Annotated in this window: 58 protein-coding genes and 1 tRNA gene (1 of these 59 running past the window's edge); 37 read left to right on the top strand and 22 right to left on the bottom strand. The window is 65.4% G+C overall.

Going from position 1 to position 55,970, the window contains the following annotated elements; genetic code table 11:
* The first annotated feature begins 561 nt into the window (after positions 1-561).
* The 9 genes from BM113_RS06625 to BM113_RS06660 all read left to right on the top strand — a co-directional run bounded on the left by BM113_RS06625 (position 562) and on the right by BM113_RS06660 (position 8,584).
* Positions 562-951: a DUF8023 family protein gene (locus tag BM113_RS06625; protein ID WP_089786471.1), complete on the top strand. Its 390-nt coding sequence runs from the start codon at positions 562-564 to the stop codon at positions 949-951.
* A 5-nt stretch (positions 952-956) separates the two neighbouring features.
* Entirely contained in the window at positions 957-1,727 is a 771-nt protein-coding gene (locus tag BM113_RS06630) for a hypothetical protein (RefSeq protein ID WP_143095811.1), read from the top strand.
* 19 nt (positions 1,728-1,746) lie between these two features.
* Complete coding sequence (locus BM113_RS06635; RefSeq protein ID WP_089786475.1) at positions 1,747-3,627, top strand: Env/VP5 family phage fusion protein; 1,881 nt, start codon at positions 1,747-1,749, stop codon at positions 3,625-3,627.
* Positions 3,627-3,761: a hypothetical protein gene (locus tag BM113_RS22835; protein ID WP_281244000.1), complete on the top strand. Its 135-nt coding sequence runs from the start codon at positions 3,627-3,629 to the stop codon at positions 3,759-3,761. The genes BM113_RS06635 and BM113_RS22835 overlap by 1 nt, the downstream gene beginning before the upstream one ends.
* A gap of 87 nt (positions 3,762-3,848) precedes the next feature.
* On the top strand, positions 3,849-5,255 hold the full coding sequence (locus BM113_RS06640; RefSeq protein WP_089786476.1) for a DUF8063 family protein: 1,407 nt from the start codon (positions 3,849-3,851) through the stop codon (positions 5,253-5,255).
* Entirely contained in the window at positions 5,252-6,364 is a 1,113-nt protein-coding gene (locus BM113_RS06645) for a P-loop NTPase family protein (protein ID WP_089786478.1), read from the top strand. The genes BM113_RS06640 and BM113_RS06645 overlap by 4 nt, the downstream gene beginning before the upstream one ends.
* A gap of 8 nt (positions 6,365-6,372) precedes the next feature.
* Positions 6,373-7,272 carry a hypothetical protein gene (locus BM113_RS06650; RefSeq protein ID WP_089786480.1) on the top strand — a complete coding sequence of 300 codons (900 nt, stop codon included), beginning with the start codon at positions 6,373-6,375 and terminating at the stop codon, positions 7,270-7,272.
* A 12-nt stretch (positions 7,273-7,284) separates the two neighbouring features.
* Entirely contained in the window at positions 7,285-8,196 is a 912-nt protein-coding gene (locus tag BM113_RS06655; protein ID WP_143095812.1) for a hypothetical protein, read from the top strand.
* Between the two features lie 40 nt (positions 8,197-8,236).
* Positions 8,237-8,584, top strand: coding sequence for a MarR family transcriptional regulator (locus BM113_RS06660; protein WP_089786484.1), 348 nt, complete (start codon positions 8,237-8,239; stop codon positions 8,582-8,584).
* Positions 8,585-8,709: 125 nt separating this feature from the next.
* On the opposite strand, the gene BM113_RS06665 is transcribed toward BM113_RS06660, so the two are convergent.
* Positions 8,710-9,009, bottom strand: coding sequence for a hypothetical protein (locus BM113_RS06665; protein WP_143095813.1), 300 nt, complete (start codon positions 9,007-9,009; stop codon positions 8,710-8,712).
* Positions 9,010-9,386: 377 nt separating this feature from the next.
* Here BM113_RS06665 and BM113_RS06670 point away from each other — a divergent pair, with 377 nt between their 5' ends.
* The 4 genes from BM113_RS06670 to BM113_RS23015 all read left to right on the top strand — a co-directional run bounded on the left by BM113_RS06670 (position 9,387) and on the right by BM113_RS23015 (position 14,622).
* Positions 9,387-10,061: a recombinase family protein gene (locus BM113_RS06670; protein ID WP_218149959.1), complete on the top strand. Its 675-nt coding sequence runs from the start codon at positions 9,387-9,389 to the stop codon at positions 10,059-10,061.
* Between the two features lie 804 nt (positions 10,062-10,865).
* Positions 10,866-11,879 carry a site-specific integrase gene (locus BM113_RS06675; RefSeq protein WP_342708105.1) on the top strand — a complete coding sequence of 338 codons (1,014 nt, stop codon included), beginning with the start codon at positions 10,866-10,868 and terminating at the stop codon, positions 11,877-11,879.
* A gap of 229 nt (positions 11,880-12,108) precedes the next feature.
* Entirely contained in the window at positions 12,109-14,184 is a 2,076-nt protein-coding gene (locus BM113_RS06680; RefSeq protein ID WP_177209122.1) for a hypothetical protein, read from the top strand.
* 39 nt (positions 14,185-14,223) lie between these two features.
* Complete coding sequence (locus tag BM113_RS23015) at positions 14,224-14,622, top strand: monooxygenase family protein (RefSeq protein WP_177209123.1); 399 nt, start codon at positions 14,224-14,226, stop codon at positions 14,620-14,622.
* Between the two features lie 47 nt (positions 14,623-14,669).
* Here the strand turns inward: BM113_RS23015 and BM113_RS06690 are convergent, their stop codons facing one another.
* The 5 genes from BM113_RS06690 to BM113_RS06710 all read right to left on the bottom strand — a co-directional run bounded on the left by BM113_RS06690 (position 14,670) and on the right by BM113_RS06710 (position 21,243).
* Positions 14,670-15,332 (bottom strand): helix-turn-helix domain-containing protein, encoded by a 663-nt coding sequence (locus BM113_RS06690; protein WP_089786491.1) that lies wholly within the window; start codon positions 15,330-15,332, stop codon positions 14,670-14,672.
* 271 nt (positions 15,333-15,603) lie between these two features.
* On the bottom strand, positions 15,604-16,497 hold the full coding sequence (locus tag BM113_RS06695) for an alpha/beta fold hydrolase (RefSeq protein WP_089786493.1): 894 nt from the start codon (positions 16,495-16,497) through the stop codon (positions 15,604-15,606).
* 689 nt (positions 16,498-17,186) lie between these two features.
* Entirely contained in the window at positions 17,187-18,581 is a 1,395-nt protein-coding gene (locus BM113_RS06700) for a permease (protein WP_089786495.1), read from the bottom strand.
* Positions 18,582-18,834: 253 nt separating this feature from the next.
* Positions 18,835-20,124, bottom strand: coding sequence for an MFS transporter (locus BM113_RS06705; RefSeq protein WP_089786496.1), 1,290 nt, complete (start codon positions 20,122-20,124; stop codon positions 18,835-18,837).
* 3 nt (positions 20,125-20,127) lie between these two features.
* Positions 20,128-21,243: an MBL fold metallo-hydrolase gene (locus BM113_RS06710; RefSeq protein ID WP_089786498.1), complete on the bottom strand. Its 1,116-nt coding sequence runs from the start codon at positions 21,241-21,243 to the stop codon at positions 20,128-20,130.
* 88 nt (positions 21,244-21,331) lie between these two features.
* Here BM113_RS06710 and BM113_RS06715 point away from each other — a divergent pair, with 88 nt between their 5' ends.
* Positions 21,332-22,066, top strand: coding sequence for a helix-turn-helix domain-containing protein (locus tag BM113_RS06715; protein WP_089787207.1), 735 nt, complete (start codon positions 21,332-21,334; stop codon positions 22,064-22,066).
* A gap of 26 nt (positions 22,067-22,092) precedes the next feature.
* On the opposite strand, the gene BM113_RS06720 is transcribed toward BM113_RS06715, so the two are convergent.
* Entirely contained in the window at positions 22,093-22,416 is a 324-nt protein-coding gene (locus tag BM113_RS06720) for a DsrE family protein (RefSeq protein ID WP_089786500.1), read from the bottom strand.
* Positions 22,417-22,539: 123 nt separating this feature from the next.
* On the bottom strand, positions 22,540-23,859 hold the full coding sequence (aroA, locus tag BM113_RS06725; RefSeq protein ID WP_089786502.1) for a 3-phosphoshikimate 1-carboxyvinyltransferase: 1,320 nt from the start codon (positions 23,857-23,859) through the stop codon (positions 22,540-22,542).
* Positions 23,860-23,998: 139 nt separating this feature from the next.
* Here aroA and BM113_RS06730 point away from each other — a divergent pair, with 139 nt between their 5' ends.
* Positions 23,999-24,319 (top strand): cupin domain-containing protein, encoded by a 321-nt coding sequence (locus tag BM113_RS06730; protein ID WP_089786504.1) that lies wholly within the window; start codon positions 23,999-24,001, stop codon positions 24,317-24,319.
* A 36-nt stretch (positions 24,320-24,355) separates the two neighbouring features.
* Here BM113_RS06730 and BM113_RS06735 read toward each other — a convergent pair whose 3' ends face one another.
* Positions 24,356-25,270 carry a hypothetical protein gene (locus BM113_RS06735; RefSeq protein WP_089787209.1) on the bottom strand — a complete coding sequence of 305 codons (915 nt, stop codon included), beginning with the start codon at positions 25,268-25,270 and terminating at the stop codon, positions 24,356-24,358.
* Between the two features lie 130 nt (positions 25,271-25,400).
* Positions 25,401-26,624: a LolA family protein gene (locus tag BM113_RS06740; protein WP_089786506.1), complete on the bottom strand. Its 1,224-nt coding sequence runs from the start codon at positions 26,622-26,624 to the stop codon at positions 25,401-25,403.
* Positions 26,625-27,152: 528 nt separating this feature from the next.
* On the opposite strand from BM113_RS06740, the gene BM113_RS06745 reads away from it, so the two are divergent.
* The 3 genes from BM113_RS06745 to BM113_RS06755 all read left to right on the top strand — a co-directional run bounded on the left by BM113_RS06745 (position 27,153) and on the right by BM113_RS06755 (position 31,337).
* Positions 27,153-27,803, top strand: coding sequence for a helix-turn-helix domain-containing protein (locus BM113_RS06745; protein ID WP_089786508.1), 651 nt, complete (start codon positions 27,153-27,155; stop codon positions 27,801-27,803).
* 523 nt (positions 27,804-28,326) lie between these two features.
* A complete protein-coding gene (locus tag BM113_RS06750; RefSeq protein WP_089786510.1) occupies positions 28,327-29,724 on the top strand; it encodes an FAD-binding oxidoreductase in 1,398 nt (465 codons plus the stop codon).
* A gap of 422 nt (positions 29,725-30,146) precedes the next feature.
* Entirely contained in the window at positions 30,147-31,337 is a 1,191-nt protein-coding gene (locus BM113_RS06755) for a M24 family metallopeptidase (RefSeq protein ID WP_089786512.1), read from the top strand.
* An 11-nt stretch (positions 31,338-31,348) separates the two neighbouring features.
* On the opposite strand, the gene BM113_RS06760 is transcribed toward BM113_RS06755, so the two are convergent.
* Positions 31,349-32,395 (bottom strand): NAD(P)/FAD-dependent oxidoreductase, encoded by a 1,047-nt coding sequence (locus BM113_RS06760; RefSeq protein WP_089786513.1) that lies wholly within the window; start codon positions 32,393-32,395, stop codon positions 31,349-31,351.
* 330 nt (positions 32,396-32,725) lie between these two features.
* Between BM113_RS06760 and BM113_RS06765 the strand changes: the two genes are divergently transcribed.
* The 8 genes from BM113_RS06765 (at position 32,726) to BM113_RS06800 (ending at position 38,633) form a co-directional block, all read left to right on the top strand.
* Positions 32,726-33,037, top strand: a complete 312-nt coding sequence (locus BM113_RS06765) for a nucleoside triphosphate pyrophosphohydrolase (protein WP_089786515.1) — start codon at positions 32,726-32,728, stop codon at positions 33,035-33,037.
* A gap of 61 nt (positions 33,038-33,098) precedes the next feature.
* Positions 33,099-33,902: a prephenate dehydrogenase/arogenate dehydrogenase family protein gene (locus BM113_RS06770; protein ID WP_089786517.1), complete on the top strand. Its 804-nt coding sequence runs from the start codon at positions 33,099-33,101 to the stop codon at positions 33,900-33,902.
* On the top strand, positions 33,899-35,431 hold the full coding sequence (locus BM113_RS06775; protein ID WP_089786519.1) for a small ribosomal subunit Rsm22 family protein: 1,533 nt from the start codon (positions 33,899-33,901) through the stop codon (positions 35,429-35,431). Before BM113_RS06770 ends, BM113_RS06775 begins: the two co-directional genes overlap by 4 nt.
* A 285-nt stretch (positions 35,432-35,716) precedes the next feature.
* Positions 35,717-36,544 carry a 5'/3'-nucleotidase SurE gene (gene surE / locus BM113_RS06780; RefSeq protein ID WP_089786521.1) on the top strand — a complete coding sequence of 276 codons (828 nt, stop codon included), beginning with the start codon at positions 35,717-35,719 and terminating at the stop codon, positions 36,542-36,544.
* A gap of 156 nt (positions 36,545-36,700) precedes the next feature.
* The gene (locus BM113_RS06785; RefSeq protein WP_089786524.1) at positions 36,701-36,931 is read left to right on the top strand and encodes an Rdx family protein; all 231 of its coding nucleotides are present in this window, start codon (positions 36,701-36,703) and stop codon (positions 36,929-36,931) included.
* A 490-nt stretch (positions 36,932-37,421) separates the two neighbouring features.
* Complete coding sequence (locus tag BM113_RS06790) at positions 37,422-37,826, top strand: helix-turn-helix transcriptional regulator (RefSeq protein ID WP_089786525.1); 405 nt, start codon at positions 37,422-37,424, stop codon at positions 37,824-37,826.
* Between the two features lie 196 nt (positions 37,827-38,022).
* Entirely contained in the window at positions 38,023-38,169 is a 147-nt protein-coding gene (locus BM113_RS06795; RefSeq protein ID WP_089786527.1) for a DUF1328 domain-containing protein, read from the top strand.
* Positions 38,170-38,345: 176 nt separating this feature from the next.
* Positions 38,346-38,633: a DUF7967 family protein gene (locus tag BM113_RS06800; RefSeq protein ID WP_089786529.1), complete on the top strand. Its 288-nt coding sequence runs from the start codon at positions 38,346-38,348 to the stop codon at positions 38,631-38,633.
* 53 nt (positions 38,634-38,686) lie between these two features.
* On the opposite strand, the gene BM113_RS06805 is transcribed toward BM113_RS06800, so the two are convergent.
* Positions 38,687-38,758, bottom strand: a tRNA-Ala gene (locus BM113_RS06805).
* A gap of 306 nt (positions 38,759-39,064) precedes the next feature.
* Between BM113_RS06805 and BM113_RS06810 the strand changes: the two genes are divergently transcribed.
* The 5 genes from BM113_RS06810 to BM113_RS06830 all read left to right on the top strand — a co-directional run bounded on the left by BM113_RS06810 (position 39,065) and on the right by BM113_RS06830 (position 42,127).
* Positions 39,065-39,529: a 30S ribosomal protein S15 gene (locus tag BM113_RS06810; protein WP_010546847.1), complete on the top strand. Its 465-nt coding sequence runs from the start codon at positions 39,065-39,067 to the stop codon at positions 39,527-39,529.
* A 66-nt stretch (positions 39,530-39,595) separates the two neighbouring features.
* Complete coding sequence (locus tag BM113_RS06815) at positions 39,596-40,837, top strand: exonuclease (protein WP_089786531.1); 1,242 nt, start codon at positions 39,596-39,598, stop codon at positions 40,835-40,837.
* Entirely contained in the window at positions 40,834-41,127 is a 294-nt protein-coding gene (locus tag BM113_RS06820; protein WP_089786533.1) for a KEOPS complex subunit Pcc1, read from the top strand. The genes BM113_RS06815 and BM113_RS06820 overlap by 4 nt, the downstream gene beginning before the upstream one ends.
* Positions 41,120-41,761: a 30S ribosomal protein S3ae gene (locus BM113_RS06825; RefSeq protein ID WP_089786535.1), complete on the top strand. Its 642-nt coding sequence runs from the start codon at positions 41,120-41,122 to the stop codon at positions 41,759-41,761. Before BM113_RS06820 ends, BM113_RS06825 begins: the two co-directional genes overlap by 8 nt.
* Positions 41,762-41,941: 180 nt before the next feature.
* Positions 41,942-42,127 (top strand): hypothetical protein, encoded by a 186-nt coding sequence (locus tag BM113_RS06830; RefSeq protein ID WP_089786537.1) that lies wholly within the window; start codon positions 41,942-41,944, stop codon positions 42,125-42,127.
* A gap of 256 nt (positions 42,128-42,383) precedes the next feature.
* On the opposite strand, the gene truD is transcribed toward BM113_RS06830, so the two are convergent.
* From truD to pth2, 3 genes are all read right to left on the bottom strand, one after another.
* Positions 42,384-43,730, bottom strand: coding sequence for a tRNA pseudouridine(13) synthase TruD (gene truD / locus BM113_RS06835; RefSeq protein ID WP_089786539.1), 1,347 nt, complete (start codon positions 43,728-43,730; stop codon positions 42,384-42,386).
* 134 nt (positions 43,731-43,864) lie between these two features.
* Positions 43,865-44,122, bottom strand: a complete 258-nt coding sequence (locus BM113_RS06840; protein ID WP_089787211.1) for a hypothetical protein — start codon at positions 44,120-44,122, stop codon at positions 43,865-43,867.
* Positions 44,123-44,163: 41 nt separating this feature from the next.
* Positions 44,164-44,502, bottom strand: a complete 339-nt coding sequence (pth2, locus tag BM113_RS06845) for a peptidyl-tRNA hydrolase Pth2 (RefSeq protein ID WP_007140891.1) — start codon at positions 44,500-44,502, stop codon at positions 44,164-44,166.
* 102 nt (positions 44,503-44,604) lie between these two features.
* On the opposite strand from pth2, the gene BM113_RS06850 reads away from it, so the two are divergent.
* Positions 44,605-45,231, top strand: coding sequence for a DsbA family protein (locus BM113_RS06850; RefSeq protein ID WP_007140892.1), 627 nt, complete (start codon positions 44,605-44,607; stop codon positions 45,229-45,231).
* A gap of 61 nt (positions 45,232-45,292) precedes the next feature.
* Positions 45,293-45,889, top strand: a complete 597-nt coding sequence (gene dcd / locus BM113_RS06855; protein ID WP_007140893.1) for a dCTP deaminase — start codon at positions 45,293-45,295, stop codon at positions 45,887-45,889.
* A 37-nt stretch (positions 45,890-45,926) separates the two neighbouring features.
* Here dcd and BM113_RS06860 read toward each other — a convergent pair whose 3' ends face one another.
* Positions 45,927-46,313, bottom strand: coding sequence for a DUF8147 domain-containing protein (locus BM113_RS06860; protein ID WP_089786541.1), 387 nt, complete (start codon positions 46,311-46,313; stop codon positions 45,927-45,929).
* A 110-nt stretch (positions 46,314-46,423) separates the two neighbouring features.
* On the opposite strand from BM113_RS06860, the gene BM113_RS06865 reads away from it, so the two are divergent.
* Together BM113_RS06865 and BM113_RS06870 are read left to right on the top strand one after the other, a co-directional pair.
* Positions 46,424-47,323 (top strand): thiamine-phosphate synthase family protein, encoded by a 900-nt coding sequence (locus BM113_RS06865; RefSeq protein WP_089786542.1) that lies wholly within the window; start codon positions 46,424-46,426, stop codon positions 47,321-47,323.
* The gene (locus BM113_RS06870; protein WP_089786544.1) at positions 47,324-48,010 is read left to right on the top strand and encodes a class I SAM-dependent methyltransferase; all 687 of its coding nucleotides are present in this window, start codon (positions 47,324-47,326) and stop codon (positions 48,008-48,010) included.
* Between the two features lie 30 nt (positions 48,011-48,040).
* On the opposite strand, the gene BM113_RS06875 is transcribed toward BM113_RS06870, so the two are convergent.
* The 6 genes from BM113_RS06875 to BM113_RS06900 form a co-directional block, all read right to left on the bottom strand.
* A complete protein-coding gene (locus BM113_RS06875) occupies positions 48,041-48,457 on the bottom strand; it encodes an acyl-CoA thioesterase (RefSeq protein WP_089786546.1) in 417 nt (138 codons plus the stop codon).
* Between the two features lie 90 nt (positions 48,458-48,547).
* A complete protein-coding gene (locus BM113_RS06880; RefSeq protein WP_089786548.1) occupies positions 48,548-49,354 on the bottom strand; it encodes a DUF7001 family protein in 807 nt (268 codons plus the stop codon).
* Between the two features lie 57 nt (positions 49,355-49,411).
* Positions 49,412-50,302, bottom strand: a complete 891-nt coding sequence (locus tag BM113_RS06885; RefSeq protein ID WP_089786549.1) for an NAD-dependent epimerase/dehydratase family protein — start codon at positions 50,300-50,302, stop codon at positions 49,412-49,414.
* A 59-nt stretch (positions 50,303-50,361) separates the two neighbouring features.
* Positions 50,362-51,873, bottom strand: a complete 1,512-nt coding sequence (locus BM113_RS06890; RefSeq protein WP_089786551.1) for a DUF5059 domain-containing protein — start codon at positions 51,871-51,873, stop codon at positions 50,362-50,364.
* Positions 51,874-52,051: 178 nt separating this feature from the next.
* Positions 52,052-52,981: a sulfide-dependent adenosine diphosphate thiazole synthase gene (locus BM113_RS06895; protein WP_007140901.1), complete on the bottom strand. Its 930-nt coding sequence runs from the start codon at positions 52,979-52,981 to the stop codon at positions 52,052-52,054.
* A gap of 238 nt (positions 52,982-53,219) precedes the next feature.
* Positions 53,220-53,660 (bottom strand): cupredoxin domain-containing protein, encoded by a 441-nt coding sequence (locus BM113_RS06900; protein ID WP_089786553.1) that lies wholly within the window; start codon positions 53,658-53,660, stop codon positions 53,220-53,222.
* 194 nt (positions 53,661-53,854) lie between these two features.
* Between BM113_RS06900 and BM113_RS06905 the strand changes: the two genes are divergently transcribed.
* Positions 53,855-54,583 carry a protein sorting system archaetidylserine synthase gene (locus BM113_RS06905; RefSeq protein WP_089786555.1) on the top strand — a complete coding sequence of 243 codons (729 nt, stop codon included), beginning with the start codon at positions 53,855-53,857 and terminating at the stop codon, positions 54,581-54,583.
* Positions 54,584-54,655: 72 nt separating this feature from the next.
* On the top strand, positions 54,656-55,970 hold the 5' portion of the coding sequence (locus tag BM113_RS06910; protein WP_089786557.1) for a HEAT repeat domain-containing protein. The gene runs 98 nt beyond the window's last position; only the first 1,315 of its 1,413 coding nucleotides appear in the window; it begins with the start codon at positions 54,656-54,658; its stop codon lies off the right edge, out of view.

A 55,970-nucleotide genomic window follows, 5' to 3' on the forward strand; every position in this document is an offset into this window, starting at 1 on the left:
GCACAGAAGATCCATCAAGAACGCCAAATCTTACAGGAAGAGCTTGCGACCGTCATGCAACCGACTGCGGAGGCCTAAAGTGAAGACGAATACTCAATATCGTAACCATCCAGATCTGCATCCTCTAAATCGATCTGAGCGGGAGAGAAAGCGTCTCCAAAGGGCAGATCAGTGTCTTTGCGGGCCATCTAATGGAAAGAGCTCTCACGTAACTATTGATAAAAGAACCGTTATTACCAACGAGCAATTTAAATGCCCAAATCTGAGAATCCTGATCAATGACACAGACCCAACAACAAGATGGCGAGCTTCGGGCCCTCGATCGGAGATCAGTCTCAATTACCAACAGTGGATCCGCTCGGCTTACCATTCCGCAAGCGAGCGATCTGGGACTCATTGGAAATCCAGACTTGACGGCCGTTGTTGAGGTCCGAGAAATATCTAATGACGAAATCATCGTAATAGGACGTATCTCGCTCGATTAGTCCGTATTCCATCTAGTTCCACATTATGGTATATTTCTGATTAATAACTATCTTCGGGACGTAGCTGCGCCCGGATATGCGTAATCAGATCGATACGGTCGACCTGGGAGCGCTAATCGCGCTTCCGATCGCGGCTGGCATGGAACTAGGCGTATGGAGCCTTGAACTCAACGTTTTCGGAGGGTTTGATATCTCCAAAACCCTTATCGAGCTTGGAGGTGCGGAGATCACACTCCCGTTCCTCGTTGCGATCGCGAGTATCATCGCCCTCGTAGCTCAAGGCCAGGTCTCACAAGACGACTATCAGGATGAAGAGTGGTACGTCATCGCTGGTAGCATGGCTGTACTCCCGCTCTATGTCTTTGTGCCGGCCTTCAATGAACTCGTCACAATGGCGGACGCGATCCCATTCGTCCTGTGGGTGGCCCTGAGCGGTGTGAGTGTCTACATCTCGTATAAGGGGTGATCTCGATGATTAACAGGCAACGACTGACGGCCGCGCTACTGGCGCTAGTCGTACTCGCATCAGGACTCAGTGCGTTCGCTGGACCGGCCGCAGCTGCCACATACTCAGACGGCGACGAAGCGATCGCCGTCATTGTCGAGTGGGACGACGTCGAGGTCTCAGACGGCGATACCGCTGACATCCAACTAGAGCACATCACAACCGGAGACGCCGACACTGTGACTGTGACCGTCCGTGACGCGACCGGCGAGGACACGTACTGGATCAACTACGACGATCTCAGTATCGATCCCGCCGACGCAGAGGACGTCGATATCTCGCTGGTTGATGATATATTAGGCGTCATTGTGGAGGATTTCAGTGTCTCGTACGACGGATCCGAGACGCTCGAAGTAGCCGACAATGAAGGGATTGAAACCAATCTAACGGCGATCGATGCGGCCGACGCTCCGCTTGAGGTCGACGTGGCCGTCTACGACGGTGAGACCCTACTCAACTCGACGACAGTCGATGTATCGGGCGGAGAGACAGTATACGCTGATATCGATCCTGTCGATCTGGAGGGTGATACTGCCAACGTCACGGTCCAGATCGACAACGTTTTCGTCGATAGTGGATCCGACGGGGCGTATCCCGAGCTTAACGCGTTTAGCGCAGAGATCATCGACGACGGTGGAGCCGGTGGTGGCTCCGACGGTGGGACCGACGATCAGACGATGTGGATCATCGGTGGCGCGATCGCCCTTCTGGGCGCACTGCTGCTGATGAACGACTAATACCTAACTTACCAAATTTATGAGTGACACCGACACGAGAGACAGAGATACAGGTTACCAACCGACCGTAACCCGGCGCGGCGCTCTTCGGCTCGGAGCCGGAGCCGTAACGGCCAGCGCGATCGGTGGGACGTACGCGATCCAACAGACTCGGGCCGTTGCCCCGATCGTTGCTGCGGCTGCGATTCAGGGAGGGATTACGGCCGTGACTGGTGCATCAGTCGCCGGATATCGATATCTCTCGGCCGACGAAGACGAGGTCGATGTGGCAGAGGTGCAAGAGGATACTGTCCAACAGTCGACGTGGGAGCAAGCCACCACCCTCAATCGCGGCCGTGAGGATTTCGTCGACGAACTCCGATATGACTATGGTCTCGACCGAGCCGTCGACACAATCCAAACAGCACACGGATCCTCGATGTTCAGTGCTGTTGAGACTGAAATCGCCCGGAGTCGTGTTGACGGAGAAGATCAAGCAACTGCTGAAGAATCGGCTCGAGACGAACTAAATCGTTATACTGCAACGGCGATCTGGAATAATATCAGCCGGTGGAACGGCTGGTTCCACGCTGGCGCAGAAATCATCAAGTATTCCGTTACGGACGACGGCGTGCTAACGCCTTCGAGCGGGAGTTTCGATACGCTCTCAAACGCCCGTACGGATGCTGACCCAGCACAGGTCGACCCGATCGTCGAGACCGAATCTGGAGACATCTACGTGTGGTCCGATCCCCTTGATGGGCCTAACGTAGATCTCCCAGATTGGATGGATATCAGTCAGATCGACGAGGAAGAGGTCGATGTCGACGATCTCCATGTCACCCGCTACGCCGTCGACGGCACAGTCGTTGACGTCATCAACGATCAGGCCACCGACCACAATCTGATTGCCGATCATCCCGATCACGGCACCGAGACCGTCGCAGAACCGTCGCTATACGCAGATTTGATCGACACAACATGGACACTCAGAGACGATATATCGGCCGATCTGAGTACTACTGTTGACTCTATTTACCAACAGTTCGATATCGGTGAGCGAGACCCCAGCGACATCATCTCCAACCAAGAGATCCTCCAACAGTTCGACCCCAGTGACGGGCTCTCGGAGCAGTCGGCCGTTGCGGCACTCGTCGCCCGGGGGTATGCGCTCCCCTCCGATCTTGAGGAGACGGTCACAATCACCCACAACGATCTCGAGGGTGAGACATCGGGCTACCTGTTCCTCGATGCGGGTGAGCAAATAAATGCGGTCGCAGGCACCACAATCAGCGCCAATCAGTATGAGATGGGGCACATCGTCTACGAGAGCGCTGTCGACGGCTCGATCCAATCTGAGTCGCTCTCCGGAGACTACCCGCTCGACATCGTCGAGTACAGCGGCGAACAACGGCACTCTGTCGACTATACGACGGTCGACGAGGTAACATCTCCGTCGTACATCGTGATCAGAGAGACGCACGAAATTCTCGAGAACCCCGGAGAGTACTCAGCGGTCCTCCGCGCAGTCGATGGAGACGGTGCTGAGGCGATGATATCGCTCGAGGATGTTACCGAGTACACCGGTGATCATTACGACTCAGAGGTGTCTGATGGCGAATATCAGGCAGAGATCCCCGACAATCTCGACGCTTACGACTACGGTATCGATACGGTCGAAATCGTCGAAGGACTGCAGTTCGACGACCGCTCCGAACGACACATCAGTAATCCGACCGACCCCGACGAAACTCGTGACCGGGTCGAATCCAACAACGAAGCGTGGGAGCGGATCGAGGAAAAACTCGACGATCTCGTAGGTGGAGCTGGCGGTGGTGGATCAGGTAGCGACTGGACGCTCTATGCGGCTCTCGTAGCCGCTGGTGGAGCATTGGCTGCGATCCTGGCAGGTGATAACTGATGGTGGCTCCCCTACTCGCGGGCCCACTCATCCGGCTCCTCGTGCTGGGTGTGGTTCTCGCGGGGGCCGTGATCCTAGTGCCGGGACTCCTCGAGGGTGTGATCGAGATAGTCGTCGATGCGTTCGCGTTCTAGTAGTCGATTATCGATTTTCAACAAATTATGACTCAAACACATAGACGACGTTGGATACCAACGACCAGCAGTATCGCTCACTATACATTGGTAATCGCGCTGATCGGGACGCTAACCCTGGGGGTTGGAGTTGCCGATCCAGTCTCCGCACAGCAAAATGAGACGGTTACCAATGAGACAGCAACAGACGATACTCCTGACGAACTGATTTACCAATTCGAGTCAGGGGCTGAACTGCAAAGTGTTACCTACGACAACGGGACCGCGTATATCCAACTCGCGTCCCCCGATCGGCCGACCACAGTCGCGATCGGCGAGGGTGCGCTCGAAGAAAGCGGCTCGTTCAATTTCAAGACTATCAGGCTTCGATCCGAAGAGGAGCGGCTCGTAACGCTCGATGTACGAGACCAGGCAGTGGTGATCACGTCGGGAGATGATGGCTACTATCACGAGGGTGATGTTGGCGTCTCGGTCGTTGACCGGCCGACCAACGAGCTCATCCAGATCGGAGCGCTCTCCGGCGTGGTTGGCTCGATTATCGCTCTCGCGCTCGTAATCGGCCAACTCCGCCGGCGGCACTCCAACACCTACGAAGAGCTATACAGCGATCGTAGGGTCAAGATCGAGGAGGACCCGGTCGAAGGGATCTACGAGTGGCTGCTGCGAGCGCTCAAGAACACAGCCGAGAGTAAGCTGCGTATCGCACTCGTCGGCGCTCTCGTGCTCGTGTTCGTGGGGATGGCCGCCGGCACCGTCCCAACACCGGGCGAGATTTGGAGCGGTCTCAGCGACACTCAGCGGCTCCTCGTCGCCGGCTCGCTCGGTGCGTCTGTGGTCGCTCTTGGACCCGTCTATTTGCTCGTTAAGCGGATCTGGGATCCCGACCGGGAGTTTGTTCTCGATCTCGACAGTAAGGACGTCTACCGGGCGGCTGACGGCGATAAGTCCGGCTCGGTCGCTACCTACAGCGCGCCACCGGAGCGGATAGACGATCTCGAGGTCGACGGCCAGTTGACGACGCTGTCGACGCCCGGCGGCCGCTGTCACCTCGTTCGGGGGATGGATCCCGAAGCCAATGAGGCGGAGGGCAACCCGCCGTATCTCCACGATGACCGCGAGGTGAGCATTGAGGCCGACCGGATCGAAGCTAACCGGCAGACGCTCACCGATCTCGCGCAGATCGGCAGGGACCTGATCGCGGCAATGTCTACGTTCCGCGTGACGGCTGACGCGGCCGCAGTGCGTGATATCGACGCGAATATCCGGCATACCCTGAGCGCCGGGGGTGACTCACTCGAGGACGTCCTCCAGCAAGCTGTCGAGGGCACCCGGTACGAAGGGACGTATCAGCCGGATCCGGGCGACAAAGACGTCGAGGAACCGGATTCTCCGGACGCAAACCCCACCCCTGACGGGGAAAAGACCGGATCCTCCGAAGGTGGGCCAGCGGTCGATGCCGATAGTGGCGGATCAACCGGAGGTGAGCCGGCGTGAGCGAGGGCTACAAAGCGGCCGAATTGAGCGACAAGCTCCGGGAAGGAGAGGTCAACGCAAACCTCGAAAGCGTACTATCGGACGACCCCGGAGTCGGCGACGTGCTCTTAGCGTGCGAGCGAGCGGATCTCGATAAGGAGAGTCCGCTATACGAGATGCTTGCCCGGCAGACGTCGACCGACGCGCTTCGCGACGCCCGCCGGAGTGGCGACGTCGCGACGATGAATACGGCGACGGGTCTGTCCGAGACGCGCCGGGAAGCGACAGGCTACGATATGCTCGTCTCAGCGCTCAAACCGGCCGCTCAACAGCTTCTAATCAAGGGTCCGAAAGGCTCCGGCAAGACGACGAAAGCGCTCGATCTCGCGCGCCACCTCCACACCGAGTTTGACGGCGATCTCTCGGTGCTTACCAATATCAGAGGGCCCGACGAGCACGACGACGTCGAGTATGCCGACACTCTGAGCGGGATGCTCGAGTGGGTCCGCGACACGGACGGGGAGAAATTGGTAATCGGCGACGAGTGGTCGTCGACGGTTAACGCTCACGCTCACGGCGGCGGGGAGGTCCGAGCGAGCTTCAGCCGGTTCATCAACGCGCTCCGCAAGGGGGAGGGCGGCTCTACTCGCCTAATCGTGATCGGGCACGAGCACGACACGGACATCGCCGCGATCGTCCGCAATCAGTCGGATGTCGTCCTCGAGGCGGACGGCAAGGTCGACGAGGGTCTGATCGACTGTGCGACTGTGTACGAGGGCTGGACGGACTACCAGCGCGGCGAGCCCTGGATCAAAATCCGAGGGATGCGCGACGTGCCGGAGTCGTCCGCGTGGGGTGCTGATACCAACTACTTCGCGACGTTCGAGCTCGATCTCGACAACCCCGCGAAGCAGATCCGGAAGGGGAAGCTCATCGAGGACTGGGAGCAGTACCAGGATGACGAGGACGCCGATGACGCCGGTAACTCGGCCAAGGATTACCGGAGCTGCCGGGGCGAGAAAACCGACGCTACAGACTGCGGAGCGACTGTTAAGCACGAGTCCGGATACTGTCACGCCCATCGGTCACAGTGGGACGGCGAGCCGGATCCGCGACTCGAGGAGGACTGATTACCAATATGGCAAGCATACAGACTAAGACGATCAACGGATACGGGCCGTACAGCTATCGAGTTACCTACGACGGCGACGAACAGCATTGGGAGTATCTCGGCAAAGCTGGCGAGGTCGACGCTACCAACGACGACGGCGAGCCCGACCTCGAGGACCTGGATCCAGCCGAAGCCGGGCAAATGATGGCGCGCGGAGAGATCGGTTCCGAGCCGGTCGAGGACGTCGCCGAGGACGGCGGGTATAGCGCTCGAGACGTTGAGTCCGTCGAGTTTGGCGACCGCGAGTCGGCTAACGCCGTCCGCGACGAGATCCCGGACGAACACCTCGCCGAGTCGGACGATCAGCGGACTAAGACGATCGAGCTCTCGCCGGAGGCTACTCGAGCGACCCGGACGCGCGTCACCGGCGAGGCGGCCGACTCTCGAGCCTATCTCGCGGACCAACACGGACAGGCAGAGCTCACAGACGCCGAGAAGAGGAGATTAGACTTCACTCGCACCAACGTGATGCACGCCCGGAGCGCCAAGGCGATCCTCCAGGGCGAGGGCGTCGACGACTGGACGGCGCACTACGATCCGGAGCTCACAGTCGACGAGCACCGGGGCGTCGCGGAGCGCGCTCGGCGCGACGATCGCGGCCAGCGGATGGACCACGAGGAGCGAGAGGGCGCGCAGGCTAAGCGGCACGCCGAGGCTTTCCGGGCGGCCCAGGGCCAGATGGAGAAGCGCGCTCGAGAAGCCTGTGAGGACGGCCACGACGAAGCCTGTGACGAACTCCGGGATCTCGGATGGACCGACGAGGAGATCGAGCAGCTCGAGCGCTACTCGAGAGACGCCGAGGACTTTGCTCGGAATATGAACGACGAGCGAAAATCTGCGGGCGTGAGTGCCGCAGCAGGCGACTAACGGAGGATGACGATGGCGAGTATCCAAACCAAGACGATCAACGGGGCGGGCCCATACGCCTACCGAGTGACCTACGAGGGCGGCTCGCATCACTGGGAGTATCTCGGCAAAGCCGGCGAGGTCGACATTGGTAACATCGACGACGAGCCGGCGGCCGATCCCGAGCCGGTCGACGTTGGTAATCTGACGGTCGACGATATGCCGCCCGCGCCGTGCGATATCCCACCGTTCGAGGATCTCTCAGTCGACGAGTTAGTAACTCTGAGCCAGCTGATGGCTGAGAGCGATCGCGACGAGTGGGACGACGAGCACGAGCTGCTCGAGCGCGCGATACACGAGCGGATCCGCGAGACGGTCAACGTCGACGACCTCGAGCCGGCCGTCCGTCACTATGTCGACCGGATGGATCCCGACCGCGAGCTGTCGCTACGGGCGTCTCGAGCCGATGTCTCGCTCGCTCCCGACGAGGCGCTCCGAGGCGTCGCGACCGATCCGGAGATCCGGCCGGGCGATATCGAGCGCTGGGACGAGGACGAGGAGCTCCTCGCGGAGGATCTGGCGCGGGCGATCGACCGCGACGCGCTCGAGGACCGGATCAGCGACGCCGAGGAGGCCGGAGTCCTCGAGCCCGATCCCCAGGGTGAGCGTCCCACAGACGCCGAGGAGCCGACTCTCGTCGACGATCGTGACCGCCAGGGACAACTCGACGTCGGCGACGCGGCCGCCAGGACGGTCGGCCGGGAGGGGCAGAGCACGCAAGGCGCGTCTGAGCGGTTTGCTGACGACCGCGATGCCCGCGCCGTTAGCGATGAGCCGGAGTACCAAGACGCTAAGCTCACGCCAGAGACGGACGAGATAGACGGTCAGCAATCGCTCAGCGGCGGAGAGGCGGCCGTCGAGAAAGATCCGGAGTGGCAGGATTAGCGTGGGATTGATGTATTGACCCGGCGATAGACCGGTAACGATGTGGGAGGATCCGTTTCCGGTTAAGCCAGATACCAACGAGTACCAGGCGCTCAGTTTTCTCGTCACGCACCGTGAGTACGGATTCACCCCCGACGTGATCGCAGAGCAGACCGAGATCAGCGAGTCGAGCGCGTCGAACACGATGGAACGCCTCTTCGAGAAAGAGCTCGTCGAACGGTCGGACGGTGCCTACTACGTCGACCCAGACCGAGCAGATAAGCTAAAGTACCGGCTCGAATCGCTCGATTCAGCCGTTCAATTCTTCGAATCCGCGCCCAGCGACGACGCCTACACCAAGGAAGGGTGGGAAGACGAACTTCCGAGTATCGACACAACCGAGAATTGAGAAGCTCACTCCAAACTAGGGGTGGGGTGATTTCCTGTTGACTCCTTGAGAAGCTCACTCCAAACTAGGGGTGGGGTGATTTCCTGTTGACTCCTTGAGAAGCTCACTCCAAACTAGGGGTGGGGTCACTCAACCGTTACCAATTCGGGAGTCGGAGCGCTCCGACGGAGATGGATCTCGGTATCAGGGTCACACTCCGGGATGACAACGACCGGATCCGTTGGTAAATCCCCGACTGAGACACTCTCGATCTCGATTGAGAATATCTCGTCGAATACTGTTACCAACTTGAGCCGCTGGATATCTGAGAGATCTCCCTCAAGTCCGTCGGCCGCAAGTGACCGATCGTCGCTAAGGTGGTTATATCGGCCGTTTCGGAGCCGTTCAAGTGCTTCCACGTCTGGTTCGTTAGTCCGATCGGTCATATGGTCCGACATACACTATCCCTCTAATCCGTGGCCCATAAAATGCCGTATCGGCAGGATAACGGGCCTGAATCCACCAATCAACGCTTTCACGAGTCACCTACTCAACGACTCGTTGATTCGGCGAGTGACCAACTACACGACTAAGCCACTCACCGATTCAACGACTCTCCGATTTGTTGGTAATCTGACCGACCCCCGCGACATCAGTCTCAATTACCAACGAACCAGCCGAGACTCGGATCCCCGTGTAAGATGCCGCCCCTACGCGCGCGCATAGCCGGGGGGACACCCCCTCCCCCACCGACCGTATCCTGTCGAACCCCCAGCGGGAACGAACGTATTTGCACAGACTGTGCGTAAGGGCGGCTCTTCATATGCCCACCTACCTGCGCGTCTATCGTACGATGATCGGCGTATATCTCCGCGTGAGCACCGAGGACCAGTCCGTCGACCGGCAACGAGAAGCGACCACTACGTACGTGACAGACACGCTTGAGCGTCCGCTCAACGAGACCGTAGCTTGGACAGACAAGAGCACCGGCACGGACACCGAGCGGAGCGGCTACCAGGATATGATCGATGCCCTCGAGGACCTTGATGCGGTCGTCTGTAAGTCCGTGAGCCGTATCTCACGTTCGATTAGGGATCTGGATCGGACGGTTGAGCGCTTCGAGAGCGCGGGAACGGAGCTGCATATCATCGACGAGGGCCTGCAGATCCGGCCGGACGACGATGACCCCTTTCAGCGCGCTGTCCTGCAACTACTCGGCGTATTCGCGGAGCTTGAAGCCAATATGGCCCAGCAGCGGACGAAGGAGGGGATCGCGGCCCGAATGAACAACGAAGAGTATCACCACGGACCCGCGCCGCTCGGCTTCGCAAAAGACGATGGCCGGCTCGTAGAGTCCGACGACTACGATCGCGTCACCACAGTCCTCGAGATGGTCTCAAAGGGTGAGATGTCAAAGCGTCAAGCGGCGAGAGAATTGGATACGAGTCGGAGAACAATCGGGAGAGCGCTCGATCGCGGAGAATTATACGGATTATGAGCTTAGTAGAGTCCGCTATCCTGTTGCATCTACTCTATCTCGTCGGCGCGATAGCGGAATTGTACCGGCTTAGGGCTAATTACCGTCGTCGTTGAGTGATTCTGCCGTCCTTCGCGCTCCTTCTTCGGGAGTTACATCGAGAGTATCTGCGTCCGCTGCATCATACTCCCCCTCAAGATACGCTAATCCGTTATCAGTAACGCTGTATACTCCATTTCCGTGAGCCTCAAGCAGTCCGCGGTCAGCCAGTTTACGGCAGCGACGGCTCACAGTTGCCTTACTCACGCGAATCAAAGGATGATCAACGATATCCCCGACCGCCGTAGGCCCTTCGCGAGCTAATAACTCGAGGATACGATCGTCCCAGATCGTTTGCCAGTCCGCGCTCCGTCTCACTACCCTAGCTTGTCCGACGAGGATTATAAGAGTATGGTAGATTCGGACCCAAATACTGAATCCAATATAGCGTTACACTTATGCAACACCCATCCATACGTAGAACTAAGCCACCGAAACGGTCGTTGATGACTCTCTCGGACGATGAAGAACGGGCCCGTTCCAGCGGGCCCGAAAAGGTGGCGTCAACCACGCGAACGATGACAGACGCCACCACGAGGGCGCACGGACGCCCTCAACGGCAAGACGAACCGCACGCACTAACCACTAGCGGAGGCGAGTGTACCGTCTGCGGAGCCCCAGCCGACGGGCTCGACGCGACGCTCATAGCTCCGATCTGTCGCGACTGCGCGCGACGGAGGGCCTCCGATGAGTGACGATCTCGAGCCGATCACGCCGTCGGCCGCCGTGGAGCGCCACCTCGACGCCGTCGAGTACGACGGTGCTGACTGGACGCATACCTCCCACAAGAGCGAACTACGGCCGTTCGTTGAGTGGTGCCGCGAAGAAGGCGGGATCGACAATCTCAACAACCTGAGCGGCCGCGACCTCTACGATTACCGCAACTGGCGGCGTAAGGGCGGCTACAGCAACGGTCAAGACGACGAACTCGCGCGGAAGACGGTTCATAGCAATCTGAGCACACTCCGCGCGTTTCTCAGGAATGTCGAAGATATCGGCGCTGTACCGGAAGAACTGTACCTGAGCGTCCCGCTCCCGGAGCTCTCCGACGACGACGAGGTGAGCGACAGTAAGATCGTTCCGGCGCGCGTTCCGCCGATCCTCGACTACCTCGAGCGGTACGAGTACGGCAGCCGTGATCACGCGATCTGGGTGCTGCTCTGGCGCGGACTCCGCACCGGCGCGATCCGCGCCCCCGACATCGGCGATCTCGATACCGGCACCCAGGAGCCAGGAATCCGGCTCAAAAATAACCCCGAAGAAGGGACACGCCTCAAGAATGCTGAGAAGTCGGCACGTTTCGTCCGGCTCACCGAACGCGACGCCAAGGTTCTCGAGGCGTGGATCGAAGGCCCACGGCCGGATGTCACTGATGAGTACGGCCGACACCCCTTGATCGCGACCAACCAGGGTCGGGCGTCAGCAAGCTGCATCCGCGACGCCGTCTATCGGTGGACTCGGCCATGTGCTCGAGGTGAAGAGTGCCCCCACGACCGCGATCCCGAGACGTGCGAAGCGACCGAGCACTCGTCGATGAGCAAGTGTCCGTCGGCGCGCTCGCCCCACGACGTCCGGAAGGCGCGAGTGACGAAGTTCCGGAACGACGGCGTCCCGCGCCCGGTCGTTTCGGACGATCTCGACGCCTCAGAGAAGATCCTCGATAAGCACTACGACCGCGCCTCAGAGCGCGAGAAGGCAGCGCGCCGCTGGGACATTATCCGGAGGAATTCAGACCAATGAAACACGCACCCGCGTATCCCCAAACGAGCGGCAATCCGGGGGCCTGCAGCGCCCATCCGTTTTCCGAACGGTCCACGTCCGCAAGGCGGCGGTACGTCGTTTGATGCGTTATCGGAGCCGGGCTCTCAGACGACCAGTACAGAAGGCTTATTGAGCGGATGGACTCATCCGAGATCATGTTCGTGACACACGCGTCTCCATTTGGTCTTCAGATAGGAGGCAGTCACCGGTGACCGAAGACGCTACGGTCGCTGTGGACCGCCGGACGGTTCTGGGCGCGCTCGCCGCCGCAGGTGGGACTGCTGTCGCTGGTTGTTCGGCGGTACCCGATGAGGACGACGGTCAAACGAGTCCGGTAGACGGGGAAACGGCTCGAGAACTGGCGACGCGATTCGCCCCGGCGCTGTACTTCGACGTCCACGAGCCGTGGTTTCCGACGGATCCACGCCCATACGCCAGTGAGCGCGACGGCGAAACCGTCGTCGGCGGATTCGACGCCGTCGACGGGTATCACGAGCGGTACGAAGGGAGTGGACCGCCGAATCCGACGGTGTTCTACCACGCCGTCAAGTACGAGGGATCACCGCTTGCCGTCGTCCAGTTCTGGTGCTACTCGGTGTTCGACCAGTTTACGACAAACTTCCACTGGCACGACTGGGAAGTGCTGCACGTCTTCGTCGACACGGAGACCGGCGATCCGCAGCTTTACGTCGCCAGTTCCCACTCCCGAAGCGTCCCCAATAACGAGTTCCTGGATCCGGACCCCGGGACCACGCCGCGTATCCTCTCCGAACTCGGGTCACATTCGAGTACGCTCTCGGTCAACGACGTTCCCGATCGCTTCCAGCGAGTAGGCATCGGGGATCTACTGGCAGACATCACGAATACGGCGATCGAAGGGATCGAGGACGTCGTCGACGCGGAGATTCCGATCGCGTACGGCTTGCCGCGGGACGAGGGGTCGCGACTCCCGTATCTCGTCCCGGAGTACGAGGGTGAACCGATCTACGATCACGAACGCCTGCCGTCCGTTTCCCGCGCGTCGCTGATCGACGCCGAACTCACCGTCCGATCCTACGACGCACTGACGTCGCCACCGACGGACTTGCCCACGCGAGAGACGGGACTCGTCTTCCGGTACGGCGAGCAGGCGGACGACGCGGACGTCCAGTACGAACTCGTCTCGAGCGACGAGATCGAGCACATCGCGGAGTTCGTCGGCCCCCAGTTGAGCTTCGAGTTCGACGTCCCGGACGTCCTCGAGGACGCTGTCGCCGGCCACATCACGGCGACGGAAACGCCGTGGAACCAGCCCCGCTACGAGAATCCGGCAGTGGACATCACCGTTTCCTACCACCGAGAGGCACTGGCCGACCGATACGACGCCATCGGCGAGCCGAGGTCGATCAACACCGTGGTCAGCCGGATCACCGAGGCAGTGACGAGCGACGAGGCGCCGGAAAACGAGGGGCTGACCACGGTAGAGTCGAGCGTCGAGTCGGTCGTCCTGCTCGAGAGCGACCCCGAGGCCGCCCCGACGTTCGATGGTTTCGCCGTCGTACGGGACGTCCCGGCGGGCGACCACCGGCTGACGGTCAACGGTGCCGGCCGAGCGCCACACAGCGAACGGGTCGCCGTGTCGGACGACGAAACCGTGACAGCAGCCGGTGTCGGCGGTGAGATTCCGCTCGTCGCCCGCGACCACGCGACGAAGGTGGAACTCGGGGACGAGGCTGCGACGACCGACCTCTCGAGGGTGGCCGTCGAAGACGATTTTGCCGGACGGCTGTACGAGTCGAGGGTCGAGGGGAACGACGCCGTCTACGTTCACACCGGTGGCGCTTACACGACCGAGGTTCGGGACAGCGACGACGCCGTCGGCGCCTACCGGATCAATCCGCCCGCCGACACCGGGTCGGCGGTCCGTATCGAGCGGCCCGAGACGGGGAAGGCGTCACTCGCGGAGTTCGTGGTTGACGTCGCCGAAGAGACGCGAGAAGAGGTTGCGGCGCAGCGCGACGACGATTCCGACGGCGGCGGGTCGGAAAACGCCGTCCAGGGGCTCGAGCGTGCGCTTGCAGCCGTCGTGGAGGCCGCCCGGCGGGCCGCCGAACGGGCACGCGCCGGCGAGCGAGGGAACGCCGACAAACAACTGGAGACCGTCGTCGAACGGCTCCAGCGGGTGGAGGATCGGCTCGCCGAGGCAAGAAACGATCTCCCGGAACCGTTCGCCAGGGCGACGAACAATAGACTGAAGCAGGCCGATCGGCGCACCGAACAGGCCCGGCGCGAAACGAAACTCTAAGGTCGGCTTTTGACGACGTCGATTCGGTCCGGAGCCGGTTTGCTGGGACGTCGAACGGTGGTCGGCTCCGGCATCCGAAACGTCGGATCGGCTCAGTACTGGGGCTCCTCCGAGAGCCTGCGCGACTACACGCGGGACAGCGATCGCCTTCTTCTCCCCGCCTGGCAGGACTACTACGGGGACGCGGCGGTCGGACTCTGCCACGGGACGTACGTCGTCGGTCCTGACGAGTACTGGACGGTTTACAACAGTATGCCACCGCACGGGCTCGCCGCAAGCAACGGGCCGGAGATCGTTCCCGAGGCGGCCCGGCGTTCGACGGAATCGCTCGCGACCTACGAGCACGACCATCGACGGGACCGATCCGCCGTCGGAGCTCGCGGGTTCGGAGCGATTCGCGTATCCCGCACTCCAGATCGCTCGAGGACGAATTCCTGAGCGGGCGGATCGGGAGGCCGGGCCGGCGTCGGTGTCGGGGACGGCCGTTACGTAGTCGACGTCCGGCACCTCGTCTCGAGGTAGTCCCGGATCACCGTTGCCTCGGCCTTCCGCACCAGTTCTCCGGCTGTACTCGTCGAGCAGTCCAGGACGGCAGCGACGTCAGCGACGGTCCCCTCTCGAGGGACTTCGTAGTAGCCGACCGCGGCCGCCGTCTCCAGTGCGGCCTCCTGTCGATCGGTGAGACGTGACGGCGACCCCTTCCGCTCGAATTCCTGTACCCGTTCGATGGAAAGCTCCCCGAGTTCGGAGAGTTCGTCGTGGAAGGTGCTGAGTGCGGTCGGTTCCCCGACCGCCTCGAACCGTACCTCGCCCGTGTCCAGAAACGCGACCGGCGGGAGAAAGATCACCCGGGAGCCGGCGATAGTATCCAGCAACGCCCGCGAGAACTCGTACTCGTCCTGCTGGAGGAACGCGTAAGTTCCGTGGGTGTCCTCGACGAAATTGCTGGCGAGGAGCGAGTCGATGTTCGCGATGATCGTTTCGGCGGCTTCCCTCTCCCCGTCGCACCAAAACAGCGTCGTCGCGTCTCGAGTAGGGCTCCACATCAGTAACTCGGCCCGTGTGATCGACGTTCCCCCGATAATCTGCTGGTGAAGGGGATGAACGAGTCGCTCCGGATAGGTGACCGAGAACTGGATGCGTTTCATGCCGCGTATGCGGGTCGTTCGTTCAGGCACCGTATCAATCGAGGTGGTCTCCCTCGAGGGGACACCAGCCAGCACGGTGGGGCGTGGCTGGGCGATCGTCTCATCTCGTCTCGTCCCGGTACTAACGAGTGTGCCGTGAGGAGTCTCGGCGAGTAAAACGGAGTGGATACCGGCGGAGCCGGAAGTTACGATCGTCACACGATTCCGAGCCGTTCATCGGGAGCGGAAACGATACGAGCACCTGCTAGCATTCCCGGGACGCGCAGTCCGGTCAGCGGTAGTCCTCGAGAAGCCTGGGAACGCCTCGGAGGAGCGTTCGAAGGTGATCCGCGTCCTCGAGAACGTGCAACTCGGCGGTCGATATTCGCCCCTCGAAGCGTCGGGCGTCTTCTATCGGGACGTTCGTATCGTTCTCGCCGTGCCAGAGGTGAACCCTCGAGTCGACGTCGGCGAAATCGATCCCCCAGTCCGTCGCCGTGTTCCGGAACTCGGTGACTGCGCCACAGCGGTGACGGGCGAACGCCTCGAGGAAATCCGTTCTGACGATCTCTGCGACGTCGTCGGGTACTGGCTCGTCGGTCTCCGCTGCGGTGTACTGGTCGACGACCAACGACGGATCGAGGTGGTCCGCGAGCAGCGCCTGTCCGCGGAAAAGCCCCCGAAGGACGAACGGCGCCTTCGTCGCTAAGCCGGCGAGAAGTCGTTGCATCGCCGGTGTCGCCTCGCTCACGTCGGGTGGCGTGGCTCCGGCCACGATATCGACTCGATCGATCCGTTCGGGGAGGGCAGCCGCCGTGGCGAGTGCATACGGGCTCCCGCCGGAGAACCCGATGACACCGGCCGTCCCGACGTCGGCATCGTCCAGGACCGCACTGACGAACTCACCGGCATCGTGGATCGCGCGGTCCGGCCACGGGGACGAACGACCGTATCCTGGCCGGTCGAGCGAGAGTAGGCGAATCCCGAGCTCCTCTGCTACCGTCTCGAACGCCATCCCCAATCGGCGAGAGCCGGGCGTCCCGTGAAGAAAGACGACGGGGACGCCCTCCGAACACCCGTATTCGGCGTACGTGAGCTCCCGGTCGTCGTCCACGGGAACGGTTACGGTTTGATCGCCAAACGGTGCCGTCCCTCGAGGAGACGATCCGCGAGTCCGCGTTGTCATCGGTTCGAGTTACTCATGGGACTGGTGAGTGACTGGCGCCGTACTAGTCCGGCGGTTTATATTGAGGCCACTCCACGTGGGCTTCCAGCCCCATGCGTCGGGTATGAAGCGGATCGGTACTCCGATCGGGAGGCCCCGGGTCCGGAGCCGTCGGCTTCGACCCGACGGACGACGACCGCTGAATCGGTGCCGGTAATCGGGAATCGGGAACGCCGTGGGCGCGAGTGGCGACCCTCGAGAGCGGGACGTCGGGTGCCGCGAGCGCGAGTCCGTCAGTACCCCGGAACACCGTTGTCGATACCGTACAACGATAAGGAACAGAAATACAGTTCTAATTAGAAATATTTAAACTCAGTTTCTCCGATACTTCGACCACGGATTGGGGATGGACGAAGCTACACAGGACGAAGTCGACGAAGCGATTTCGGCACTCGAGGAGGACGGCGACGAGAACGACGACGAGTAGCCGGACACCCTCGGTAGACGGAACTGCGCGCGCCGGACGCCGTCCGCTTGCCGTCCGCGTCCCACGGCAGGGGAGGTCGTGCCGTCGCCTTCTCGGAAATTCCTCGGCACTCCGAAGCACAGTCACTCGTCGAACGGGGAGTGTTACATCTGTTTTCCGAGCGGACGGGTCGATCTCTCCTCGACGGCTGACGGACCGTGCGGCCGGAATCATCGGACGGCGGTCAGTGATCGTGTTCGTGGCCGGAATCCGCGACTCGTGGACCGAGGTCCGCGAACTCCTCGGGTGTCGATTCGAACGACCGCTTGCAGGTCGTCGAACAGAAGTAGTAGGCCTCACCCTCGTGGGTAGCACTCGGCCCATCGTCGTCGACGCGCATCCCACAGACCGGATCCCGGTACTCACCCGGCGCTCCGAGGCCGCGACGATACACGTACAGCAGGAACCCGGAGAGGGCGAACGCGACGAGGTTGAGGTAGAAGGTGTAGTCGAGTTCGAAATAGGTTTGCTCGCTCGCCGTCGTTCCGCCCTCGAGATTCGGAACGATCCTGAGCGCGTCGAACAGCAGTTCCATGAGGAAGCCGGTAAACGCCATCGTCACGAAGAAGACGCCGAGGATGTACAGCATGACCTTCCAGCCGTAGTACTTCCGGTAGACGTTCAACACGGGAATCGTGATGAGGTCGGCGTAGACGAACGCGATGACGCCCGCGAAGCTGATACCGCCGCCCCAGAGCGCGACGGCGAACGGGACGTTTCCCATGCTGCCGACGAAGCTGATGACGGCGATTGCGACCCCCATGATCGCATTCTCGGCGATCACCAGGGGGCTCTCCCCCTCGAGGAACAGCATGTTCCAGACCCACTGCGGGACGAAGACGATAACGAACCCCGAGATGAGAAAGCCCGCGACGACGTCCGTCCAGATCATCGACCACTCCTTGCGGTACTGGTTGGCTATCTTGTACCAGCCGCCCCACGAGCGCAGTTCCTCGTGCCACGCGCCGCTACTCGCGGCGTGCTGACGGTAGGTTTCGAGACAACCCTTGGAGCAGAACTTCAGCCGCTCGCCCCCGTCGGTCACGAGGGTGTGTTCGTCCGAGCCCGCCATCCCACAGGTCGGATCTTCCTCGATGCCGTGTTCGTGGTCGTGTCGCTCGAGTTCGGCCCGTACCTCGTCGAACAGCGCCTCGGGGAGGGTGAAGTGGACGATCATCGCCATGACGGCGATGAGGATCAGTCCGCCGAGGAGTTCCGCGAGCAGGAACTCCCAGCCGAGCAGGATCAGGATCATCAGGCCGAGTTCGACGATGAGGTTCGTCGAAGCGAACATGAACGCGAGGAAGTTCATCGCGTGGGCTCCCTTCTTGAACAGCCCCTTACCGATGGCGACGGCACCGAAGCTACAGCCGCTGCTCGCGGCTCCGAAGGCCGTTGCCTTCGCGAGTCCGGAGAGGTCGCCCTCGCCTAAGACCGCCGCCATGCGCTCCTTCGAGACGTACACCTGCACGAGACTCGTGATCGTGAGCCCCATGATGATCGCCCAGGCGGCCGTCCAGAGGAACCCAACGCCGATGCGGAGCGACTCGAGAACGCCGTTGACGAGGGACACGTACATGTCTAGCGTTTCACGGGCATCTCTTTTCCCGATTCCCCTTCATGAGATGAAGTGGCGGCCGGAGAGGACCTATCATTCCAAAGTTCGTCCGTCGCGCATCGAACCGTGCCGCTCGCCCTCGAGTCGAGCGACCGGAAGAAGGTGGAGATCGGCCGGAAACGAGGGAGCAGACTTCTCTCGAGCGGGGTTAGTAACGAAAAGTCGGCTTCACGACTATACCCGTGATCGAGACCGAGACCGAGACTGGGAGGGATCAGTCGTCGGACGCCGCACCCCCTGCTGGTTCCGTGGCCGGTGCGGGCGGTTCGTGGGTCCCGAACTCGGGGTGGGTCTCTTCCATCCAGCCGTACACGATGGCGCCGGAGAGGAACATCAGGAACGCGGTCACGTAGAACGCGGCCTCGGCGCTTACGAACTCCATCGAGAGGCCGATCAGGATCGCGCCGACGCCGTACCCGGCGTCGCGCCACATCCGGTAGACGCCCATGCCGGCCGACCGCCACGTGGGGTGGGCGGCGTCGCTGGGCACGGTCATGAGGTTCGGGTACAGCAGCGCCATGCCGAGACCGGAGGCCGCGGAGAGGAGCGCCCACGCGAGGTAGCCCTCCACGAACACCATCCCGAGGACGCCCGCCCCGGCGAGGAACATCCCCGCGACGACGGGCGGACGGCGACCGATACGGTCCGCGAGCCCCCCGGTCCCGATCTGGAGGAAGTACATCGCGCTGTGGACGCCGACGACGACGCCGACCGCCTCGATCGCGAGCCCCTGGCTCGTCAGGTACAGTGGGACCGCGATCCAGAACAGCGTATCCACGAAGTTCTCGACGTGGCCCGCCTGTGCGGCCGCGAACAGCGTCCTGTCGCCGTAGGTCGCCCGCTTGAGGACCTCGTCGAACGGGAGGTTCGCGTCGTGGTGGTCGTCGTCGCCCTCGAGTCGGGCGAGGTGTACGGTCTCCTTGATGAGGAAGATCGAGATCAGGAACGCAAGCACCACGACGGCCGCGAGGAAGACGAACGGCTCGGGCCGGAGGCTCGTCCGCCCGGCGATGACGCCCGTGATCCACGCGCCAGCGGCGACGCCGGTGTAGCCGAACGCCTCGTCGATGCCGACGGCGAGCCCGCGCTGTTCGGGGCCGGCGAGGTCGATCTTGGCGTTGATCGCCATGCTCCAGGTCAGCGCCTGGTTGATTCCCAGCAGGACGTTTCCGACGGTGATCCACGACCAGGAGGGCGCGAAGACGAGGATCACCGGGATCGGGAGTGCGGTGATCCAGCCGAGCACGAGCACCGGCTTGCGGCCGTACTCCTCGCCCCACTTGCCCGCGTAGAGGTTGAGAAGCGCCTTGACGAAGCCGAACGAGACGACGAACGAGCCGATGACGAGGAACGACTCGACGCCGAGGACGTCCTCGCCCAGGACGGGGACGACCGTTCGTTCCGAGCCGATCGTCAGGCCGGTCGCGAACACCAGCAGGACGTGCAGCGAGAACTGCCCGAGGTGTTCGCGAATGCCCTGTTTCAGGTCGGTTTGCCCGCTCATCGATTACTCGGCTGCACAGCGGTTAGGGCCCAGTTCGAGCTCGGACAGCTCTTCGTCGGGGACGTCCTCCTGCCCGACGTTCGTGCGCTTGACGCGCTCGAAGTTCGGCGGATGGTCCGGGATGTCCGAGGCGAGCGTCTCGACGAACTCCTCGCGGTCACGGTCGAGATCAGCGTTTTGCGCTTCGACGTCACCGAGTGTCGCAGTCACCGGTGGGTCGGGTGATCCGGGATCGTGTGCCGGCAGGACGACGGCGTCGGCCGGGCGGTCCAGCAAGCGCTGGAGGCCCTCGTAGAGCGTGGCGGCGTTCCCTTCGACGTCGGAGTCTTCGATCCCGGCTTCGACGCCGAGTTCGACGCGGCCGACGCTCTCGTGGAAGAGCGTATCGCCCGTGAGCAGGGCCTCGCCCTCGAGATCGAACGAGACGCTGCCCTCGCTGTGTCCCGGCGTGTGGATTACGTCGACGTCGACGGTCCCGACCTCGAGTGTCTCGCCGTCCTCGATCGGGGTCGCGTCGATCTCGAGTGCGTCCTTCGGATGGAGGTAATACGGGACGTCGTGTCGCTCGGCGAGTTCCGCGCCGCCGGAGACGTGGTCGGCGTGCGCGTGCGTGTCGAAGACGCCGACGAGGTCGGCGTCGTGCTCCTCGAGGATCGCGTCGTACTCGTCGAGGTAGTGGGAGGGGTCGAAGACGGCGGCCTCGCCGTCCGAGAGCAGGACGTGCGAGAGACAGCCCTTCCCGGGACGGGCGACCTGAACGAGCGTGCCCTCGAGGTCGGCCGGAACGGGCGCGCTCCGGTGGACGCGGCTCCAGCCGTTCATCCCGTCGGTCAGCGTCGCGGCGTCGTAGCCCATCTCCCCCAGGAGTTCCGTCGCCGTCTGCGAGACGACGCCCGCGGCACAGACGGTGACGACCTCGCGATCGTCGGGCAGTCCCGCGAGTTGCTCTTCGGCGGCTTCCCGGTCCTCGACCAGTTCGTCGTAGACGTCGACGTTGACGCTGTACGGAACGTGCCACTCCTCGTACTCCGCTTCGTGGCGAACGTCGAGGACGAGGACGTCCTCGCGTTCGTCGTCGTACAACCGCTCAGCGAGTTCGTCCGGTGAGACGTCGGTCATCGTGTCTCCCCGTAGGAGTGACGTTCGAATATAGGTGGTGCCGGTCATGACCGGCACAGTTACCCGTCCGGCGATCGAACGTCGAACCATGAGCCTGTACGAGGCCTCGTTCCGCGTGAAACACGAGTGTCCCTACCGGGAGATTTCGGAACGCCACCCGGACCTCACGATACGCGAGTGGTACCTGAGCGACTGCCAGGTGCTCGAGATCACGTCCTCGGAGACGCCGACCGACGAGTTGCTCGAGGAGATCGACGCCCTGGGAACGGTGCTCCACGAGTCGGTCGACGACTCGGGGTTGCACGTGGTCACGCAGGCGTGTCTCTGCTCGCTCGAGGAGTCGATCATCGACCGGTTCGAGGAGTACAACTGTCTGTACCAGCCGCCGACGATCCACCGCCACGGCTGGGAACACTACACGGTGATCGCCTTCGACGAGGGGGACGTGCGGGCCCTGCTCCGCGATCTCGAGGCCGACCGGGACATCGACGTTCTCTCGAAGACCGCCGTCGCGGAACAGGCGATCCCCCACAGCATGCTGGCTCCCGTCGACCAGCTCTTCGAGGACCTCACCGACCGACAACTGGCGGCGCTCCGGCTGGCCCTCGAGAGCGGGTACTACGAGCAGCCCCGGAAGGCGTCGCTGCGCGAGTTAGCCGAGCGGACGTCGGTGGCCCGCTCGACCTACGAGGAGCACCTCCGGAAGGCGGAGAACAAACTGCTGACGAACGCGGGGGAGTTCCTGCGACTGGTGACCGCGACGTCGACCGACGATCCCCTGCAGGTCGAGGGGGCGGCGCGGTCCGAGGGTCGAGCCGACTGACCCCCGTCGTCGACCGTCCGGCGCGCTCAGCCGATCGTGAGAACCTCGTCGGCCTCCTCGACGATCCGGAGGTAGTCGTCCATCGACGATCGGGGTCTGAGGTCGTCGGCCTCCAGATCCCGGGAGTCGAGGCAGGTGCCGCAGGCGAACAGCTCACCGCCGTTTTGCACGTACTTTCGCATCACGCCCGGGGGGTTGAACTTCTCGGTCTCGAGGTCGGGCGCGTCGACCCCGTCGCCGAGGAGGAAGACCTCGACGTCGTGGTCGTCGTCGAGAGCGGTGTTGGCCAGTCGGAAGGCGTTCCAGACCCGTTCGGCGTCGTTCGTCTCGAGGACGATTCCGAGGTGCATACCCGCGTGTTCGTCGAATGCGCACTTGAAGCGTGGCGATGATTCTCTCGGCGTCGAAATCGTGCGGGAAATCCTGCCGGAGATCGAGGCTACCGGCCGTATCGGATCCGGCTCGAGACCGCGCTATCGTCGGTCGAGGTCCGACTCGAGGTCGACCCCCGCTCCCTCGAGGACGTCGAAGAACCCGGGGAAGGAGACGTCGACGTGGTCCGCGCCCCGGATCGTCGTCTCGCCCTCCGCGACCAGGCCCGCGAGCGCGAGCGCCATGATGATACGGTGGTCGTCGCACCCGTCGACCGTCGCACCCTCGAGACTCGACTCGCCGCCGTGGACCGTCAGCGAGTCATGCTCCTCTGTGGTCTCGACCCCGAGTTTCCCGAGTTCCTCGGCCATCGCGCTCACGCGGTCGGTCTCCTTGTAGCGGACGTGTTCGGCGTTCGCGATCGTCGTGTCGCCGTCGGCGACCGCGCCGAGCGTCGCGATCGTCGGCAGCAGGTCCGGCGTGTCCTCGACCGAGACCTCGATCCCCTCGAGCGGGGCGGCGGCGACCTCGATCGCGCCCTCCTCGCGGTCCCAGGTCACGTCGGCACCCATCCGGTCGACGATTTGGACGATGGCGGTGTCGCCCTGTGCGCTCGGGTGGGCACCCTCGATGCGAAGTCCGTCGTCGCCGGCGATCGCCCCCGCCGCCAGCGGGTAGGAGATCGACGAGAAGTCACCCGGGACGGCGTACTCGCCGCCCGCGGGCGAGTAGGTCTGCCCCCCGTCGACGGCGAACCCGCGGTCGGTTTGGCGCGCGTCGACGCCGAACGCCTCGAGTACCTCGAGCGTGATGTCGACGTAGGGCGCGGACTTGAGTTCCGTCTCGAGGTCGATCTCGATCCCCTCGTCGGTCACCGCGCCGGCCATCAGCAGCGCCGTGATGTACTGCGAGGAGACGTCGCCGGGGATCGACACCTCGCCGCCCGCCAGCGGTCCCGTGACGACCAGCGGTGCCTGCCCGTTCCCGCGAGTGCTCTCGGCGTCCGCCCCCAGATCGGTGAGGGCCTCGAGCAGCGGCCCCTGCGGTCGCGAACGCAGCGACTCGTCGCCGGTGAGCACCGAGGTTCCGTCCGCGAGCGCGGCGGCGGCGGTCACAAGCCGCATCGTCGTGCCGCTGTTTCCGCAGTCGATGACGTCTGCGGGCACGCCCGGGCGGCCGGCGAAGCCCTCGATCTCGAGGGCGGCCGTGCCGCCGTCGCTTTCCGCCTCGCGTCGCTCGACGTCGCCGCCGAAGCGGTCGACGGCGCCGGCCGTGGCACGCGTGTCGGCGCTCCAGAGGGCGTCCCGCACGGTCGCGCCGTCGGCGTAGCCGGCGGCGAGGATGGCCCGGTGGGTGTAGCTCTTCGACGGCGGTGCCCTGACCGTCCCTCGAACGCGCGAGGGCGAGATGGTGACGTTCATGCTCGCGGTGTGGGTCGGCGTGCCTATACCGATACCGGTCCGGGGGAAAATTGGGACGGGAACAGATTCGCCGACCGGACGCGAAACGACGAGCGACCCCACCAACGCTTGATACGCGCTCGGTCGGCAGGAACCCGTGATGTCCGATTACACGACCGTCAACTACCGCGACGTCGACGACCGTGGCGGGATGCACTTCCTCCGCGACGAACTCGACTGCGAGAACCTGGGCGTGACCGTCCTCGAGTGCGACCCCGGCTGGGAGGGAAAGCCCCACGACCACGGCGACGAGGGTCACGAGGAGGTGTACGTCCTGACGGAGGGCGAAGCCACTGTCACCGTCGAGGGCGACGAGATCGAGATGAGCGAGGGCGACGCCGTCAGGATCGCCCCGGACGCGACGCGCACGATCCACGGCGGCGATACCGAGAGTCGGTTCGTCCTGATGGGCGCGCCGTAGGCCGGCCGCGGACCGCGATCGGTCCCGGTCCCGGGTTCAGGACCGATACCGATCGAGTATCGAGTCGTACGCCTCGAAAAACTCCACCGGGTCGCGGGTGAACCCCTCCTGGACCGCCTCGAGGCCCCGCCGCTCCTCGAGGCCGACGAGCAGTGCGCAGCCGACCCGGTACGGGAGCCTCGGTTCGGCGAATATCCGCTCGAACAGCGTCTCTCGCGGAACGGACTCGGTCCGGAGCCGTTGGCGGAACGAATCGTACTCCTCGACGAGTTCGCACAACCGCGCGTCGTCTTCGAGGACGCGGTAGTCCTCGCACATCGGATGGTCGCCGGCACCCAGGTTCCCGTCGGCCTCACGCACCGCGAGCGGCGCGTACGTCGCGTAGGCCTCGCCCTGACAGATCGCGTTGAAGACCTGCCACTGGACCGATCGGGACTCCATCGGCTCCGAGCCGAACTCCTCGATGGTGCGGTGTACGCGCTCGTGGAGGACGTGCGAGCACTCGTGGAGCCCCGCGTAGAGCAACTGCCGGGGCCGTTCCAGGAACAGCGGTTCGTTCAGGCCGACGTAGGCCCCGCGGCGGGTTCCGATACCGAACTCGTAGCCGATTCCCAGGGAGAGGGTCACGTCCGCGGTGTCCGCATCCGGGGCGATGCGCTCGAGGTTCCGGTCGATCCGTGCCTCCCATTCCGATTGCCGGGCGCGAACGTGATCCAGCAGCCCCTCGATCCGATCGCGGTTCGCCCGCAGGTTCTCGACGCCGGCGAACGAGAACGCCGTCTCCTCGTCGGCCACCGCTTTCCGGAGGTCCTCGCACTCGAGGTCCCGTCCGAGCACCGAGGCGTGTTCGCGTGCGACGTCGTAGGCCGGGTGCTCCCAGACTCGCTCGAGCGATACCTCGTCGTCGACGTAGCCGAGGAACAGTTCGGCCGCGGACGGGTCTATCTGCACGGTCCCGGTGTTCACAACGGGTTGTCATAATTCTCACGCCGCATCGATCCGTTCCGGGCGGACACGGCCCAGTACGCGGCAGTCGGCGATGGCCTTCGAGTCGGAGCGGGGTACGCGAGGGCGGCCAGTCCTACGAGCAGCCGACCGACGGCGCGATTTCGGACAGCGAGTCCTCCTCCGTCTCGGGACCCGCGGGGATCGAAAGCTCGTAGTTCAGGTCGCCGCAGTCCCAGAAGAGGCTCTCGATGCGTCCGTCGCGCCGGTAGACCGGGTTGCCCTCGAACTCGAGATCCGTCTCCTCGAGGACGTCCGCGTCGAACCGCCGCTGCTCCCGGACCGCGAGGAACAGGTCCCGTTCGGTGCGTTCGGGGTCGACGTACCACAGCGTCGTCGTCGTGCCGAACTCCTCGCCCTTGTCCACGACCGTCACGCGGTCCAGCGCGTACGGGTCGGGGACGTCGGGATCGGGGAGGTCGTACGGTGTGGCCGCCTCGGCTGCCGCGACCGAGTCGAAGACGCCTTCCGGCTCGGTGCCGATCTCGACGACCTCGGCGTCTGCCGGCGGCTCGTACGCGAACGTTCCGGGCTCGAGGCCCGCGTCGATCGCGAGGTCCTCGTAGGTGACGGTCACCCGGTGGAGGACCTCGCCGTCGGCGTTCCGGACCGCGTTACACTCCTTGACCGGGTAGCGGTGCTCGTCGTCGATCCAGATCGCCCGCGAGACGGTCACGTCCTCGAGGTCCTCGACCGGCGTCTCCTCGAGCGGGATCCGGTAGATCGTCTCGCCGACGAGCAGGTCGATCGACCGCTCGATTTCGGCGGTCGCGGGGGTCGCGTCGATGCGGTGGGCGGGGCGGCCGTCGACGGTGTCGAGGGCGTCGTCCTCACTCTGGCCCTCGTCGTCGCCGTCGCCCGTCCCACCCACGTACTCCAGATCGTACCCCTCGAGCAGGTCCTCGAGCACCAGCCGCGTCCGGTCGGCGACGACCCGGTTGGGGTGATGGCGTTTGGCCACCATCCCCTCGTCCGGGTAGTACTCCCAGGTCGTCGACAGGCTCCTGACCGAGACCGTTCCCGGCGGGGTATCGGGATCGTCGGAGGACAGCACCTCGAGCCGTTGCTTTCCGGGGGGTTCCTGGACGATGCGGTCCGTCCGCTCGCCGGTCTCGGCCGGCGTCTCCATCGTCATCGTTCGTCGTGCCTCGAGGCTGCGCAGGCCGACCCGCGTCTCGATCGCCTCCCGGAGGAGTTCCTCGCTCGAGGGGGCTTCGGAGGGAGAGTCGTCGGCGTCGGGGACCGCGACACAGCCGGCGAGTCCAACCGTGCCCGCGGCGAGGAACTGGCGGCGTCGCATACTGGTCCGGTTATGTCTATAGTTGATAAGTTTAGGGATTCCACACGATGAGGGGGTCGCCGCGCCGGAGTCCCCGAAAGCGACGTCGCCCTCGTCGGGTCGCCGTGCCGCGATTTCGCAGCCGATGGGACGGGAACGGCGTACCTCTTCGAGCGGCCGGAGGACGATTGGCACAAACGGGCGACCCTCGAGCCCGATGGCGACGAGCGCGGGTTCGGCGCCGCGGTCGCTGTCCGGATGACACCGCGCTCGTGGGCGCCCCAGGCGAAACTCTACCCGTGACGGGTTGGGGACTGCGTACACGCACGGGCGACACGCCGGCGAGTGATCCAAGTCGGCAGTCCTCGAGCTATAGCGGTGCCGGACTATCCCGACGAAAGTATGTGACGGCCGGTCGTTCGAGATCCGATTCCCTCCCGTTCGAACGAGGATTCTACTGACGGCCCACTATTTTGTCCCTCAGTCCCGTAGAACTCCCACACACGGGAGTCGCCCGAACCCGGGGCCTCTCCCTCACAGATACTCATAATGCCCGTAATCGCCGACATTACCGTTCCCGCCGACGCCTTCGAGTTAGGACGTGTCCTACAGGACTTTCGGGGCGTCGAGGTCGAACTGGAACGGATCGTGCCGTTGCGAGAGACTATCATCCCGCTCTTCTGGGTGTCCGGCACGGAACCGGGAGAGGTCGAGGACACGCTGGCGGAGAACGCGGAGACGAAAAGCGTCACACGGCTCACGACGACCGACGATAAGACGTTGTTCGAGGTCCAGTGGAGCGAGCAGACCGACGGCATCGTCGAGGCTCTGATCGACACCGGAGGGAAGATTCTCGAGGCAACGGGGACCGCCGAGACGTGGGACTTCCGGATTCGGTTCGGTGATCACGCACAGCTCTCCGCGTTCAATCAGGCACTCACCGACGACGGGGTTCCGATCACGTTGCGTCATCTCTACAATCCGTCCCCGCCGGAGGAGACGTCGACGCTCTCGCACGAACAGCGGGATGCGCTTGCAACGGCCTATCGGCGAGGGTTCTTCGAGGTTCCGAGGGACGTCACGCTCGCCGAACTCGCCGAAGAGATGGGGATCAGCGACACCGCGCTCTCCCAACGGATGCGGCGCGGGCTCGCTATCACCGTGGAACAGGTCGTGTTCTCCGAGTCGCCCCCGGAGTAGATCGAGTGATTTTGGGTTCGTTGAAATCCTCAGCACGTGACAGAAACGCCGTGCTCATACAGAGCGCGTATTCGACGGCCGACTCCGAAGAATCGTCTCGATCGCACGACCCACTCCCGTCACGGCCCGGACAATACCGCTCGGTCGAGCGGCTCGGACTCCGACCGGGACTCGGCAGATGGTTCGCTCGACGGGCCGACTAACTCGAGCGACCAGGGAATCCGCATTCGACGAGATCCTGCCTTCGAGAGAGGGGCCGGTTGAGTCGGTACCCCTGAGAATGGATACGAAACGGTCCGAGCAGTCTTTTCGGTCGGCGCCCGAGGAGGGACGTGAGGAATCGTTCGGTATCGAAGGTCGATCCAGGAGATCGGGCAAATCCGGATTCGATATCGCATCATCGGAGTTCGGATTCCGTCGACGGTATCGAAGGCAACGTTTGTATCCGAATGTGTGGTAATAACTGACATAGTGGTCGATCGTTCTCGGTGAGTCGAGAGAGAATTGATCCGGAGAACACACGATGTCATTGGATACGCCGAGGGTAGACAGTAGAACGGTAGCCGAATTCGAGGAAGCGCTGCGTGGCGACCTCCTCCGGTCGGGAGACGAGGAGTACGACGAGGTACGGACGGTCTGGAACGCCATGATCGACAGGCGTCTCGAGATGATCGTCCGGTGTACCGGTACCGCCGACGTCGTCAGTGCAGTCGAGTTCGCGGTAGATAACGACCTCCCTATCTCGGTGAAGGCGGGCGGCCACAACATCGCCGGTCGCGCAGTCGCCGACGGCTGTCTTATGGTCGACCTCTCGAAGATGAACTCGGTTCGCGTCGACCCCGATGCGAAGACTGCCCGGGTCGAACCCGGCGTCGTGCTCAACGAACTCGACCACGAGACGCAGGCGTTCGGACTCGCGACCCCAGTCGGCTACAACTCGACGACCGGCGTCGCCGGGCTGACGCTCGGCGGTGGCTGGGGCTGGCTCTCGCGGAAGTACGGGACGACCGTCGACAACCTCGTCTCGGCCGACGTCGTCACCGCGGAGGGGGAACTCGTGCACGCGAGCGAAGAGGAAAACGAGGACCTCTTCTGGGGAGTCCGCGGCGGTGGCGGCAACTTCGGGATCGTCACGTCCTTCGAGTTCGCCCTCCACGAAGTCGGACCGGAGGTGCTGTCGGGCCCGATCGTCCACCCGTTCGAGGACACCGAGACGGTCCTGAAAGAACACCGCGAGTTAGCGGCCGATGCTCCGAAGGACGCGGCGGTCTGGTTCGTCATCCGGCACGCGCCGCCGATGCCGTTCATCCCCGAGGAGTGGCACGGGGAGAAGGTCATCATCCTCGCGGCGTTCTACGCCGGCGAGATGACCGACGGCGAGGACGTGCTCCAGCCGTGGCGTGACATCGGCGACCCCATCGCCGACGCGGTCGGTCCCCACCCCTACGCCGGCTGGCAGCAGGCGTTCGACGCCCTGGGAAGTGAGGGGGCACGCAACTACTGGAAATCGCACAACTTCGAGCAGATCACCGACGGAATGATCGAGACGTTCGTCGAGTACGGAAGGACGATCCCGTCCGAGGAAACCGAGATCGCCTGCGCACAGCTCGGCGGGGCAGTCAACGAGGTGCCGGTCGAGGCGACCGCCTACCCCCACCGGGACGCGGAGTTCGTGATGAACCTCCACACCCGCTGGGAGGACCCCGAACAGGACGAGGAGTGTATCGCCTGGGCACGCGACATGCACGAGGCGATGGCGCCCCACGCGACCGGCGGCGTCTACGCCAATTTCGTCCCCGAGGAAGTGGGCGACCAGCAGGCCGCCTACCGCGAGAACTACGACAGAATGGTCGAGGTCAAGACGAAGTGGGACCCGGAGAACGTCTTCCGGCTGAACCACAACGTCGAACCGAACCGATAGCCCACCGATCACACTGCGATGACCACAAACGCCCGCTCGGACGCCAGCACAGTGCCACAGGACCGGCTCGAGGCGTTTCGCTGAGCGAGGAACTCACGGAAGAGTACCGTGCTGGACCGTTTAGCCTCCGGACCAGCACGACGTTTCTCGGACGGTTCGGAGGACCGATCACGTTTACCGGGTTCGCCGGAGCGGTCGGTTCCGGCTACACGCCGCTTCTCCTGTCGTCCGGAGCGGTCGCAGTCGGGAAGCAGTATCCTGGGGCTGCGAGCCGGACGTGGTCCCTTCCGGAGGCTCCTCCCGTACCTCGCGAGAAATAACGCTTCGAGCGCCGACCGGCTTCCTTTTCGCTCTCCCGAATCCGCCACAGGAACCGTTCCGGGACCCGCGCAATTTTGTACTCGCCATCCCCAGTTCGGATCGTGAACGTAGATGTCGATCTCTCACCGCTGCGGGAGTACCTCGCGGCGGAGGGCCTGGACGGCTACTGCATCGACGACGACTCGTCCGACTCCGACCAGCGGTACGTCTCCGGTTTCACCGCGCCGGATCCGTTTCAGACGCTAGTGACCCAAGACGGCGTCCACCTGCTCGTGTCGGGCCTCGAGTACGGCCGCGCGACCGCCGAGGCCGACGCCGATTCGGTGACCCGGCTCTCGGAGTACGACTACCAGGAGCTCGTCGTCGAGCACGGGAGTCACGAAGCCAAGAGCCGCACGCTCGCCGCGTTCCTCGAGGACCACGGGGTCGATTCGCTCGCCGTTCCACGGAACTTCCCGACGGGGACCGCGGACGGCCTCCGCGACCGAGGGATCGAGGTGACGGTCGAACCCGAGGGCATCGTCGAGGAGATCCGGGCGACGAAAAACGAGGGGGAACTCGAGGCGATCCGCGAGAGCCAGCGGGCCAACGAGGCCGCGATGGCTCGCGCCGAGGAACTGATCGCGCAGGCCGACGTGGCCGACGACGGGACGCTCCTCGTCGACGGCGACCCACTCACCAGCGAGCGCGTCACAGAGGAGATCGAGGTCACGCTGCTCCGGCACGGCTGCGGGCTCGACGACACCATCGTCGCCTGCGGGGCAGACGGCGCGGACCCGCACAACCGCGGGAGCGGCCCGCTCGAGGCCGAGGAACTGATCGTGATCGACATCTTCCCGCGGAACAAGGAAACGGGATACCACGCCGACATGACTCGCACGTTCGCCCGCGGGGACCCCGACGTGGAAGCCCGGCGGCGGTACGAGGTCACCCGCGACGCCTACGAGGCCGCCCTCGAGGCCGTCGAGGCCGGCGCCACGGGCGCCGAGGTTCACGACGCGGCCTGTGACGTGATCGAGGGGGCCGGCTACGACACGCTGCGCAGCGACCCCGACGCCGAGACGGGCTTCATCCACAGCACGGGCCACGGCGTCGGACTGGACGTCCACGAACAGCCCAGCGTCTCCCCCTCGGGCGGCGAACTCGAGGCCGGGCACGTGATCTCGATCGAACCCGGCATCTACGACCCCGAGGTCGGCGGGGTCCGCATCGAGGACCTGGTGGTCGTCACCGAGGATGGGTACGAAAACCTGACCGACTACCGGGTCGGTCTCGAGCCGACGGTGGAGTAGCGGCCGCGTTTTTAGGACTCGAGTGCGATCCGCTCGGCGACCTCGAGTCCGCTCCGCAGGGCGGCGTGGATCCGGCCCTCGCCCGTGACCCAGTCCCCCAGACAGTACAGCCCCTCCCGCTCGGCGCTCCGGAGCGGTCCGGTCGTCGCGCTGCCCTCCGGGAGCGCGTACCGCCAGCCCTGGTGGTCCGTCCAGTCCGGTTCCGTCAGCCGATCGTCCTCGAGCAGGTCGGCCGCGGCGTCGGCCAGTTCCGCGAGGTTCCGCTCGGGCGGCTCGTCGTATCGCTCGCGGGACCACTCGTGGCCCGCCTGGACGACCAGCAGCGACTCGCCGTCCGGGACGTGGCCGGGTTTGCACTCCTCGCGGGCGATCCAGCCCACCTCGTGTTCTTTGTCGGTGTTGATCAGCGCGTAGTAGGGGGCCTCGAGTTCGAACGGGTAGTGGAAGACGCCGGTCCAGACCGCCCGGTAGGGGACGGCCTCGATCGCGTCGACGAGCGTCTCCCGGAGATCGTCGGCCTCCCAGCCGGCGGAACGCACCAGGTCGGCCGTCTGGGGGGCAGGCGGGTTGAGCAGGAGCCGATCGAACGGCCCCCAGATCTCGCCGTCCGCGTCCTCGAGGCGCCAGACGCCGCAGTCCCGGCTGATACGCTCGACGCGGGTGCGTCGGTGGACGTCCGCGTCCGTCCGGGCGAACAGCCGTTTGGCGATCTGGGTCAGCCCGCGGCGGTAGGTCCACTTGTGCTCGTCGCTCTCTCGCCCCGGGGAGACCTCGCCGTCGCGGTCGAACGTCCAGATCGGTTCCTCGATCTCCACGAGGCCCTCGGTCTCGAGCGTTTCGGTGAGCAGGTCCGTCACCCGCTGGTCGTCCGATTTGACGTAGTTGGCCCCGTAGTCGTAGACGATACCGTCGCGACGGCGCGTCGCGGCCCGGCCACAGAGGCCGCCGGACTTCTCGAGTACTGTCACCGTCGCGTCGTCGACCGTCTCCGAGATCACGTACGTCGCGGCCGCGGCGGCCGCCCCCGCGCCCACGACTCCGATCCGTTCCCGTTCCATGCTCGTTCCTGGGGGCCGCCCTCTCAAGTAGTCACGTACTACTTGTGTGGGCCGGGCGTGGCGACTCGAGTCCGGGTTCGCCGATCCGCTTTGGCTAGATCTGTTCGGTCTATCGAGGTCCCTGACAACATATCAAGCGTTCCCACGCCTTCAGCGAGTGTTCGTTCGAGATAGCCGGATACTGTCTGTCGGATCGACGGAACCAGACGGATGGCTAAGAGAGATACTGAAACTGATTCGAATCTGATCGCACGGACTTCGTGCAGTCGTGTCGGATTCGGGGACTCGACAGCGCCAGCCACAAGTCCACGGCGTTCGACGCCGAGACGTATGGCTCGAGAATACGACAAACTCGTCCGGGACTCGATCCCCGAGATCATCGAGCGGAACGGGGAGACGCCGGTCATACACACTGCGGCCGAGGAGGAGTACGAACGCCGGCTCCGCGAGAAGCTGGACGAGGAAGTCGCGGAGTTCGAGGAGAGCGGAGACATCGAGGAACTGGCCGACGTCCTGGAGGTCGTCTACGCCATCCGCGATCAGAAGGGAATCTCGGCGGAGCGGCTCGAGGAACTCCGTGCGGAGAAGGCTCGCGAACGTGGACGGTTCGAGGAAGGTGTCGTGCTCGAACGGGTCGAATAGTCCGTTCACTCGAGCCCAGCGATCGAACGGCTTTTGCGACGGCGGCCGGTATGAGCGACCGATGGACGTACTGATCGTCGGCGCGGGATCGATGGGAACGTGGTTCGGGGCTGCGATCGACGCCCCCGTCGCGTTCGCCGACGTCGATCCCGACGCCGCGGCCGCGGCGGCAGACCGCGTCGAGAACGCCGACGTTACCGACCTCGAGGGCGAGGACCGCTACGACGTCGTCTGTCTCGCGGTGCCGATGGCCCACGTCGGGGACGCGATCGCCGACCACGCCGGGCGGGCCGAACGGGCCGTCGTCGACGTCTCCGGCGCGATGGAACCCCCGCTCGAGGCGATGCGGAACCACGCGCCCGACCGCGAGCGGGTGAGCCTCCACCCCCTCTTCGCCCCCGAGCGCGCCCCCGGGTCGATCGCCGTCGTCAGGGACGACGACGGGCCGGCCACGCGGGGGCTGCTCGCGGACCTCGAGGCACGCGGAAACGACCTCGTCGAGACGACGGCGGTCGAACACGACGAGGCGATGGAGACCGTACAGGCGACGACCCATGCGGCCGTCCTCGCGTTCGCGCTTTCGGCCGATCCGGCGGCGGTGCCCGACGGGTTCGGGACGCCGATCTACGATCGGCTGGAGACCCTCGCCAAGCGGATGACCGAGGGCTCCCCGCGGGTGTACGCCGACATCCAGGACGCGTTCGACGGCGCGGACGACGTCGCCGAGGCCGCGGCCGAGATCGCGTCGGCCGACGGCGCGGCCTTCGAGGACCTGTACCGCGAGGCCGCGGGTCGATGGAACGAGGACCCTGGCCTCGAGGCCGATGCCGACGACACCGACCCCCACGGAGGTGACAGCGAATGAGCGACCAGCGCGAGGCCGTCCGGTCCAACGCGAAGTACCTGCGAAACGTCAGACCGATCGACCCCGAGGAGATCTGCGAGTACGTCGAGGGCAACCCGCATCCCGCCGTCGTCCGCCAGCACCTCCGGGAACTCGCCCCCGAACCCGGCCTGGAGTTGATCGAGCGCGAGGACGGCACGTTCGTCCCCGTCGAGGACGACCCCGTGTCGCCGAACCGGGGACCGGTCGAGGCGTTCCCGGCCGACTACTCGCGGGCGCTCGAGGATCTGCTCGTCGAGCGCTACGGCGCGAACTGGCACGCCGACGCCTCCGGCGACCTCCTGCGGTCGACGGTCCGCCGGTTCAAGGAACGCTACCTCGAGGGCCGACGCGTCGAGTACGACGACGACGTCGCGGCCGGCTACGCGATCTATCACCTGCCGGGCTACTACGCCGCCGTCCAGTACGCGCTGGACGACCTGGCCGAGCGAGGGCTGCTCGACCGTAGCCTGCGCGTGCTCGACGTCGGCGCGGGTGTCGGCGGTCCCGCGCTCGGGCTGGCGGACTACCTGCCCGACGACGCCCTGCTCGAGTACCACGCGATCGAACCCAGCGCGGCCGCGGACGTCCTCGAGGACCTGCTCCCGGAGACGGGTCGAAACGTCCACACGACGGTCCACCGGACGACCGCCGAGGCGTTCGACCCGGCGACGCTCGGCGCAGACGGGGACGGAGAAGAGCGGTTCGACCCCACCGCACCAGACGACGGGTTCGACCTCGTGCTCGCCTGTAACGTGCTGAGCGAACTCGAGGACCCTGCGGCGGTCGCCCGGAAGTACCTCCGGGCGCTCGCGCCCGACGGCACCATGCTGGCGATGGCACCCGCCGACAAGAACACGAGCATCCAGCTCCGGGACGTAGAGCGACGGCTCGAGGACCAGCAGGTGCGACCTGACGCCGACGAGGACGGCGGAACCGGGACCGTAACCGTCTACGGCCCCGCCGTCCGCCTCTGGCCCGGCGAGCGGCCGGCCGACCGCGGCTGGACGTTCGACACCCGCCCCGACCTCGAGGTCCCGGCCTTCCAGCGCAAACTCGAGGACGCCGCGTCGGAGGACGACCCCGACCACGAACCGGGCGAGTTCGTCAACGTCGACGTCCAGTTCTCCTACTCGCTGTTGCGCCTGGATGGCCGGCGGCGGATCGACGTCGAACTCGACACTGGAGACTGGGCGAAGATGGCCGAAATGGACCGCCACGTCCCGAACCGGATCGACGTCGTCGGGGCGAAACTCAGCCGCTCGTTGAGCGAGGACGGGAACGGCCGGGGCCGTTCCGGCCCGAACCCCCTGTTCAAGATCAGCGACGGCAGCGAGGACGTCGACCACTACGCCGTGGTGACCAAAGAAACGGCGCTCAACCGGCCGCTGCTCGAGGCCGACTACGGCGAACTCTGTTCGTTCGAGCAGGTGCTCGCGCTGTGGAACGACGACGAAGGAGCGTACAACCTTGTCGTCGACGAGGAGACGATCGTCGACCGGATCGGGTGAGTGGCGGCCTCGGCCAGCAGAAACCCCGTCCGGCAGAAACCCCGTCCGGCAGAAACCCCGTCCGGCAGAAACCCCGTCCGGCAGAAACCCCGTCCGACAGGAACCCCGTCCGACAGGAACCCCGTCCGACAGGAACCCCGTCCGACAGGAACCCCGTCCGACAGGAACCCCGTCCGGCAGAAACTCCGTCCGACAGGAACCCCGTCCGGACCCACGTCAGCGCTTCTCGACGCGTCCGCCCACTGGAAGCGGTGATCTTTTCGCACCGGGGACCAACTCGAGGGTATGGGCGATGCCGACGCAGCCGACCTCGAGATCCTGTTGACGAACGACGACGGGATCGACAGTACGGGGATACGGGCCGTGTACGACGCGCTCTCGGCGTTCGCGGACGTCACCGTCGTCGCTCCCGCGAACGACCAGAGCGCCTGCGGACGCTCGATCTCCCACGAGGTCGACGTCTACGAACACGACCTCGGGTACGCGCTCGACGGGACCCCGGCCGACTGCGTCGTCGCGGGGCTGTCCGCGCTCACCCCTGAGACGGTCCCCGACCTCGTCGTCGCCGGTTGCAACAAGGGCGCGAACCTCGGCGAGTACGTCCTCGGCCGCTCGGGAACGATCAGCGCAGCCGTCGAGGCAGCCTTCTTCGACGTGCCCGCGATCGCGACCTCGATGTACGTTCCCGTCGACGGCACGCCGCTCAGCGAGGTCGACCTCGGGCCCGAAGACTACGCCGAGGCGACCCGCGTGACCAGCTACCTGGCCGAGACCGCACTCGAGGCCGGCGTCTTCGATCACGCTGCCTACCTCAACGTCAACGTGCCGCTGGCCGACGGGGAGCCGGCACCCGTCGAGATCACGCGTCCCTCGAAGCGCTACGAGATGGACGCCGAACGCGAGGGCGACCGCATCCACATGTACGACCGCGTCTGGGAATCGATGGATCCCGAAACGCTGCCCGACCCCGAGGGCACCGACCGTCGGGCCGTCGTCGAGGGCCGGATCAGCGTCTCCCCGTTGACCGCCCCTCACTCGACGAACCACCACGAACTGCTCGAGGAACTCGCCGAAGGGTACCACGAGTTGCGCGGGATCGAGACTGACGGCTGAAACAGGGCCCCCATCGGGAGCAGAATCGGGAGCCGAGAGGCGCGCTCTTTCGGGTGATTTCGTCCCGGACCCGATACCCGTGTCGGTACAGGTCCGTTCTTTCAGTATCCGTTTGCAACCCGGAGTGATTTGTACCCCGATAGCGAACAGTCACGTATGGCGACTGTCGAGATCGAGTACTGCGTCCCGTGCGGGTTCCTCCCGCGCGCGGAAGACGTACAACATGCGCTCCTGTCGACGTTCGGGGAACAACTCGAGGCAGTGACGCTCAGGACGGGTGCCAACGGCGTGTTCGTCGTTCGCGTCGACGACGAGGTCGTCTTCGACAAGACCGAGGACGAGTTCGACGTCGACGAAATCGTCAGGCGAGTCCGGGAACGGCTGTGAGCGGGGTATCGCGCTCTCGCGGGAGGAGAAAGAGAAAAAGAAAGGGAAAGGGCAATCGCGAGCCGTTACTGAGGTTCGAACGTCATCGAGTCCGATGGCGATGTCGCTACACCGGTATCGATACGAACGGACTCGGATGGGGGGTCACGAACCCCCTTACCGAAAGCTTGCAGTCGGCAAGGCAACTGCCCTTCGCCGAGGACGTCGTCACCGACGGCGTGCCAATCAGTTTCGGACAGCCTCTCTTACGACACAAATATAAGACGGATGAAGGAGAAACGAAGAGTAACGACGCGTTCGCGGTCCGACGGCACCCTGTATCGACACGGGACCCCGAAACTGTACGGTATCACGTCGCTACCCGGCGTGGATACCGGTATCGGGAACCGGGACCGATAGCGCCGTCGGCGCCGACGGCGATACGGATACCGAGGCCAAGACCGACACTGACACCGTCATCGCTACCAACGACAACGGAGGGCAATCACACATGGTACTGAGTTCACTCCGGGCTCGCCTCTCGTCTCTCTGGTCGGGTGATTCTAACGAGGACCCGACAACGAACGAGTCCGGCACGACCACAACCGAAGAATCGTCAGACGAACGAACCGCCGACGACGAAACGCTGAGTTACGCCGAAGAGATCGAGTACGGCGTCGACGAACGCGAACTCCCCGACGAAGACAAGGTTCTCCGGCTACTCGTCAAGCGCGGCGGTCGGGTCGACCGCTCGACCGTCCTCGAGGAAACCGGCTGGTCGGAGGACCACCTGGCGGCCGTCGTCGATCGCATGGAAGACGACGACCAGATCAGTGCGATCACGGTCGGGCGTAAACAGGTCATCTGTCGCAAAGGGTTCGAACCGAAGGGGTATCGCTCACACCTGAACGAGTAACGGTCCGCCGATCGGTTTCAGCTCGTCTATCGACGGTTTCCTTTTTCTCCCGAATCGAATTTGGTCGTCCGATGTGAGGCCATGGGCCGTCCGTAGACGGCCACCACCCACGGACTCGTTCTGGCCGGATTCGACAGCCGGGAGGGCAGCGTACGAAGGCCGAATTCGTTTCCCCGACCGAACCGTTCGTTCGTCTATGCTCGGACTTGCACTGCTGTTTTTCGTGATCGCGATCGTCGCTGCCGCGCTCGGAGCAACGGGCGTCGCAGGTGTTACCATGGCCGTCGCGAAGTGGCTCGTAATGCTGTTTCTCGTCCTCGCGGTCGTCTCGATGCTGTTGTGACCGCCAGCACGATTCGATACTGCCCGACCGGCGGGTCGAGCGGACCTTGCCCCACTCGCGCGGCGCGGCTTCCGTAGTCGCTACGGTGTCGCTGGAACAAGAACATAGCCGGGGGACCACGGACTCGTCGTTGCTCGAGAGGTACACACTTCACCCTCACACTCGTAGATCCACGTATGACTTCCTCGGAGACCGCAGACGGTACGCGTGTCTGGTTGGTCGAACGCACCTACTCGGACGACGAGCAGAATCTGATCATCCTCACGTACGCGACTACGGATGGGGAGCAGTACTTTCGGAAGGAACGTGCGCTCACATCAGGATCGGATATCCGGGAGACGACCGCGGCGGTCGAGGCGGATGCGTCCAACCTCGGAACCGTGAACGATCCCGAGTTACGGGAACAGTACGCGAACGAAGCCCAGCGGATGGCGGCGGAACACAACCCCGACGACGCTATTTAGGTCTGGTGCAGCCGAAATAGGAGTAACTCCCTGGAAAGCGAGTGGAAAAGAAGTGGACTCGCCGGGATTTGAACCCGGGGCCTCTCCCATGCCAAGGGAGTGATCTACCTCTGATCTACGAGCCCGCGTTCGCAACTCCCACTTTCACGCACTCGAGTATAAACCCCACGAATTCACCCGACACCGTGCGGGAATATCTGTCACGGCAGTCGCGCCGAGGTGGGTTTCGTTCCGGTCCCGACGCGGAACGGTTACGCAACCCTTTAGTCGGTGCTCACGATACGTCCGGTGGGAAGCGCACGGCCGCAAATCCGACTCGTCACCCGTCGCTCTTGGGTGGCTTGGGATTGCGGAAGTGCACCGCCAGTCGTCGGTCGATTCCCACGACTGGCGCGCTATCGTGCGGTCAGTGCGGTTCCTATCCTCGAACAATGGCACGAATGCATACCCGCCGTCGCGGCTCGTCCGGTTCGGACAAGCCGGCGGCAGACGAACCCCCGGAGTGGAGCGACGTCGACCCCGAGCAGATCGAAGAACGGGTCGTCGAACTAGCGGAGCAGGGCCACGATCCCAGCCAGATCGGGATCAAGCTGCGTGACGAAGGCGTCACGGGCACGCCCATCCCGGACGTCAAGCTGGCGACCGGGAAGAAGATCACCGAGATTCTCGAGGAACACGACGCCGAACCCGAGTTCCCCGAGGACCTCCGGAACCTGATGAAGCGTGCCGTGCGCCTGCGCGAGCACGTCCAGCAGAACCCCCAGGACTACCAGAACAAGCGCGCCCTGCAGAACACGGAGTCGAAGGTCCGTCGTCTCGTCGACTACTACCGCGGCGACGAGCTCGAGCCGGACTTTACGTACTCCTACGAGCAGGCCAAGGAACTGCTCGAGTAAGTCGTGACGCCGTGACGTCGACGATCGCACGCGGACCCAAAAACACGTAACCGAACCGACAACAAAATGGCAACCGAGGGTCGTTCCACCGACGCGACGAACGCCGAACCCGGTCTCGAGAGCGCCGCCTTCGTCCGGCTCGTGACGCGAGCCGACGGCGACGCGCTGGCCGCGAGTGGCATCGTCGCGCGGGCGCTCGCCGACCGCGGGACGCCGTTCCAGGTGACGGTCGGGAGGACGGTTTCGGAGCGGACGAAGCGGGCGAGGCGGACCGACGCTCGAGACGCCGTCGACGACAGTGACGACCTGACGCTGGTCGTCGGCGCCGTCGACGGGGACGTGACACGACTCGACGAGTCCGACCGACCCGCGACCCTCGCGGCCGTCGACCGAGTCCGCGAACTCGGCGCGACGCCGGATCCGGTACTGGCCCTCGCGGGCCTCGTCGCGGCCGGCGTCGAACCCGGCGCGGGCGAAAGCGAGTGGGTCCTTGAGGCGGCCCGGAAACGGGACCTCGTCGACCGCCGGCCCGGCGTCGCGGTGCCGACCGCCGACCCGGCCGACGGGATCGCCCACTCGACCCGCCTGCGCGGACCGTGGTCCGGCGACCCGGACGCGGTCCGCGGGGCGCTGGCCGACGCCGGCGTCGCGGTCGAAGCCGACGGAACCGGAACCGACCCTGCCCTCGAGGCGGCCGACCATCGGAGGATCGCCTCCGTCGTCGCCCTCGACGCGGTCGGCGACGAGGGGGCGACCGAGACGGCAGCCGACGCGGTCCGCCGCGGGCTCAAGCCCTACGCGACCCCCGGCGACGCGCCGTTCGCCACCGTCGGCGGCTACGCCGACGTCCTCGAGGCGACGGCTCGGAGCGATCCGGGGACCGGCGTCGCGCTCGCGCTGGGCCACGACGCCCGCGAGCCGGCTCTGTCGGCCTGGCGGGAGTACGGACGTCGGGCCCACGAGGCGCTCGAAGGGGCGTCGACGGGACGGTACGACGGGCTGTTCGTCGTCGGGATCGGCCAGGGCGACGGTCCCGTCGAGGCCGTCGCCCGTCTCGCCGCGGACTACCGGTCGCCGGAGCCGACCGTCTTCGCCATCGCGGAGTCGGACGGCTCCGGCGAGGCGGCGCTCGTGACCCGCGGGGACGGGCCGCTCGGTTCGACGCTCGAGCGACTCGCCCGCGAACTCCGCGCCGAGAGCGCGGGCGAGGACGCAGTCGAGTACGACGTCGGCACCCGGCGGGGGTACCTGCGGTACGACGGCCTCGGGGAATCGACCGTCATCGCGGCGGCGAGGGAGGTACTATGAGACGAGCGACGATTCGGACGGACCACGACGACCCGGACCTCCTCGCGCGGGCGCTCGAGCCCGACAACACCGCGGAGATGGAGACGACCGTAGAAGACGATGGAACCCTCGTCACCCGCATCGAACGGGAGACCACGAGCGGACTCCACTCGACCGTCGACGATTACGTGATCAACCTGGACGTGGCGATCGACGTCACGGCGGACGCGACCGACGGAAACGTAAAGCACGGACAACCGACGGACGCGGGACCTGCGTCCGACCAAGACCATACCAACAACAATGAGTGAACGCTCAGTTTCACGCGCGAAACAGGAAAAGCGGTGGTACACCGTCCTCGCCCCGGAGCAGTTCGACCGGGAAGAACTCGGTGAAACCCCCGCTGACGAACCGGAAAAGCTCTACGACCGAACCATCGAGACGACGCTCGGCGACCTGAAGGGTGCCGCAAGCGAGAACAACACGAAGCTCACCTTCAAGATCAACGACGTCGGCAGCGACACGGCGTACACGGAGTTCAAGCAGCACTCGCTGACCCGTGACTACCTCCGCTCGCTGGTCCGACGCGGCGCCTCCAAGATCGAGGCCTACGTCACCGTCCTCACGACGGACGACTACCGCGTCCAGATCCAGCCCGTCGCCTTCACGACCAAGAAGGCCGACGCGAGCCAGGAGAAGGCCATCCGCGAGGAGATGGTCGAGATGGTCCGAGAGGCCGCCGCCGAGCGAACCTTCGAGGAACTGATCGACAGCGTCGTCGAGGGTCGACTCTCCTCGGCGATCTACGGCGAGGCCAAGACGATCTACCCGCTTCGCCGCGTCGAGATCCAGAAGGCCACTCTCGAGGCCCACCCCGAGGAAGTCGCCGAGGAAGAGGCGACTTCCGTCGACGTCGACGACGAAGACGTCGCGACCGGCGACTAACCCGTTTCGACGGAATTCGACCGTTTTCACCATTTATTGGCCGTTAGGGATCTCACCCGAGTACGTACGCGTAGAGAAGTCTGACAGCCGAGAATACGGAAAGCGCGATCCGGACTGACACTGTTAGGAACACGGGGTATGCGGATCGATGACGAAATGCCGGTAGCGAGTGAGAGCAGTATGAGTGACGCAGATCCGGGAGCGGATGGGTGGAGCGAACGCTGGGACGAGGCCGAACCCGAGGGGGTACCCGGCGACGAACTGGACGTGGTGGTATCCGACCTGTATCTCCTCTATAGCCCACGCCATCCGAACACGCGATGGATCGAATCCGACTACGCCGTCGAACTCGAGACGTGGCAGTGATCGCTCCCGACGGTCGATCGGCACGGTGGCGGTGTCGGTGGCGGTGTCAGTGGCGGTGGCGGTGTCGTTCCGACTCCGTCACGACCGTCGGAAGACACACAGTCCGAGACCTGTTTTGATCGTCGACCGACCCTCGACGGAGACCGCCGGCCAGCCGCTGGTCCGCATTGGCTACGGCGAGCCGACACTCGAGCACAACGACTCTCGGTGAACCACTCCCAGTGGACCGTTCGAGCGCGGTCGGTGCGGTCGAGCCTCAGCCGAGGTCGATCGGATCGACCTTGAGGTACTCCCGCGCCACGACCGTCGCGTACGACCCCTTCGGAAGCGCGAACGACAGCGCGAGCGGGTCCCGGTCGACCTCGAGGGCGGTCCGGAGGAGGATCGCGCGCCGGGTACCACTCGAGTAGAACTCGCCCGGAAGATCGAAGTCGCCGGGCGCGAGGTCGAGGTCGTCGAGCACCGCTCGTTCGATCTCACCCTGCTCGCCGTCGGCGAGTTCGGTCTCGGTGCCGACCAGCGGCGCGGTGACGAACGCGCGGCCGCGCTCGCAGTGGCGGGTCACCGAGTCGACGCGGCGCTCGTCGACGCGCTGGAGCCTGTCGGTGTCCGGCAGGAGGATCTCCTCGGGGACGTCGCCGCCGGTGTCGGCGAAACAGACCACGTCGCCCGCGACGGGTCGGTCGAACGGCAGGCCACGCTCGAGTCGGCGACTCAGCATCAGGTTGAACGCGTACGACTGGGCGGCGTGGACGAACAGCCGCTGGAGGTTCGACGGGACCCGCTCGAGGGCGGCCCGGAACTCGTCGGGTCCGGGCTCGCCGTCGCATTCGGCGAGTTCGTGCAGCATCGACCGTTCGTACCGCAGACGGTTCGGGAACCGCTCGAGGGCTTCCGCCCAGTCGCGGGTCTCCTCGAGGAACGTCCGGGCCGCCTGGGTCCCCTCGGGTTCGGCCTCGGTCGGCCGGCCGAGGTACGCCATCACCGCGCCCTCCCAGTCGCCGCGGACGACCTCGAGGCCGACCTCGTGAGTGATCGGGCGGCGACTGCCGAACCGCTGCTGGCCGAAGAAGTTGGGGACGCCGATCTCCCGGGGTTCGCCGTCGCGGCCGCCGAACGCGTGTAACTCGTCGGTGATCCCGTCGGCGTTGTCGGGTTCGGCGGGGTCGCTGACGACGACCTCGAAGGCGTTGCCGGCGAGGTCGCCGAACTCGAGGCCTCGTCCCGCCCGGCCGAGTACCTCGATCTCGACGCCGTCGATCTCGGGGAGGTCGTCCGGGTCGGCCCCGTAGACCGAAAAGAGCTGGGTGGTCACGGCGTACTTGTCCTTCGTGCCGGCCCAGTCGACGCGCTCGCGGGAGATTCCCAGGGCGTCGGAGAGCCGCGCCGCGAAGTCGTTGGTGTCCCAGCCCCGCAGCGTCGCCCGGAAGACGAGGTGAGGGTAGGCGTCGACGTCCGCGTCGACGGGTTCGGTCGAGAACCGCTCGAGTTCCCGGACCCGGAACTGGTCGTCGTCCTCGCGAAGGCGGCCGCCGACGCCGTCGGTGTCGCTGACGTAGTACTCGAGGCCGACGGCTTGCTCCGTAGGGTGTGCGGGACGCATGGTCGTTGCCGGCGCTTCGGCCGCGGGGGATAAATCGGTTCGTTCTCGTGGCTCCGGAACCCGGTCGCTCCGGCCGTCACAGTCCGACGTTCTCGGAGGCCGCTCGAGGCGAACCTGACTCGAGGCGACTCGTGCTACGCCCCGGTGCCGAGGTCCGCGTCCACCCGAACCTCCGAGTCCGTGATCGTCTCGACGTTCTCGCTCGGCACTTCGGCGTCGTCGTCCCCGGCCTCGCCGCGGCCCAGACTCTCCATCCAGGCTTCGGCCAGACCAGGATCGAGGTCCACGTACGCGACCTGCCTGTCAGGATCGACTTCCGTAATGATCCCGATCTGTTCGCCCCTGACGTCCATCAGGAACTTGCCCTCGTCTTCGGTCGAGAGAACTGCCATCGTCCTCGAGTCGACGCCGCCGACCAAGTAGCTGCTGCCGGCTAGAACAACGACAGGTCGCCGGTCACGCGATCGACCAGGTCCTCCTCTGCGGGACCGACCGCCAGCGCGGTGACGGTCCCGGGCTCGAGTTGCGTGTGCCCCGCGTCGCGGATCAGTGCGTTCGGAATCCCCTTGCTGTCGGCGATCTCGGAGAGTTCGTGCAGTTGGCGTTCGCTTTCCCCTTTCAGGACGACTTTCTTCTGTCCCCCCTGTTTCCAGCGGTCCTGGGCCCGCCTGTCGGCCTTCTCGTAGGCCGACAGCGACGCGTGGGCGACCTGTGCGGCGAGCTTTCCCTGGCCCATCCCGACGTCCGTCCGGGCGACGATGGCCTGTTTCATACCCGTGCTCTCGAGGGCGAACGGTAAAGCAGCGACGATCCCTGTGACGCGGAGCGGGTCGGGAGTCGACACCCCTTTGACGAACGCATCGATAGGGTAGATATGGACAACACGCGGCGATCGTTCCTCGCGACGACCACCGCCCTCGCTGCTGGTGTGACTGCGGGCTGTCTGGGAAGCGACGGCGATGGCGACGATGACGATACGGTTCCCGAACCGCCGGTCGCCGGCGACCCCGACGCGGACGTGACGGTGACGGTCTACGACGACTTCGCGTGCCCGCACTGTCGGACGTTCAAACTAGAGATCTACCCGCAGCTGGTGGAGACGTACATCGAACCGGGTCGGATCCGGTTCGAGCAGCGGGACTTCCCCATCCCGGTCGACGACACCTGGTCGTGGGCGGTCGCCAGCGCGGCCCGCGAAGCCTACGAGAGCGAGGGCGACGAGGCGTTCTGGTCGTTCTCGAGCGCGATCTTCGAACGCCAGATGTCCTACTCCTACGACACGATCGAGGGGGTCGCCGAGGAGCAGGGACTCGACGCGGCGGCCGTCCGCGAGGCCGCCGAGGACGTCACGCACCGGTCGACGCTCGAGGCCGACAAGTCCTACGGACGGGAGAACGGCGTCCGGGGGACACCCGCGATCTTCGTCGACGGCGAGCAGGTCGAACTCCAGGCACTGTCGTTCGAGCGGGTGTCCGCGCCGATCGACGCGGCCCTCGAGTAAACTCGAACGAGGGCCGTACCGGATCGAACCGTTTACACCCGCGCCGTTCGACTCGACGGGTATGATCCTCTCAGACGCGGACATCCTCGATCGACTCGAGGAGGGCGACCTGGTCGTCGAACCGCTCGACGATCCCGAACTGCAGATCCAGCCGGCCAGCATCGACCTGCGCCTTGGCCGGGAGTTCCTCGAGTTCCAGCGAACGAACATCTCCTGTATCCACCCCGACTCCGAGCAGGAGGTCGACGAGTACGTCAACGAGACGGTCGTCGACGACGGCGACGACTTCATCCTCCACCCGGGCGACTTCGTGCTCGGGACGACCCACGAACGCGTCGAGATCCCGCCGGACCTGATCGCCCACGTCGAGGGCCGGTCCTCCCTGGGCCGACTCGCCGTCGTCGTCCACGCCACGGCAGGGCTGTGTGACCCCGGCTACCGCGGCCAGATCACGCTCGAACTCTCGAACCTCGGGACCGCGCCGGTCGCGCTCACGCCCGGGATGCGCATCTCCCAGCTGACGTTTACGGAACTCAAAACCGAGGCCGACCGACCCTACGGAAGCGAGCGTGGGTCGAAGTACCAGGACCAGGACGGCCCGCAGGCCTCCCGCATCCAGGGCGACCACGAGTTCGGCGGCGACCAGCTCGAGGATTGAAACGGTCCGGCTCTTTTCGTGTTGCTCGAGTCGGGGGCTACTCGACGACGTCGCTTTCCGGGGCCGTCCCGAACCCCGACCGCGAGACGGCGTAGGCACCGACGATTCCGAGCGCGAGCCCGGCACCGATCGACTGGATCGTGCCGAGGTGGGCGACGACGACGCCGCCCACGACCCCGACGAAGAACCCCGCGCCGAACCCCGTCACGGCACCCGCGGCGCGGCGGCGGCCCGGCGGCGAGTCGGGGGTGAAGGCGATACTGACGGCGACCGTCGCGACGAGGCCGGCGAACGTACCGGTGAGCAGACCGAGCAGCAGTTCGAACTCGACCATCGGGCCGGTGATCACGGTCGTGGCGATACCGATGCCGAGGAACGCGGCGAGGCCGGAGACGAGCGCGAGTACGGCGGCTTTGGCGGACATCGATCGTCTGGACGGTCATCCCGAGGCCCGATAAGTGTGGATCTTTTCGGTCCGCACTCGTCGGCCCGAGGGCCAACAAGTTATCCCCTGGGCGGGCGTAGGGCCGTTGAATGCAATTCGTCGAGGAAATCGTCGTCGACGAGTTCCTGCCGACCGTCCGGTCGATGCTGGCCGGGAAACTCCGCGAGCAGGGACTCACCCAGAGCGAAGTCGCCGAAGTGCTCGGAATCAGCCAGAGCGCGGTCTCGAAGTACGCTCACGGCGACGTTACGATCAACGATCGCATCGCCGAGGACGAACGCGTCGACGCCCTCGTCGAGGACCTCGGAGAGGGGCTCGCCGCCGGCGACGTGACGCCGGTCCAGGCGCTGATCGAGATCGAGGTCCTGATCCGCGACCTCGAGAGCGGCGGCGACCTGCTGGCCCAGCTCCACGAGGAGGCGGTCCCGGAACTCGCCGATCACGGCTCGGGCTTTCGCGTTCACGACCCCGAGAGCGACCTGCGGACCAGCGAACGGGTTCTCTCGTCGCTGCGGCGCGGGCTCCGCATCCTCGAGAACGCGAGCGGGTTCGCACGACTGATCCCCGCGGTGGGGTCGAACCTCGTCGCCTGCACGCCGGACGCCGAGGACGTCGACGACGTCGCCGGGGTTCCCGGGCGGATCTTCGACGTGAAAGGACAGACGACGGTGCCGTCCGACCCCGAGTTCGGCGTCTCCGAACACGTCGCGACCGTCCTGCTCGCGGCGCGGGAACACGGCACGGACGCCGCGGCGGCGATCAACATCGCGTACGATCCCGACCTGCTGGCGGCCCTCTCCGATGCGGGCCACGTCACCGCGGAATTCGACGAGGCGGACGACGTCGCCTCGAGCGTCGGCGCGGCCATCGAGGAGCAACCGGAGGCGACGGTGCTCTACCAGACCGGCGGGATGGGGATCGAGCCGCTGATCTACGTTCTCGGGACGGACGCGGAGTCGGTCGCGGACACCGTGCGGTCGCTGCTGTAAATGAGTGCGAGCGAGAGTCCCGGATCCGCACAGGAGTTCTACGGCCGCTGGGCGGCCCTCTACGACCTGATCGCGCGGAAAACCCCCGGCGTCCCGCACCTCCGCCGCCGGGCCGCCGCGGCCTGCCGGCTCGAGCCCGGCGACACGGTCGTCGAGATGGGCTGTGGCACCGGCGCGAACCTCCCCTCTCTCCGCGAGGCGGTCGGCCCCGAGGGGACCGTGATCGGAGTCGACTTCACGGGCCCCGTGCTCGAGCGGGCCCGCGACCTGGTGAGCGGGTACGACAACGTCCACGTTGTCCGGGGTGACGCGACGCGACCGCCGCTCAACGGGGCGGCGGACGTCGACGCCGTCCTCGCGACGTTCGTCGTCGGCATGCTCGAGGACCCGGCCGGCGCGGTCGACGACTGGTGTGACATGGTCGGCGACGGCCACGTCGTCCTCGCGAACGCGGCTCGGAACGACGGCGGAGAGTGGTACGCGCCCGCGGTCAACGCCGCCTTCCGGGCGATCGTCGTGCTCTCGACTCCGCCCACCACTCGGCTTCGGTACGAGGACGATCCGACCGGTCGGCTGGACGCGAAGATCGACGCCGCTCACGGGCGGCTGCGGGAGCGCTCGAGCGCGGTCGCCGACGAGCGCCACCTCTTCGGCGTGGTGCGGCTGACCGGTGGACGGCTCGGGTGAGAGGAACGGTACCCTGATCTGCGCTAGACGCTAGGCCGACGCCTCGACCGCGCCGGACATCTCGAGGGCCTCACGTGTTTCCTCGGGAAGCGGCGACGGCCCCTTCGAGTCGGGATCGACGTGGACCATCGTCGTCTCCGCGGTCGCCGCGACCTCGCCGTCGCCGACCCGGATCTCGTACTCCATGGTACAGCTCGAGTCGCCCAGCCGGGAGACCCACAGCGCGACTTCGGGATCGTCACCCTTGACGATCGGTCGTCGGTAGTCGATCTCGAGGTTCGCGATGACGAAGTTGATCTCCTCGGGTGCGACGTCGAGGGCCGCCTCGAGGTAGTCGGTACGGGCGGCCTCGAGGTAGCTCGCGTAGACCGCGTGGTTGACGTGATCCAGCGGGTCGAGATCGCGATAGCGAACGACGATATCGGTCGTGAACTCGGACTCGCTCATCGTGTGTCGGGACTCGGCTGAGAGAAAAGAGGGTACCGGTTCCGGCACTCGGCACTCCCTGATCGAAATCGACGGTATCGGCTTCGCTCGCTACTCGTACAGCCGTGCGTGCTCGGCACAGAACTCCGGCTCGTGCAGTTGCGCGCGGAGCAGGTCCTCGTGGTAGTGGGCGTTGTAGAGTCGGCATCCCTCCCGTTCGCAAAACGCCTCGCCCGTCTCGAGGTAGTGGTACGCCTGCAGGACGTACCCCTTCAGGGCGTCGGTGGTTCGCGGATCGTCCTCGATCAGGAACTCCCCCTCGACCTGATTCTCGAGGACCTCGCGGGGTGGCGTATCACCCGAGAGGAGGGCGTGACGTTGCTTTTCCTGGTAGTACTCCTCGGGCTTTGCCGGCGCCTCGTAGAGCCCGGGCACCGACACGAGCGCGGGTTGACCGAGCACGTTCACCCGCTTGTGCCAGCGGCCGTCGTGGTCCCCCCAGGTGCCGATCGCCCGGTCCAGAATCGGGACGTGCAACCGCTCGAGGCCGCGTTCCCCGTCCGGGAGGGCGCTGTTGAGCGCCCGCTGGACGGCGACGCCGTCGTAGAGGACGCCGCCCGCCCGTTCGGGGTTCTCGAGGGCGCGTTCCTCGTACCGGATCGTCCCGAGCATCGTGTTGCCCGTCTCGCGGTCGTACGGCGAGGTGATCCGAGCGGCGGCGAACCGCTCCGGGAGGTCGTCGTTTCGGTGAACCTCGAGGAACCGATCCCGGACCTCGATCTCGGCGTCGACGCGGCCCGCGAGCCAGTCCGCGATCTCGTCCGTGTCTACGACTCCGTCCTGCCCCGCCCGCTCCGGGCGCTCGCTATCCCCGTCCGCGACGGTCTTCGGGCGATAGAGCGTGACTCGATCGACCATGTAGTACCTAGTTGTACCACACGGTGAATCAGTTGCGGTCCCGCCCGGTTCCGCGAATCAGTCCGCGAGAAACGCCGGACCGTCGACGGCCGCCGTCTCGGCGTCCCGCCAGGAGTGGGCGGGCTCCCAGCCGAGGTCACGGCGCGCTTTCGCCGTCGAGAACGCCGACTCCTCGCCCTCGAGGGCGCAGTCCTCGGGGAGGTCGCCGAAGGCGGCCTCGATCGTCTCGGTGGTCGGCCGCCCGAGGTAGTTCTCCGCGGCCATCGCGTGGTAGGCCTCGTGGCCGTCGACGTCGGCCTCGAGGGCGGCCTCGACGATCGAGACGACGTCGCGGACGTCGACGTACGACCAGAAGTGGCCGGCGGGGTCGGCCGTTTCGGGGTCGAACGCCTCCCGTTCGTCCGCGGTGTGGTACTCCCCAGGGTACTGGATCCACGACGGGCGGATCGAGGCGACCGAGATGCCGTGTTTCCGGACCGTCTTCGCGGCGAGTTCCTCGCCGACGAGCTTCGAGGTCCCGTAGCCGTCCTCGGGTCGCTGGGGGTGGGCCTCGTCGATCGGGAGATAGTCGGGAAGGAACGGCTCCGCGGCGAAGGCCGTTCCGTAGAGGCTCTCGCTCGAGGTCCAGACCACGTCCGCGCCGGCCCGGCCCGCGGCCTCGAAGACGTGGTAGGCCGTCTCGACGTTGGTCAGGAACGTCTCCGTCCCCGTCGTCTCGCCCATGCGGGGAATTCCCGCGGCGTGGACTACGGCGTCGGGATCGTGCGCGAGGATGGCCTCCCAGGCCTGCCCCTGCTCGGCGAGGTCCACCGCGAGGAAAGAGGCGTTCTCGTGCTCGCCCGCCGGCCGCTCGAGGTCGAGTCCGAGAACCTCGTGGCCCTCGCTCGCGAAGTGGTCGACGATCCAACTGCCAGCGCCGCCGGTCGCACCGGTGACGACGATCTTCATGCAGGAGGGCTACGTTCGAACCGCGAAAACGGTGTGGGTTCGCGACCGTACTGGCGGCGTTACTCCACGTCGACCCGTCCGACGTGGCCGGCGGCCTCGTGGGGGATACAGCAGAACTCGTGGGTACCCGTGGCCTCGAACGTCCGGACGTACGAGTGCCCCGAGACGACGGCCCCGCGGCCGTCTTTCCAGCCCTCGCGGGCCGCGTCCTCGTCCTCGAAGCCGCCCGACGCCCAGTAGGCGGCCCCGTCCGGAACCCCGTCCTCGTAGGCCGTGACGGTGTGGGGTTCGCCCTCCACGTGTTCGAAGGCGACGGTCTCGCCGGCCTCGATCGTCAGTTCCTCGGGTTCGAAGCTCGCGGCGTGCATCTCCACGACGTGGTCGGCGTCGTCTGGGACGCCCTCCACGACGTTCGGGCCACCCTCGAGATCGTCGTGATCGCCGTGGCCGTGCTCGCCGTCGTGACCGCCGCCGTCGCCCGATGCCTTCTCGAGCGCACCGGCGACGGCGAACTGTGCCCGCAACGCGGCGTCGGCGAACTCGGCCATCGCCTCGTCGACGCCCTCGTCGGCCGACAGGGCGTCTGCAACGGCCTCGAGTTCGCCCTCGAAGGCCTCGTAGGTGTCGTGGTCGGCCGCCCCGACGGCGTCGTGGGCGCGGGAGGCTTCGAACCGGGCGAGGGCCCCGCGGGCGACGTCGGCGGCCGTTTCCGGCTCGACCCCCTCGAGCGAGGCGAGAACCGCCGCGTCCCAGGCGCGTGCCTGCATCGCCGAGAGGGTGGCCGCGTGGGCCGCCGCGTCGTCCTCCGAGAGCACGTACGCCGCGTCGAACGCGGCCGTGATCGCGGCGTCGGCACCCTCCTCGAGCGCCTCGAGGTCCTCGTCCTCTGCGGCCTCCTCGAGTCCGGGGAGTTCGCCCTCGAAGGCGGCGTACAGGTCCCCGTCGGCCGCGCTGACCTCGTCGTGGACGATCGAGTTCTCCCAGCGCTCGTCGGTCTCGTGGGCGATCTCCGCCGCCCCGTCGAACTCACCCGCGATTCCGAGCGTCGCCACGTCGGCGATCCGTGCAGCGAACAGCCCCATGTCGAACGCCAGGGCGTTCCGGTGTGAGAGGCGCTGTCGCTGTGCCTCCCGGAGCTGTTCGTCGGCAATTTCGGCCTCCGTGTGGGCGCGCTCGAGGTCCTCCTCGTCGAGGGCCTCGAGTCGCAGTTCCTCGAGGGCCTCCTCGAACTCCTCGTAGGCGTCGTGGTCGGTCTCCTCGAGTTGCTCGTGTGCGCCCCACTCGTCGGTCGCGGCCTCGAACCGGGCGAGCGTGTCGCCCGTGACGGCCGCGCCGACCGAGAACTCCTCGGCGATCCCCAGCGCGAGCGCGTCGTCGACGCGCGACCGGATGGCGTTCCACTCGGCCGCAACCCCGAGTTCGGCACCGAGGGCGTCCTCGGTCCCGTCATCGTCGTCCTCCTCGTCGGGACTCTCCTCGGCCGCTTCCGCGCCGGAGTCGTCGGTACAGCCCGCCATGCTCGTCCCCGTTACCGCTGCGGCGACCGCCAGTACGTTCCGTCTCGTTGGCATAGTTTTAGGTCAGCCTAAAACAGTAGTATGGGTTTCGGTCGTTCCCACGAACTGGGCAGAGCCGACAGAACGAGTCAGCGTAGGATCGCTTTCGACGCCGTCCGCAGAAAGGTTTCGGTCGCGGTCCGCGTGAACCGGCGAATTGCGGACGAAAGCGGTGGGCTGGCGATCGCTCGTCTCAGTCGTCGGCCGGCGTCGCTCGCGACGTGATGTCGACCGGTTCGGCGTCGACCTCGAGTTCGTCGAGGGCTTCCTGGGCCGCGCGCTTGCCCGAGACGAGCATGGCCCCGAAGGTCGGGCCCATGCGGGGCAGGCCGTAGGTCGTCGCGGTCGCCATGCCGGTCGCGATCAGGCCGTCGTGAACGAGGCCGGTGTGTTCGACGACGGCGTCCTCCGACTTGCCGACCCACATCGAGTCGTGGCCGGGCGAGTCGTGGCCGGGCGCGCCGTAGCTGTCGTCGCCCGTCTGGTCCATGCCGGTGGCGTTGGCCTCGGCGTCGCCGATCCCCGGGGCGTCGAGCACCCCGCGCTCGTCGAGTTTCTTGACGGCCATCGCGTCGTGGCCGGTCGCGTCGATGACCAGGTCCGCCTCGACGGCGATCGGATCGACGCAGGTGATCTCGCGGGGCAGGGCGTGGACCGGCGTCCAGTTCATCACGATCCCCGAGACCTTGTGGTCCTCGCGGATGACGATGTCCGTGAACTCGGTCATGTTCTGCATCTTCGCGCCCGCGTCACAGGCGGCCTTGATGAGCCCGGAACAGGCCTCGGGCCCGTTCGCGACGTAGAGGTCCTCGCTGTCCTGGGACTCCTTGTAGGAGACGTCGAGTTCCTCGAGGATCGACTGGGCGGGGTCGCGGACGGTGACCTTGTTCATCAGGAACCCGCCGAGCCAGAACCCGCCGCCGAGGTAGTTGTTCTTCTCGACGACCATCGTCTTGACGCCGCGCTCGGAGAGTTCCTTGGCCGCGGTCAGCCCCGAGGGCCCCCCGCCGACGATGATGACGTCCGAGTCCGAGAAGTCCATGAACTCCTCGGTCCACTCCTGTCCGATGGCACGCGTTACGTCGGCTTCGCCGACCTGACTGAACTGATCGAAGTCGCTCATACAACTAGGTGATATCTTTTGGTGGTGAAAAGTCTGTCGTGACGAGTACCGTGGCTGGACGGTGTCGAAAACCGAACTGAGAGATCCCGTCCGGGGATGTTACGGTAGCCCCGAACGGAACTGATGGAAAACGGATCGCTCGCGAGAAGGCTGAGCGCTCGCGGGAGTAACTGGGTGGACGCTACGCTCGAGACGTGGTGCAGACGTCTCGAGGCCGCGGCAAATCGACTTCAGTCCGTCAGTCGTCGGTCACTACGATCGTCCCGACCATTCCGGCGCGTTCGTGCGGAATACAGACGTACGTGTACTCGCCCGGCACCGTAAACGTGTGCTCGAACGTCTGGCGAGTCCCGAGCCGTCCACCGCGGTCGTCGAACCACGCGTCGTAGGCGGCGTCTTCGTCCTCGAAATCGCCCGTCGAGAAGTACTCGGCCCCGTCCGGGAGCGTCCCCTCACGCGCCGTGACCGTGTGATCGGCACCGCTCGTGTTCTTCCAGACGACGGTGTCGCCGACGCCCACCTCGTACTCCTCGGGGACGAACGCGTTCCTGGTCATCCCGATGTCACACGCCTCTCCATCACAGCCCTCGTCCTCGAGGATTCCGAGAGCGGACGTACACCCCGCCAGCCCGCTCGTGGCGGCGGTGCCGACGGCCGCGAGATAGACGCGCCGGTTCATGCGAAATCGTTAGCAGAGGCGCAATATAACCGGCCCGGTTCGCCGAAGCGGGACGAGTTTATTCGTGATCGCGCCCGCACGCGCGTTACCGGTCCTGACTCGCGTTCCTGCCCTCGAGGCTCGACCCCCCGAACCCGCTCCAGACACGGGCGAAACGAAAACACGTAAGGCACCCGCCCGCCGAATCCGCGAGTATGCTCCCGCGGTTCGTCGGCCGGCTGGGCGTCGCCGACGTGGTGACGGTCGCCAACGCCGCCCTGGGGTTCGTCGCGACCGTCATCGCCTTCGTCGACATCGATCTCGCCGCACGGTTGATCCTGCTCGCTGCGGTCGCCGACGGCCTGGACGGCATCCTCGCGCGACGCTACGGCGGCACCGAGGCCGGTCCCTATCTCGACTCGTTGGCCGACGTCGCTTCCTTCGCGGTCGCGCCCGCCGTCCTCGCGTTCGTCGTGGTGACAGACGGATTCGGCATCGGGTTCGACGGCGGGGTCACCGTCGAGTTGCTGCTCGTAACCGTCGTCTGTGCGCTGTTCGTCGCGACGGCGGTCACCCGACTGGGGATGTACACCGCCTACGACACGGCCGCCAACTACACGGAGGGGATCCAGACGACGCTGGCGGCGACGATCCTCGGGGCCGCCATCCTCGCGCGGGTCGCCGACGCCTGGCTCGTCCTCGCGATCACGGGCGCGTTCTGTTACCTGATGGTCTCGCGGATCACCTACCCGGACCTGCTGGCCCGCGACGCGGGGATCATGGGCGTCGTCCACGTCCTGGCCGTGCTCGTCCCCGAGTTCGCGGACCGGTCGTTCCCTTTCGCGTTGCTCCTGCTGGGGCTGGCCTACATGACGCTGAGCCCCTGGTTCTACTGGCGTAACGATCCACGCCCCGCCGAACTCGACGCGCATGGAAACGCTTAGGGCGATCCTGCCACGACCGTAGCGTATGGACTCTGTCACGCGTCGGCGTCGTCTCCCAGCGACGGTGGTACCATGAGCGAAGACGAGGGGAACGATGACGAGAACGGGACCGAGTCGGTCGACCGCGACCGCGACCGCGGCCTCGAGGCCATCCGGGACCGCCTCGAGCGCTTCGAGAGCGACCTCGAGGAACTCGACACCGACCTCGAGGCCGCAGAGACCGAAGACGACCTCGACGTCGTCGAGGCCGACCTCGACGCGTTCCGCGAGGAACTCGAGGACCTCGAGATCCCCGACCCGCCGGAAACGGACGACGACGAGGACGACGAGGACGACGAGGACGACGAGGACGACGAGCCAGCACCCGAGGAGGAACTGCAGGACCGCTACGACGACATCGAGAGCGACCTGGGCGACCTCGAGGACGACCTCGAGGACCAGCGCGGGCCCTACGCCGAGGACGTCGTCGGCGAGATCGACGGCGTCAGCGGGACGATCACGGGTACCCGCTGGACCCTGGAGGGCGACGAGGAACTGATCGAGGCGACCGACGACTTCCTCGCCGAACTGAACGACCTGCTCGGCAGTTCGGTGTCGCTCCCCGAGGACCGAGAGCCCGCAAGCGGCGCGGAACTCGGGGAGAAAGGCGACGAGGAAAAGACCGTCCCCGAGGACCTCGACGCGACCCTCGAGGACGCCACGGCTGCCGTCGAGGACGCCGACCTCGATCCGGACGAGGACGCCGAGACGATCGCCGGCCTGCTCGAGGCGACCGACGACTACGAGAGCGCGGTCGACGACGCGACCGAGTGGACCGACCTCGAGGTCCGCGAACAACTCCGCCGCGAGGGATTCTTCGACGTCCTCGATCACGTCAAGGACTTCCCGCCGGAGTGGCACGCGCTCAAGGTCCACGAGAAACGGGGCAACGTCGACCAGATCCTGCTGGCCTACGACTCGCTGGGCTCCGAATTCATGGAGGAACACTGCCTCGAGGCCCTCGAGCGCATGGGCCCCGAGGAGGCGATCGAGCCGATGGTCCAGAAGGCCGGCCGTCGCGACCAGGCCGCGATCCGCATTCTCGGCAAGATCGGCGTCGCCGACGACCAGGTCGTCGACGCTCTGGTCGACTACGTCGACTCCAACCCCGACCTCCAGAAGCCGGCGTTCCGCGCGCTCGGCGAGATCGGGGCCGAGGAGGCCGTCGAGCCGCTGGCCCAACAGCTCGTCGCCGACAACCCCGACGTTCGAAGCTGGGCCGCCCGCGCGCTCGGTCTGATCGGCGACACCCGCGCCATCGAGCCGCTGGCGGACGTCCTCGAAGACGACGAGGAAGACCGCGTCCGCGCCAGCGCGGCCTGGGCGCTCAACCGCATCGGCACGAAAG

Origin of the sequence: Natronobacterium haloterrestre (genome assembly GCF_900112205.1) — an archaeon.
In the GTDB taxonomy this organism is placed as follows: Archaea; Halobacteriota; Halobacteria; order Halobacteriales; family Natrialbaceae; genus Natronobacterium; species Natronobacterium haloterrestre.

What these genes read in the sequence shown, in the direction of transcription:
- BM113_RS22835 (WP_281244000.1), top strand. Translation starts at nt 3,627, where the DNA reads ATGGTGGCTCCCCTACTCGCGGGCCCACTCATCCGGCTCCTCGTGCTG.
- BM113_RS06765 (WP_089786515.1), top strand. Translation starts at nt 32,726, where the DNA reads ATGGCTCGAGAATACGACAAACTCGTCCGGGACTCGATCCCCGAGATC.
- BM113_RS06695 (WP_089786493.1), bottom strand. Translation starts at nt 16,497, where the DNA reads ATGACAACGCGGACTCGCGGATCGTCTCCTCGAGGGACGGCACCGTTT.
- BM113_RS06820 (WP_089786533.1), top strand. Translation starts at nt 40,834, where the DNA reads ATGAGACGAGCGACGATTCGGACGGACCACGACGACCCGGACCTCCTC.
- BM113_RS06745 (WP_089786508.1), top strand. Translation starts at nt 27,153, where the DNA reads ATGCCCGTAATCGCCGACATTACCGTTCCCGCCGACGCCTTCGAGTTA.
- BM113_RS06660 (WP_089786484.1), top strand. Translation starts at nt 8,237, where the DNA reads ATGTGGGAGGATCCGTTTCCGGTTAAGCCAGATACCAACGAGTACCAG.
- BM113_RS06885 (WP_089786549.1), bottom strand. Translation starts at nt 50,302, where the DNA reads ATGAAGATCGTCGTCACCGGTGCGACCGGCGGCGCTGGCAGTTGGATC.
- BM113_RS06900 (WP_089786553.1), bottom strand. Translation starts at nt 53,660, where the DNA reads ATGAACCGGCGCGTCTATCTCGCGGCCGTCGGCACCGCCGCCACGAGC.
- BM113_RS06865 (WP_089786542.1), top strand. Translation starts at nt 46,424, where the DNA reads ATGCAATTCGTCGAGGAAATCGTCGTCGACGAGTTCCTGCCGACCGTC.
- BM113_RS06715 (WP_089787207.1), top strand. Translation starts at nt 21,332, where the DNA reads ATGAGCCTGTACGAGGCCTCGTTCCGCGTGAAACACGAGTGTCCCTAC.
- BM113_RS06895 (WP_007140901.1), bottom strand. Translation starts at nt 52,981, where the DNA reads ATGAGCGACTTCGATCAGTTCAGTCAGGTCGGCGAAGCCGACGTAACG.
- BM113_RS06665 (WP_143095813.1), bottom strand. Translation starts at nt 9,009, where the DNA reads ATGACCGATCGGACTAACGAACCAGACGTGGAAGCACTTGAACGGCTC.
- BM113_RS06830 (WP_089786537.1), top strand. Translation starts at nt 41,942, where the DNA reads ATGAGTGACGCAGATCCGGGAGCGGATGGGTGGAGCGAACGCTGGGAC.
- BM113_RS06740 (WP_089786506.1), bottom strand. Translation starts at nt 26,624, where the DNA reads ATGCGACGCCGCCAGTTCCTCGCCGCGGGCACGGTTGGACTCGCCGGC.
- aroA (WP_089786502.1), bottom strand. Translation starts at nt 23,859, where the DNA reads ATGAACGTCACCATCTCGCCCTCGCGCGTTCGAGGGACGGTCAGGGCA.
- pth2 (WP_007140891.1), bottom strand. Translation starts at nt 44,502, where the DNA reads ATGAAACAGGCCATCGTCGCCCGGACGGACGTCGGGATGGGCCAGGGA.
- BM113_RS06875 (WP_089786546.1), bottom strand. Translation starts at nt 48,457, where the DNA reads ATGAGCGAGTCCGAGTTCACGACCGATATCGTCGTTCGCTATCGCGAT.
- BM113_RS06625 (WP_089786471.1), top strand. Translation starts at nt 562, where the DNA reads ATGCGTAATCAGATCGATACGGTCGACCTGGGAGCGCTAATCGCGCTT.
- truD (WP_089786539.1), bottom strand. Translation starts at nt 43,730, where the DNA reads ATGCGTCCCGCACACCCTACGGAGCAAGCCGTCGGCCTCGAGTACTAC.
- BM113_RS06825 (WP_089786535.1), top strand. Translation starts at nt 41,120, where the DNA reads ATGAGTGAACGCTCAGTTTCACGCGCGAAACAGGAAAAGCGGTGGTAC.
- BM113_RS06710 (WP_089786498.1), bottom strand. Translation starts at nt 21,243, where the DNA reads ATGACCGACGTCTCACCGGACGAACTCGCTGAGCGGTTGTACGACGAC.
- BM113_RS06815 (WP_089786531.1), top strand. Translation starts at nt 39,596, where the DNA reads ATGGCAACCGAGGGTCGTTCCACCGACGCGACGAACGCCGAACCCGGT.
- BM113_RS06890 (WP_089786551.1), bottom strand. Translation starts at nt 51,873, where the DNA reads ATGCCAACGAGACGGAACGTACTGGCGGTCGCCGCAGCGGTAACGGGG.
- BM113_RS06760 (WP_089786513.1), bottom strand. Translation starts at nt 32,395, where the DNA reads ATGGAACGGGAACGGATCGGAGTCGTGGGCGCGGGGGCGGCCGCCGCG.
- BM113_RS06750 (WP_089786510.1), top strand. Translation starts at nt 28,327, where the DNA reads ATGTCATTGGATACGCCGAGGGTAGACAGTAGAACGGTAGCCGAATTC.
- dcd (WP_007140893.1), top strand. Translation starts at nt 45,293, where the DNA reads ATGATCCTCTCAGACGCGGACATCCTCGATCGACTCGAGGAGGGCGAC.
- BM113_RS06795 (WP_089786527.1), top strand. Translation starts at nt 38,023, where the DNA reads ATGCTCGGACTTGCACTGCTGTTTTTCGTGATCGCGATCGTCGCTGCC.
- BM113_RS06800 (WP_089786529.1), top strand. Translation starts at nt 38,346, where the DNA reads ATGACTTCCTCGGAGACCGCAGACGGTACGCGTGTCTGGTTGGTCGAA.
- BM113_RS06770 (WP_089786517.1), top strand. Translation starts at nt 33,099, where the DNA reads ATGGACGTACTGATCGTCGGCGCGGGATCGATGGGAACGTGGTTCGGG.
- surE (WP_089786521.1), top strand. Translation starts at nt 35,717, where the DNA reads ATGGGCGATGCCGACGCAGCCGACCTCGAGATCCTGTTGACGAACGAC.
- BM113_RS06775 (WP_089786519.1), top strand. Translation starts at nt 33,899, where the DNA reads ATGAGCGACCAGCGCGAGGCCGTCCGGTCCAACGCGAAGTACCTGCGA.
- BM113_RS06850 (WP_007140892.1), top strand. Translation starts at nt 44,605, where the DNA reads ATGGACAACACGCGGCGATCGTTCCTCGCGACGACCACCGCCCTCGCT.
- BM113_RS06790 (WP_089786525.1), top strand. Translation starts at nt 37,422, where the DNA reads ATGGTACTGAGTTCACTCCGGGCTCGCCTCTCGTCTCTCTGGTCGGGT.
- BM113_RS06635 (WP_089786475.1), top strand. Translation starts at nt 1,747, where the DNA reads ATGAGTGACACCGACACGAGAGACAGAGATACAGGTTACCAACCGACC.
- BM113_RS06905 (WP_089786555.1), top strand. Translation starts at nt 53,855, where the DNA reads ATGCTCCCGCGGTTCGTCGGCCGGCTGGGCGTCGCCGACGTGGTGACG.
- BM113_RS06870 (WP_089786544.1), top strand. Translation starts at nt 47,324, where the DNA reads ATGAGTGCGAGCGAGAGTCCCGGATCCGCACAGGAGTTCTACGGCCGC.
- BM113_RS06650 (WP_089786480.1), top strand. Translation starts at nt 6,373, where the DNA reads ATGGCAAGCATACAGACTAAGACGATCAACGGATACGGGCCGTACAGC.
- BM113_RS06630 (WP_143095811.1), top strand. Translation starts at nt 957, where the DNA reads ATGATTAACAGGCAACGACTGACGGCCGCGCTACTGGCGCTAGTCGTA.
- BM113_RS06880 (WP_089786548.1), bottom strand. Translation starts at nt 49,354, where the DNA reads ATGGTCGATCGAGTCACGCTCTATCGCCCGAAGACCGTCGCGGACGGG.
- BM113_RS06655 (WP_143095812.1), top strand. Translation starts at nt 7,285, where the DNA reads ATGGCGAGTATCCAAACCAAGACGATCAACGGGGCGGGCCCATACGCC.
- BM113_RS06860 (WP_089786541.1), bottom strand. Translation starts at nt 46,313, where the DNA reads ATGTCCGCCAAAGCCGCCGTACTCGCGCTCGTCTCCGGCCTCGCCGCG.
- BM113_RS06700 (WP_089786495.1), bottom strand. Translation starts at nt 18,581, where the DNA reads ATGTACGTGTCCCTCGTCAACGGCGTTCTCGAGTCGCTCCGCATCGGC.
- BM113_RS06670 (WP_218149959.1), top strand. Translation starts at nt 9,387, where the DNA reads ATGCCCACCTACCTGCGCGTCTATCGTACGATGATCGGCGTATATCTC.
- BM113_RS06810 (WP_010546847.1), top strand. Translation starts at nt 39,065, where the DNA reads ATGGCACGAATGCATACCCGCCGTCGCGGCTCGTCCGGTTCGGACAAG.
- BM113_RS06705 (WP_089786496.1), bottom strand. Translation starts at nt 20,124, where the DNA reads ATGAGCGGGCAAACCGACCTGAAACAGGGCATTCGCGAACACCTCGGG.
- BM113_RS06690 (WP_089786491.1), bottom strand. Translation starts at nt 15,332, where the DNA reads ATGAAACGCATCCAGTTCTCGGTCACCTATCCGGAGCGACTCGTTCAT.
- BM113_RS06720 (WP_089786500.1), bottom strand. Translation starts at nt 22,416, where the DNA reads ATGCACCTCGGAATCGTCCTCGAGACGAACGACGCCGAACGGGTCTGG.
- BM113_RS06840 (WP_089787211.1), bottom strand. Translation starts at nt 44,122, where the DNA reads ATGGCAGTTCTCTCGACCGAAGACGAGGGCAAGTTCCTGATGGACGTC.
- BM113_RS06730 (WP_089786504.1), top strand. Translation starts at nt 23,999, where the DNA reads ATGTCCGATTACACGACCGTCAACTACCGCGACGTCGACGACCGTGGC.
- BM113_RS06785 (WP_089786524.1), top strand. Translation starts at nt 36,701, where the DNA reads ATGGCGACTGTCGAGATCGAGTACTGCGTCCCGTGCGGGTTCCTCCCG.